This is a genomic window from Amycolatopsis sp. NPDC004378, from assembly GCF_053602455.1.
Genome location: NZ_JBSGDR010000040.1, coordinates 1 through 47,218 on the forward strand (window position 1 = coordinate 1; position 47,218 = coordinate 47,218).

Sequence of the window (47,218 nt, forward strand, 5' to 3'; positions counted from 1 at the left end):
GCGCGGCGGCTGCCCCGGGGCCCCCGCGCGGGCCCCGCCGGCGCCCCCCCCCCCGACAAAACCCCCCCCCCCACACCCCCCACCAGTAACGCCGCCCCCCCCCCCAACCCCCCACGACCGGCCAGGGCGTGCATTCGTCCGGCCGCGTTGACAGACTGGCCGGTATGGGACTGCGCAGCGAAGCTTGGTTCAACAACCCCGCCGACCCCGGGATGACCGCGCTCTACCTCGAGCGGTACATGAACTGGGGTCTGACCAGGGAAGAGCTGCAGTCCGGCAAGCCGGTCATCGGCATCGCGCAGACCGGCTCGGACCTCTCCCCCTGCAACCGGCACCACCTGCGGCTCGCCGACCGCACGCGGGAGGGCATCCGCGAGGCCGGCGGGATCGCCATCGAGTTCCCGGTGCACCCCATCCAGGAGACCGGCAAGCGCCCGACCGCGGCCCTCGACCGGAACCTCGCCTACCTCGGCCTGGTCGAGACGCTCTACGGCTACCCGATCGACGGCGTCGTCCTGACCACCGGCTGCGACAAGACCACCCCGGCGTGCCTGATGGCCGCCGCGACCGTGGACCTCCCGGCGATCGTGCTGTCGGGCGGGCCGATGCTCAACGGCTGGCACAACGGCGAGCGCACCGGGTCCGGCACCATCGTCTGGAAGGCACGGGAGCTGCTCGCCGCCGGGGAGATCGACGACGCCGGGTTCATGGAGCTCGTCGCGTCGTCCGCGCCGTCGCCCGGGCACTGCAACACCATGGGCACCGCCTCGACCATGAACGCGCTCGCCGAAGCGCTCGGCATGAGCCTGCCCGGCTGCGCGGCCATCCCGGCGCCGCACCGCGACCGGGCGCGGATGGCCTACCGCACCGGGCTGCGGATCGTCGAAATGGTGCGCGAAGACCTGAAGCCGTCGGACATCCTGACGCGGGCGGCGTTCGAGAACGCCATCGTGGTGAGCTCGGCGATCGGCGGCTCGACCAACGCGCCCATCCACATCGGCGCGATCGCCCGGCACGTCGGCGTCGACCTGCCCCTCGAAGACTGGCAGCGGCTCGGGTACGCCGTCCCGCTGCTGGTCGACCTGCAGCCGGCGGGCAAGTACCTCGGTGAGGAGTTCCACCGCGCGGGCGGCGTCCCGGCCGTCGTGCACGAGCTGATGCGCCACGACCTGGTCCACGAGGACGCCCGGACGGTCAACGGCCGGACGATCGGCGAGAACTGCCGCGACGCCGAGGCCGGCGACCGGGACGTCATCCGCACCTTCGGCACCGCGCTCACCGAAGACGCCGGGTTCCTCGTGCTCAAGGGCAACCTCTTCGACGCGGCCATCATGAAGTCCAGCGTGATCTCGCCGGAGTTCCGGCGGCGCTACCTGGCCGGCGGGGTCTTCGAAGGCACCGCCGTCGTGTTCGACGGGCCGGAGGACTACCACGCCCGCATCGACGACCCGGACCTCGGCGTCGACGAACATTCGCTGCTCGTCATGCGCGGCACCGGCCCGCTCGGCTACCCGGGCTCGGCGGAGGTCGTCAACATGCGGCCACCGGCGGAGCTGATCAAGCGCGGCATCCACGAGCTGCCGTGCCTCGGCGACGGCCGTCAGTCCGGTACGTCCGGTTCGCCGTCGATCCTCAACGCCTCCCCCGAAGCCGCGGCCGGCGGCGGGCTCGCGGTGCTGCGGACCGGCGACCGCGTGCGCATCGACCTGGCCGCCGGCACCGCGAACGTGCTCATCCCCGGCGAAGAGCTCGCGCTGCGGCACAAGGAGCTGGCAGAGTCGGGTGGGTACCCGGTGCCGGAGTCCCAGACGCCGTGGCAGGAGATCCAGCGGTCGATGGTCGACCAGCTCTGCGACGGCATGGTGCTGCGCCCGGCCGTGGCGTACCAGCGGATCGCGAAGTCCAAGGGCATCCCCCGCGACAACCACTGATTTTCCGTCGAAAGTGCTGCTTCGAACGGGCGTGGAGGGGGTACCCAGCCGGTAGCCGAGGCGAGGAGGCCGTCATGCTGCCCGAGCGAGAACGCCACGCGCTGCGCGAAATCGAAGCGGAGCTGGAGGCCAGCGACCCCGCGTTCGCCGCCGCCCTCAGCGGCCGCAGCCTGAGCGAAGCCCGGCGATGGCAGTTTCTGCTGGTGCTGTGCGACATCACCGCGGGCGTGATGCTCGTCGTCGGCCTCTTCGCCCGCGAAGCCGGGCTCGTGCTGTGGGGCACGGTCGCGGCGGGCGCGCTGGTGGCGTGGCACATCGCCCGGGCCGAATCGGTCCGGAAGTCCGCCCAGGACGGGACGACCGCCGGCTCGCGCTGACCAGGCGGTCCACTGTGGACTAGCCCGCGGCCTTCGCCGCGCCGGCGACCGCGTCCGCCATCGCCGGCACCAGCGCCTCGTCGAACACGCTCGGCACGATGTGGCCCGCGTCCAGGTCGTCGCCCACCACGTCCGCCAGGGCACGCGCCGCCGCCAGCAGCATTTCGCCCGTGACCCGCGGCGCCCCCGAGTCGAGCAGGCCCCGGAACATGCCGGGGAACGCCAGCACGTTGTTGATCTGGTTGGGGAAGTCGCTGCGGCCGGTGGCGACGACCTCCGCGTGCTCGCGCGCCGCGTCCGGGCCGACCTCCGGAGCCGGGTTGGCCAGCGCGAACACGATCGCGCGCCCGGCCATCGCGGCGATGTCGTCCGCCTTGAGCAGCCCACCGGTGCTGACGCCGACGAACACGTCCGCGTCGCGCACCGCGTCCTGAACGCTGCCGGTGACCCCGCCGGCGTTCGTGTTCTCGGCCAGCCAGCGCTTCTCCCCCATGAGGTCCCGGTTCTGGTGCAACACCCCTTCGCTGTCGCAGACGACGATCCCGCCGGCCTGGTAGCCGGCCCGCACCAGCAGCCGCGCGATCGCGCTGCCCGCCGCACCGGCCCCGGCGATGACGACCGACGTCCGGTCCGGCTCGCGGCCGGTCAGCTTCAGGGCGTTGTGCAGCGCACCGAGCACGACGACCGCCGTGCCGTGCTGGTCGTCGTGGAACACCGGGATGTCGAGCTCGTCGTGCAGCCGCCGTTCGACGGTGAAGCAGCGCGGCGCGGCGATGTCCTCGAGGTTGATCGCGCCGAACGACGTCGCCAGGTCCTTCACGGTCCGGACCAGGTCGTCGGGCTCGCGGCTGACCGGGCAGACCGGCCACGCGTCGACGTCCGCGAACCGCTTCAGCAGCGCGGCTTTGCCTTCCATCACGGGCAGCGCCGCGGCCGGCCCCTGGTCGCCGAGCCCGAGCAGGGCGGACCCGTCGGACACGATGGCGACGGAGTTGCCCTTGACGGTCTCCCGCGCGAGCACCGCCGGGTCACCGGCGACCCGCTTGGCTTGCTCGGCGACCCCCGGCGTGTAGTGCTCGGCCAGGTCATCGGCGTTGTCCAGCGCGACGCGGGTCGCGACCTCGATCTTCCCTTGGCTGCGTGTCATGGTCGAGGGGTACCCGGCACGCCGCGTTTACCCGGCGCACGGGAGGGGAATCTCCCGGCTCATGCCGGATTCCCGCGAAGCCGAGCCACCGGACACCACCGACCTCGACCGGCTGCGGTCGGCGGCGTCCGGCTGCCGCGCGTGCCCCCTCCACCGCGACGCCACGCAGACCGTGTTCGGCTCGGGTCCGGGCCGGGCGAAGGTCCTGGTCGTGGGTGAGCAGCCCGGCGACAAGGAGGACCTCGCGGGCGAGCCGTTCGTCGGGCCCGCCGGGAAGCTCCTGGACCGCGCCTTCGGGGAAGCCGGTTTCGACCGCGAGACGCTGTACGTCACCAACGCGGTCAAGCACTTCAAGTTCAAGCGCGACGAACGCGGGAAGCGGCGCATCCACCAGAAGCCGGGCCGTACCGAGGTCGTCGCCTGCCGGCCGTGGCTGCTGGCGGAGCTGCGCGCGGTGCGGCCCGGCCTGGTGGTGCTGCTGGGCGCGACGGCCGCCCAGTCGGTGCTGGGCACGAAGTTCAAGCTGACGGCCCATCGCGGCGAGCCGGTCGCCGTGCCGGACGACGTGGCCGAGCTGGTTCCGTCGGCGATCGCGACGGTGCACCCGGCTTCGATCCTGCGCTCGCCGGACCGCGACGAGGCCTACGCGGCGTTCGTCGACGACCTCGAGGCCGCGCGCAGCCTGCTCAGGTGAGCTGCTTCAGCGCCGCCTCCGCCGAGGCCGCGTGCGCGGCCATGTCCCGCCACGGGTCCACCTTGCGGGCCAGGCGCTGCTTCTCCTTGGCCAGGTTCCACCCGGCCGGGTCGGCCTTGCCCAGCTCGCGCCAGTCCAGCGGGGTCGCGGCCGCCGCGCCGGGGCGGGCGCGCAGCGAGTACGGCGCGACGAACGTCTGCGCGTAGCCGTTGCGGTTGGCGTCCAGGAAGATCCGGTCCCCGCGCTTGTCCTTGCGCTGGGCCGTCGTCAGGCGGTCCGGGTCGCCGGCCGCGACCGCGTCCGCCAGCGCGCGGGACAGCTCCAGCACCACCTCGGTGTCCGACTTCGCGTCCAGGGGGGCCACCACGTGGAAGCCGCGGCCGCCGGTCGCCTGGACGTACGGCGTCAGCCCGGCCTCCTCGTACCAGTCGCGGATCTTCCGCGCGACCGACCGCAGGTCGGCGACCGGCGTGCCGTCCGGCGGGTCGAGGTCCAGCACCAGCCGGTCCGGCCGCTCGGGCGCGTCCACGGTGGACAGCCAGACGTGGAACTCCAGCGTTCCCTGGCCGACCAGGTATTCGAGCGTCTCGGCGTCGTCGCAGACCACGTAGTCGTCCGTGCCGCCCCCGCGCACCGGGACGCGTTCGACGCGGATCGAGTCCGGGAAGTACTCCCCCGGGTGCTTCTGGAACCAGCCCGGCCCCTCGATGCCGTCGGGGAACCGGCGCATCGTCAGCGGTCGGTCGCGCAGGTGCGGCAGCATGACGTCGGCGACCGCCCGGTAGTACTCGGCGACGTCCCCTTTCGTGATCCCTTCGCCGGGGTAGAACACCTTGTCCGCATGGGAAACCTTCACGTTCGCTCCCGCACGACGTCCGCCGCCTTCTTGTCCTCGCGCACCCCGGCGAACCGCGGGTGCCGCAGCCGCCCGTCGCGCGTCCATTCCGAAAAGCCGACCTGCGCGACCAGCTCCGGCCGGACCCAGTGCGCCCCCGGTTCCCGGACCGCGCCGGCGAACGGCGAGCGCGCGGTCTCGAGTTCGGTCAGCCGGGCGTGCAGGGAGGCCAGCAGCCGTTCGTCGAACCCGGTCCCGACCTTGCCGGCGTACTTCAGCCCGCCGTCCTCGTGGTAACCCAGGAGCAGCGCGCCGAAGCCGTGCCGCGAGCCCTGCGGGTCGGTGAACCCGCCGATGACGAACTCCTGTCCCTGCGCGCACTTGAACTTCAGCCAGTCGGGTGACCGTCCGTGGTGGTATGGCGCGTCCGCCCGCTTCGCGATGACGCCTTCCCAGCCGCGCCGGCAGGCCTCGGCGTAGAACCTCTCACCCTCTTCGTTCCGGTGCGCCGACAGCCGGAGCGGGTCGGCGAACTCGAACGCGTCGCGCAGCAACGCTTTCCGCTGCCGCAGCGGCAACGCTGTCGTGTCCCGGTCGTCGTAGTACAACAGGTCGAACAGGTAGTAGTGGACGCGCACGCCGGTCGCCCGCGCGCGGTCCGGGTCGCTCACGTGGATCCGCGGCTGCAGCGCGGCGAAGCTGGTGGTGCCGCCGTCGAACGCCACGATCTCGCCGTCCGCCACGAACCGCGGGCCGCCCTGGCGGGCGAGGGCTTCGACGAGCTCCGGGTAGGCGTTGTCCATCACCTTGTGGGTGCGCGAATACAGCGTCGGCGTACCGCCGTCGCGCACGCAGATCGCGCGGACGCCGTCCAGCTTGCGCTCGTAGATCCAGTCCTCGTCGGAGAACCGGCGATCGGTGAGCGTGGCCAACGTCGGTTCGCGCCAGCCGGGACCGGTCACTCGAGCTCCCTTCAGGACGCCTTGAGCGCCTTCTCCAGCTCGGCGCGCGTCATCTTCGACCGGCCCTTCACGCCCTGCTCGCGGGCGAGCTTGTCCAGATCGGACTTGGTCAGTTCCGAGAGGTCGGGCTGCTTCTTCCGGCCGCCCTTGTGCTTCTTCACGCTGCGGGACAATGCCTCGAACAGGTCGACGACGTCCGCCTCGGGTTCGGGCTGCTCCTCGTGGGCGATCTCCTTGCCCTGCTCCTTGGCCTTGATCAGCTCCTCGACGCGCTCGGAGTACTCGTCGCGGTAGTCCTCGGGCTTCCACGGCGCGGTCATCTCCTCGACGAGGGAAAGGGCCATGTCGAGCTCCTTCGGCCGCGGCTTGGGCAAGCTCGGCAGGCCGCCCATGACGTCCGCCGGCTTCCGCAGGTCCGCGACGAAGTGCAGGGTGTTGAGCACCATGACGTCTTCGCCGGCGCGGATCGCCGAGAGGTATTCCTTGCCACGGAGCACGAACTTCGCGATGCCGGCCTTCTCGCTGCGGTCCATCGCCCGCAGCAGCAGGCCGTACGCCTTGGCGAAGTCCTCCTTCGCGGGTTTGAGCCAGTACGTGCGGTCGAAGAACCACGGGTCGATCTCGTCCAGTTCGACGAACTGCTCGATGTCGATCCGCCGCGACCGCTCGGGCGCGATCTCGTCCAGCTCGTCGGGTTCGACGAGCACGTGGTCGCCGCCGCCGACGTCGTAGCCCTTGACGATCTCGTCCTGGCCCACCTCGTCGCCGGTCCGCTCGTTGACGCGGCGGTTGCGGATCCGGTCCGACGTCCCGCGCTCGAACTGGTGGAAGTGGATCGTGTGGTCCGCCACCGCCGGGTACAGCTCCACCGGCACGGTGACCAGCCCCAGGCTCAGCGCCCCGCTCCACACCGGTCTGGCCATGTCGACCTCCTCACCGCCAGCGATACCCGGCCGAAGATCCGGCGAAACGCCGCGGGCAAGGGTGAAGCCCGCCGGGACCGCGGTCTCGACGGGCTTCGTGTGCGGGTCAGGCGACTTCGCTGCTGCGGCCGCCGGGCCGGTGCAGGCCCAGCATCTCGAGCAGCTGCGCGCAGTCCTCCGGGTCCTTCGCCCGCGACGCGACGGCGAGCGCCGCCTTGTGCCGGGTCGTCTCCTGCTCGGCGGTGTCCCCGCCCTCGAGGAGGAGGTCCGCCACCGGCCGCAGGTCGTTCCGCTTGTCTCGCATGTTCGCTCCCCTCCGGCAATCCCCCGGTGATCCCTTCGCCGTCGGATTACCCCTTCTCACCCCTCGAAACACAAGAGGCACCGATCAGGTTCCCGGAGACACCCGACGCTAGGCCGAACGAGTGAATTCGGCCGGTTCCAGCGCCGGAACCGGCAAGGTAGGTGAGACCCACGTCACACCAGGAGGTCGGATGGGCACCCAGATCCGCATCAGCCGCGACGACGGATCGCTGCCCTGCGAAGTCTGCGGCTTCCCGACCATGCACGTGGCCCAGGTCGTCGCCGACGACGGGACCGTGCTCGGCCGGACGCTGGTCTGCACGACGTGCCAGCGCAGCCGGCACCGGCCCGACCCGCTGCCCGAGGCCGACGCCCCGCCCGACGAGGTGCCGACCAGCTGACCCCGTTCAGGCCGTGGTCGTCGCGACCGCGGCCACGAACTCCGCCGCCACCTCGTGGAGCTTCCGGTTGCCGTCCTGGGAACGCTTCACCAGGCGCTGGAACGCCTCCTCGGCCGTGATGCGGTGGGCGGCCATCAGGATGCCCTTGGCCTGGTCGATCACGGCCCGCGTCTCGAGCGCCCGGTTCAGCTGGTCGATCAGCTCGCGGGCGGCGAAGTACCGGCGCGCGCTGCGGAGCCCGAACACGACCGTCGCCGTGTACAGCTCGAGGATCTTCGTGCCCAGTTCGCTGAAGCCGTGCTCGCCGAAGCCGAACAGGTTGACGGCGCCGGACATGTCGCCGTCCACGGTCAGCGGCGCGGCCAGGAAACTGGCCACGCCCAGTTGCTCCGCCGAGGACACGAACTGCGGCCACACGTCCCCCACCGCGCCGACGCCGACGCGGACCGGCTGCCCGGTTTCCGCGGCGCGCAGGCACGGGCCGTCGCCGATCCGGTACTGCTCGCGGTCGAAGTTCACCGCCCGCTGGTCGGTGCTGGCCACCGTCTCCGGCTCGCCGTCGCGCACCAGCGTGATGCTCGCCATGTCGGCGCCCGGCACCACCTGTACCACGTGATCGCACACCGCCTGCAGCATCTGGCCGAGGTCGAGCTCGGTGTCCAGCATCGCGGTCAGCGACTCCATCGCGACCGTCACTTCGTCCAGCCGCGCGGTGAGCTGCTCATGGCCGCCCGTCATCCTGGTGACGCCCCTCATCTTTCGGTCAGGGCGCTCTAGACCAGGGAGGACCCGGGCGCGCGCCACTAGTGGGCCGCTAGCGCTTTAACGGGTCCGGCGCGAGATTACTGCATCCCGGTGGGCGCGGGCACAAGCGGTCACCGCCCCGGCGCGCCCCTGCGCCCGTTCGGAGCAACGTCGGTTGCGGGCGGTGCGGAGGTGGTTAGGCTCGAGTGACGGTTCAGCCCAGCAGCCGGCCTCGAACACCCCGAGCGCGGTGCCACCGGGCCCGCGCGGCGAAGGACGGCGGCGAACCGGCATGAAGGTCCCCCGACCACGAAATCCCGCTCTGCGGCTGCGCACGACGTGGCCCTCGCACGCGGTGCTCGTCACGGCCCGCGGCGACCTCGACACGGCGACGGCGGGCGACCTCGCCGCCCTGGTCTCGGACCGCCTGTGGGCGGCGCCGGCGCGGCTGGTCCTCGATCTGTCCGAAGTGGACTTCCTCGGCGTGGCGGGGGTGCGGACCCTGCTGCACGTGGCGCTGGAAGCCGAGCAGCGGCACACGGAACTGCTGGTGGTGGCCGGGCCGAACCCGTTCGTCCAGCGGGCCCTGCGCGTGACCGGGGCCGATCGGCGGCTCACGATCGCCGCCACGAGCGCGGAACCGGCCACCGCGGTGCCGTCAGTGTGACGCCGCGTGCCGGGCGGCGGCCCGCTTCGACCGGATGTGCCGCTCTTGCGCGAGCCGCGCCACCATCTCCGGGTGGTGCAGCTCGAACGCCGGCCGTTCGGAGCGGATCCGGGGCAGGTCCAGGAAGTTGTGGCGCGGCGGCGGGCACGTCGTCGCCCATTCGAGGGAGTTGCCGTAGCCCCACGGATCGTCGACCAGCACCTGCTCCCCGTAGCGGTAGCTCTTCACCACGTTCCAGACGAACGGCAGCGTCGAGGCGCCCAAGAGGAACGCGCCGATCGTCGAGATCGTGTTCAGCGTCGTGAAGCCGTCGCTGGTCAGGTAGTCCGCGTAGCGCCGCGGCATGCCCTCCGCGCCCAGCCAGTGCTGGACGAGGAAGGTCGTGTGGAAGCCGATGAACGTCGTCCAGAAGTGCCACTTGCCGAGGCCTTCGTCGAGCATCCGGCCGGTCATCTTCGGGAACCAGAAGTAGATCCCGGCGAACGTGGCGAAGACGATCGTGCCGAACAGCACGTAGTGGAAGTGCGCCACGACGAAGTAGGAGTCGGTGACGTGGAAGTCCAGCGGCGGCGACGCCAGGATGACGCCGGTGAGGCCGCCGAACAGGAACGTCACCATGAAGCCGACCGACCACAGCATCGGCGTCTCGAAGGTCAGCTGCCCCTTCCACATCGTGCCGATCCAGTTGAAGAACTTGATCCCGGTCGGCACCGCGATCAGGAACGTCATGATCGAGAAGAACGGCAGCAGCACCGCGCCGGTGGCGAACATGTGGTGCGCCCAGACGACCGCCGACAGCCCGGTGATCCCCACGGTGGCGAACACCATCAGCCGGTACCCGTAGAGGGGTTTGCGGCTGAACACCGGCACGATCTCGGTGACGATCCCGAAGTACGGCAGCGCCACGATGTAGACCTCGGGGTGGCCGAAGAACCAGAACAGGTGCTGGAACATGATCGCCCCGCCGTTTTCGGGGTCGAACACGTGCGCGCCGAGCCGCCGGTCGGCCTCCAGCCCGAACAGGGCGGCCGTCAGGATCGGGAAGGCCAGCAGGATCAGGACGGCGGTGAACAGGATGTTCCAGGTGAAGATCGGCATCCGCCACATCGTCATCCCGGGCGCGCGCAGGCACACGATCGTGGTCACCATGTTGACGCCGCCGAGGATCGTGCCGAGCCCGGACACGATCAGGCCCATGATCCACAGGTCGCCGCCGACGCCCGGCGAGTGGATGGCGTTGGACAGCGGCGTGTAGGCCGTCCACCCGAAGTCCGGGGCGCCGCCCGGGGTGAGGAACGAGCTGATCACGACCAGCCCGCCGAACAGGTAGAGCCAGTAGGCGAACGCGTTGAGCCGGGGGAACGCGACGTCCGGCGCGCCGATCTGCAGCGGCAGGATGTAGTTGGCGAACGCGAACAGGTTCGGCGTCGCGTAGAGCAGCAGCATGATCGTGCCGTGCATGGTGAACAGCTGGTTGTACTGCTCCGGCGACAGGAACTGCAGCCCCGGCCGGGCCAGCTCGCCGCGCATCAGCAGCGCCATCGCGCCGCCCGCCATGAAGAAGGCGAACGACGTCACCAGGTACAGGATCCCGATCTGCTTCGGGTCGGTGGTGCGCAGCAGCGCGAGCAGCGTCCCGCCCTTCGGCCCGCGCCGCGCCACCGCCAGCGGGACGGCCTGCAGGGTCGGCTTCACGTCGGTCATCCGCCACTCCCGTCGCCGGACTTGCCGTACTGCGCGTCCTACTCCTGACGACCACGTCCCGTGCTCCCCCGAACGGGTGGACCTACTCGCGCAACGCCGGGAGCAGCTCCTTTTCGGCGAAGTCGAGGAAACCGTCCTGCTGGTCGCCGCCGATCTGGACCAGGGCGACGTCGGTGAAGCCCGCCTTCGCGAACTCGCGCACGCCCTCGACGATCGGCTCGACGTCCGGGCCGCACGGGATCGAGCCGGCGACGTCGTCTTCGCGGACGAACTGGGTGGCGCCCGCGAAACCGGACGGACCCGGCAGCTCCGCGTTGACCTTCCAGCCGCCGGCGAACCAGCGGAACTGCTCGTGCGCGCGCTTCACGGCGGCGTCGCGGTCGTGACCCCAGGAGACCGGCAGCTGCGCGATCTTGCGGGTCGGCGGCCCGAGCCGGGTGGCGTCCCACTCCTGGGACAGGGCCATCTTCGGCTCGACGGCGATCATCGCGTCGGCCACCGGCGCGAACCGCTCGACCGACTGCGAACCGGACACCGCGACCCCGATCGGCGTCCGCTTCTCCGGCAGGTCCCACAGCTTCGCCGAGTCGACGCGGAAGTGCTTGCCCTCGTAGTCGAAGTAGCCGCCGTCGAACAGGCCGCCGATGATCTGCAGGGCCTCGGCGAGCATGTCGTGCCGGACGTTCGCCGGCGGCCACCCGCGGCCGACGACGTGCTCGTTGAGGTTCTCGCCCGCGCCGAGGCCGAGGGTGAACCGGCCACCCGAAAGGGCCTGGACGGTCGCCGCCTTCTGCGCCACCACCGCCGGGTGGTAGCGCATGATCGGGCAGGTCACGTACGTCATCAGCTCCGCGCGCTCGGTGGCCTGCGTGACCGCGCCCAGTACGCTCCAGGCGTACGGCGCGTGCCCCTGTTCGGCCAGCCACGGCGAGTAGTGGTCGCTCATCACTTCGAAGTCGAACCCGGCCTGCTCCGCCCCGGCGGCGAACCGGACCAGGTCGTTCGGCCCCGCCTGCTCGGTCATCAGGGTGTAGCCGATGCGCATCGGCGCCTCCTCTCGTCGCGTTCCGCATACCCGCTCAGGGCGTGGGTAACCGACCGCCATGGGCGAACCCCGGCCCCTGGCGCGCAAGTTGGTCGACGACCACCTCGCGGCGGGCGAACCGGTGGCCGGTCGGGAGATCGGCCTGCGGGCCGACCAGACGCTCACCCAGGACGCCACCGGGCGGCCGAGACGGACGCGCACTTCGTCGTCGCCGGCTCCACCTACGGCCAGGGCTCGTCCCGGGAGCACGCCGCCATCACACCGCGTCACCTCGGCCTGCGCGCCGCGCTCGCGCGGTCGTTCGCCCGGATCCACGGGCAGAACCTCGCCAACTTCGGCGTCCTCCCGCTCGAGGTCGCCGGCGAGGGCGACCGGGACCGGATCTCCGCGGGCGACATGCTCGTCCTCGACGGCCTGGGCGACGCCCTCCCCGGCGGGGAGCTCACCGTCCGCAACACGACCCGGGACGAGGCGTACCGGGTGACGCACCGGCTCTCCGAACGCCGGGTCGAGGCCGTCCTCGCCGGCGGGCGGATCCCGTGGCCGGCCGCCCGGAAGTGACGTTTACCGGGTGATCGATCGGGTACCCCGTCCCCGACGAGGAAGGAGCCGGTCATGCCCCAGTCCTGGAGCGGCAAGCGCGAACGCCAGTACGAGCACATCAAGGAGTCGGCCGAGGACCGCGGCGCGAGCACCGGACGCGCCGAGGAGATCGCGGCCCGGACGGTGAACAAGAACCGCGCGCGCTCGGGCGAGTCCCGGCAGGCCAGCAGGACGTCGATCCAGGACAAGTCCCCGCAGCAGCGCGGCGGCGAGCGGTCCGGCAACCGGAAGGGCCCGGGCGGGCCGACCAAGGACCAGCTCTACAACGAGGCGAAGAAGCGGAACATCGAAGGCCGCTCCTCGATGACCAAGAAGGAACTCGAACGGGCGCTGGGCCGGTGACGAAGCCGGAAACCCCTGATCACGAAGTGTCAGCGTTCGCCCAGATGGGTAGTACCCCCCGCATGGAAGAAATACGAAGCGAGGGCTCGCACGGCGGTAAACCGTCGCTGGACGAGCTGCTCGACGAGCCGGTGGAGCTGCGGCTGCCCGCCATGGCGGAGCAGATCCCCCTGGTCCGGATGCTCACGCACGGCATCGTCTCGCGCGCGGACTTCGGCCTGGACGCCATCGCCGACGCCAAGATGGCCGTCGACGAGGCCTGCGCGCAGCTCGTGCAGCTGGCCGAGCTCGGCACCCAGCTGCACTGCCGGTTCCGGCACGCCGCCGACGGCCTGCACGTCATCGTCTCGACCCGCTCCACGGACCCGCGTCCGCCGAGCGACCGCACGTTCGGCTGGCACGTCCTCACCACGCTCAGCCGGTCCGTGACCGCGCACTGCGACGTCTTGCCGGGTGGAGGCGCGGGCATCGTCACCATCGAACTGGTGCTGAACCCGGGAACGAGCGAGTGAGCGGCGAGCGCAAGACCCTCCTCCACCGCCCGGACGAATACGCCCACTGCGAACCGCTGTTCGACGAGCTGGGGACGCTGGAACCCGGCGACCCGCGGCGGGAGGTCGTCCGGGGCCGGCTCGTGACCGAGCTGCTCCCGCTCGCCGAGCACATCGCGACGCGGTTCTCCGGCCGGGGCGAACCCCGGGAAGACCTGGTCCAGGTGGCGCGGATCGGCCTGATCAACGCCGTCGACCGGTTCGACCCGACGCGCGGCCACGACTTCCTGTCCTTCGCCGTGCCGACGATCATGGGCGAGGTCCGGCGCCACTTCCGGGACACCGGCTGGTCGGTGCGGGTCCCGCGGCGGCTCAAGGAGCTGCACCTGTCCTTGAGCCAGGGTTCGGCGGTGCTGTCCCAGCGCCTGGGCCGCGCCCCGACGCCGACCGAGCTGGCCCAGCACCTGCAGCTGGACGTCGACGAGGTCCGCGAAGGGCTGCTGGCCGGCAACGCCTACCAGGCGCTGTCGGTCGACAAGCCGGTGCACGACGACGCCGAGGCGCTGTCGCTGGCGGACACCATGGGGGAACCCGACCACGAGATGGCCATGGTCGAGAACCACGAGGCCCTCCAGCCGCTGCTGAAGGAGCTGCCGGCGCGCGAGCGCGCGATCCTGGTCATGCGGTTCTTCGGCGGGCTCACCCAGACCCAGATCGCCGACCGCGTCGGCATTTCCCAGATGCACGTCTCCCGGCTGCTTTCGCAGACCCTGGAGCAGCTCCGCGGAAAGCTCACCGGCGAAGGCTAGGACCGGCCGGTCCCAGCCTTCGCCGGGCTCAGCGGAGCCAGCCGGGCCGGCGGCCCTTCCCGAGCCGCCGCCACTGGCCCGCGAACGTCTCCCGCAGCTTCTCCGCCGTGTGGGCGTCCTGCGCGTACAGCATCCCGAACGTGAACGTGTTCTGGCCTTCGCCGTGTCCGGCGATGGCGAGGTGGTGCAGGACGTCCCGGCCGACCACGGTGTCCTGGTGCTCGCCCAGCGTGCGCTGGACGGCCCTGACGTTCTTGCGCCACTCGCGCAGCTTCTCGCCGTACACCGGCCGCACCGTGTCGGCCGCGTAGCGTGCCCGCTTCGCCTTCTTGCGGACCTCGTGCAAGGCCGTCTCGCGCTCTTCGCCTTCCAGGCCCTTCGCGGCCGCCTCGGCGCGACGCAGCTTCTTGGCGGCCTTGCGCACCGGCTTGCGCAGGGCGTCCTTCGCGGGCTTGCGCGCCTTCGCGGTCAGCGGCGGCTCCTCGACCACGGTGTCCAGGGCCCGCAGCAGGTCCCGGTACCGCCTGCCGGTCAGCGCCGCCATCGCGCGAGTACGCCCTTCTTCGGCCTCGCGGGCGAAGTACCGCGTCAGGTACTGGCGCAGCGGCCCGAACACGAGCTCCGCCGGGAGACCGTCGAGCTGCTCGTGCAGCCGTTCCTCACTGACCTCCGCGTCCCGCGCCGGCGCGAGCTCCCGGCCGAGCCACTTCAGCTCGGCGGCGAGCGGCGCGGTCGCGTCCTTGTCCACAATGGACCCGAAGGTGCGGAGCGCACTGCGGAGCTTGCGCGTCGCGACGCGCATCTGGTGCACGGAGTCCTCGACGTCCAGCCGCACCCCGACGTCCGCCCGGCGCAACCGGGCGTAGTGCTCGCGCAACGCGGCCAGCACGACGTCACCCGCCGTCGGCTTCTTGCGCCTGCGCGGCGGCGCCGGGACGCGGTCGCCGATCAGGCGCCGCAGCTTCGAGGGCCACGGCGAGGCCGAGGCACCGGCTTCGCCGAGCGCCCGGTCGAGCTCGTCGAGCAGCGCGGGTTCGGTCCCGGGGTCGAGCTCCAGCTCCAGCTCGCGCCACTCGTCGAGCCGCGCGGTCTCGCCGCCCGCCTCGCCGGTCACGTGGTCGTCGGTGAGGGTCGCGACCGTCCGGCCGGCGCCGTCGGCCAGGCGGTGGGCGAACCGGTCGGTGCGCAGGTGCGCGATCGGCACCAGCTTCTCCCCCAGTGTGTACGCGCGCACGAGCCGCCGCAGCTGTTTCGGGACCTTGTTCGGTTCGCCGCCCAGCGGCAGCTGGATCTCCTGCCGCTCGTCGGCGGAGACGGGCAGCTTGAGGTGCCAGCCGGCGTCGTGCCCGCCGACGCGCCGCCGGAGCGTGATGCCGCCGCGGGCGAGCCGGAAGGTCCCGGTGTCGTAGTAGGACGCGTCGAGGATCTGCTCGACCGGGTCGTCCTGGGTTTCGACGCCCGCGACGCCGACGAGCCGGGGCACTCCGCTGCCCGCGACGATCTCGTACTTGCGCTCGCGCTCGGTCACCGACGACGGCGCTGCCATGGTAATCCTCCTTGGGGGCCGGTTCTGCCGCACGGATACCCGGACGGCCCCCGGCCGACACGGGATTCGGCGCGCGAGCAGCGGGTATCCGACCGGGAAATCCCGAGTCCGGACCAGGAGCGTGCATGAACGGCAGCCAGCCCGCAACCGACCTGACCACCGTGCTCGCCGGCGACCACCGGGAGCTGGACCGGCTGTGCACCGAGCTCGAGCTCGGCCAGGGCAGCCCCGAGAACCGCAAGGACCTCGCCGACCACCTGGTCGCGCAGCTGGTGCGCCACGCCGTCGCCGAAGAGTCCTTTGTCGACGGCGAAGGCGACCTCGCCGAGGCCGAGCGGGTCATGCGGCAGCTCGAGGCCGCGGGCCCCCAGGAGCCGCGGTTCGAGCGGCTGCTGGGCGCGGTGATCCGCGCCGTGCGCCGGCACGTCCGCGACGAAGGCCCGGCGGCGGTGCGCCAGGTCCGGCTCACGTGTTCCCCCGAGCGGCGGACGGAGCTCGGCCGGCAGGTCCTCGAGGCCCGGGACGCGGCGCCGCGGCTGCCGCACCCGGACCTGGCCGACCGGCTGCCGCAGGCCGACCAGCTGTGGCCGGGACCGGGCCTGGTCGACCGCGCGCGGGCCGCGTTGCGTCGCGAAGCCGACACACCTGGTTGACGGTGGTGCGGGCGGGCTCCGGCGCGGGTTGAATGGAGGCCTGACCGGAGCGGAGGACGACGAGAAGCATGACCATCGGCGAAGACGAATGGGCCCGGGACCGAGCACGGTTCGGGCAGCCCGGTGACCACCACGCGGGTCCCCTGGCGCGGCAGTTCGCCGAGCTCACCCGGACCCTGCTCGACGTCACCCCGACCGTCGGCGGGGTGCTGCGGCTCGTCGTCGGCGCCGCGAGCGCGATCATCCCGGACGCCGACCTGGTCAGCGTCACCATGCGGGAACCGGACGGCCGCTACCACACGCCGGTGGAGACCGACCCCGTCGCGGTGCGGATCGACGAGCTGCAGTACGAGCACGGCGAAGGCCCGTGCGTCGAGTCGTCCCGCCCGGACGGCCCGGCTCTCGCCTGGTCGCAGGACCTCGCGCGCGACCCGCGCTGGCCGTCGTTCGGCCCGGGTGCGGCCGAGCACGGCTACCACGCGGTCCTGGCCACCGCCCTGCTCCCGGACGCCGGCCCGACCGGCCGGTCGGGGGCGCTCAACGTCTACTCCAGCCGGCCGGGCGCGTTCGACGCGCGGGCCATCGACCTGGCGCTGCTGCTGACGACCCACGCGTCGCTGGCGCTGGCCCACACCGAAGCGGTGGCCGCGGCCGAGCTGGAGACGGCGCACCTGCGCCGCGCGGTCGACAGCCGCGACGTCATCGGCCAGGCCAAGGGCATCCTGATGCAGCGCCGCGGCATCACCGCCGACGAAGCCTTCGACGTGCTGCGCCGCACGTCCCAGGACCTCAACGTCAAGCTGGCCGACCTGGCGCGCACCCTCGCGACCCGGCACACCGAGATCGACCTTCCGGTCTCCGACCACTGACCCCGGACACGGCCGAGGGCGGCACCTTCCGGTGGGAAAGTGCCGCCCTCGCCACGCGTTCGGCTCAGGTGGCCGTGTACGGGTACCGGTCTTCGATCGACGGGCTCGCGGCCGGGTAACGGCCTTCCTGCCCCGGCACCGGCGTCACGGTCGTGCCCTGCTGTTCGGGCTCGACACGCTGGCGGCCGCCGCGCTGGACGACCGCTTCGACCTCCTGCTCGCCGCGGATGCGGGCCAGCGCGGCGATCGTGATGGCGTGGGCCAGCGCGAGGATCAGCAGCAGCACGCCGAGGCGCGCGACGACGCCCGGCAGGTCGCTGCCGCCCATGTCGATGGTCGAGACGAGCGCCAGCACTCCCAGCGTCGCCAGGTGGAACAACACCGTGACGAGCCGGGTCATCGAAGCGCTGGCCGCGGGGTCGCCGTAGGAGTTCTCGAGGTACCGGCGGCCGCTGCGGTAGATGATCTGCCCGTCTATCAGGACCAGCGCCACTCCGATCGCGAGAAACGACAAGTACGCGTTGGTGGACATGCCGGACGCTCCTTCCTGGGGGACCTCTCCGGGGGAAATACCCGGGAGGTCGCGCACGGAAACGCGGTCGTCACCCGGTGAACGTGTCCGGGTCGGGGCCGGTGCGCCTGCCGTCGTCGAGTTTTCCGATCGCCGTCATGTCTTCGTCGTCGAGCTCGAAGCCGAACACGTCGATGTTCTGCCGGATCCGCTCCGGCGACGCCGACTTCGGGAACACGATGTTCCCGAGCTGGATGTGCCAGCGCAGCACCACCTGCGCGGCGGTCCGGCCGTGCTTTTCCGCCAGGTCGGCCAGGACCGGGTCGTCGAGGACTTCCCCCTGGGCCAACGGGCTCCACGCCTCCGTGGCGATGCCGTGCGCCCGGTGGTAGGCACGCAGCTCCGTCTGCTGCAACGCCGGGTGCAGCTCGATCTGGTTGACCGCGGGCACGGTGGCGGTCTCTTCGGCGAGCCGGTCGAGGTGCGCGGGCTGGAAGTTGGAGACGCCGATCGCGCGGGCCTTGCCCGCCCGCAGGATCTCTTCGAAGCCTTCCCAGGTCCGGACGTAACTGTCCCTGTCCGGCAACGGCCAGTGGATCAGGTACAGGTCCACGTAGTCGAAGCCGAGCCGGCGCAGGCTGCCTTCGAGCGCGGTGATGGCGTTGTCGTGGCCGTGCGCGTCGTTCGCCAGCTTCGTGGTGACGAACACCTCTTCCCGTGCGAGCCCCGACTCCGCGACGCCCGCGCCGACCCCCTCCTCGTTCCGGTACATCTGGGCCGTGTCGATGTGGCGGTAGCCGGCGTCGAGCGCGGTCCGCACGGCCCCGGCGGTCTTCTCCGGGGGGATCTGGAACACGCCGAACCCGAACTGCGGGATCCGCACGCCGTTGTTCAGCTCGATCGTGGGGACTTCGGCTGTGGTGGTCATGCTGGCGGCCTACCCGAGGCCCGTGGACGCGAAACACGGCGGGACGGTGCCCGCCCCGCCGTGTCACCCACGTGAGTTACCGGCCCGGCCGGTCCACGTCACCGCGCCAGCTGCCGCTCTCGTGGCCGCGCTGTTCGATGAACTCCTTGAAGCGCTTGAGATCGCCCTTCACGCGGCGGTCGAGGACGCCGAGCTTGTCGGCGACGTTCTCGGCGAAGCCCTCGGGGTCGATGTCCATCTGGGCGGTCACCCGGGTGTGGGCGTCGTCGAGCCGGTGGAACGTGATCACGCCCGCGTGGTCCGGACCGGAGTCCGACGTCCAGGCGACCCGCTCGTCGGGGTGCTGCTCGGTGATCGTCGCGTCGAATTCGCGCGTCACGCCACCGAACCGCGTCACCCAGTGGGTGTGGGTGGCGTCCGTCTGGCGGATCTCTTCCACGCCCTCCATGAACTTCGGGAACTCCTCGAACTGCGTCCACTGGTTGTACGCCGTCGAAACGGGGACTTCCACGTCCACGATTTCGGTGATCGTGCTCATGCACTCCTCCTCGTCGGTGGGAACACTGCGGCTACCCGGGCTCGGACCGGTCAAACCCGGCGTGGTTGGCGACGGCGACGCCGGGTACACGGAGAGTCAGACAAGGAGGTGTTCCGTGATCGAAGAAGTGAACCGAAAGCCCGCCGCCGACCGCCCGGTCGGCGAGCTGGTCAACGACCTGACCGCCGAGGTCAAGCGGCTCGTGCGGGACGAGATGCGGCTCGCGGTGTTCGAACTGCAGCGCAAGGGGAAGAAGATGGGCCTCGGTGCCGGGCTGTTCGGCGCGGCGGGCCTGTTCGCGCTGTTCGGCGCCGGCACGCTGGTCGCGGCCGCCGTGCTGGCGCTGGCGCTGGTGGTCCCCGGCTGGCTGGCCGCGGTGATCGTCGCGGTCGCGCTGTTCGTGGTCGCCGGGATCTCGGCGCTCGTCGGCAAGAAGGAAGTGACACAGGGGGTTCCGCCGGTGCCCGAAGAGGCCATCGGCGGGGTCCGCGAAGACGTCGAGACCGTGAAACAGGGAGTGCGCTCATGAACGGGGACTTCCCCAAGGACGCCGAAGAGGCGCGGCTCGACCGGGACACCACCCGGCAAGAGCTGACGGAGACCCTGGAAGCGCTCGGGCAGAAGCTCGACGTGAAGACCCGGGTCAAGGAGAACGTCGACGAAAAGCTCGACCAGGCGACGGCGAAGGTCGCCGACGTGACGAACGAGCCGACCGCGGTGAAGTTCCGCCAGGGCGCCGACGTCGTCCGGAGCAACCCGGTGCCGGTCTTCGCCGGCGTGCTGGGCCTGCTGGTCGTGATCCGCCTGATCCTGCGCCGGAGGAACGCATCGTGAACAAGGTCGTGTACAAGCCGCTGAGCTGGGTGATCGGCGCCCTGGGCGGGGTGCTCGCCGGCCAGGCCTTCAAGCAGGTCTGGAAGCGCGTGGCGGGCGAAGAAGACGCGCCCGACGCCACCGACCGCGACTACACCTGGCAGCAGGTGATCATCGCGGCGGCGGTGCAGGGCGCGATCTTCGCCGCGGTCAAGGCCGCGACCGAGCGGGCGGGCGCCGTCGGCTACCGCAAGGCCACCGGGGAGTGGCCCGACGACTGAGCCGACGTCAGTCCACAGTGGACGGCCGGGGGCGGGACCGCCGTGCGGTCACGCCTCCCGGCCGGGCTCGGGCACCGGGGTCAGCTCGGCGATCGCGCCGCCGAGGCGGGGGTGGATCTCCAGCAGCCGGTCGGCGCCGGTGGCCTCCAGCGAACGCGAGACGGCGTGCCCGGAGACGACGACGGCGCACCGGGCGCGCGCGTGCGCGTCCAGCAGCGAGCGGACGCCCGCGCAGCTGAGGAAGGCCACCCGGCTGAGGTCGACGACCAGCCGCTCGCCCGTGGCGAGGGCTTCGTCGAGCGCGCCCACCGTGGCCGCGTCGACGTCACCCACCAAAGTGATGACGCGGATGCCGCCCGGCCGTTCCACAGTGGTGAAGGTCAAGCCCGACGGTTCTTCGATCGTGCGAAAGCAGTGCATTGCGCTCCCTAATACGCAGAGTTCAGGGGCGCTGACCGGAGCACGTGTCTGAACAACAGCCAACACCCCTGACCGTACGCCCCTGCGCCCACAGGTCAACCCCGCGGGTTTCCCGGCCCCGACCTCGGGTAATCGGCGGAGACGGCCATCCGGCCCGGAAGGAGATCCATGCGTGTCCTGATCGTCGGCGGCGGCTTCGCCGGATATCACGCCGCGAAGAGCCTGCGCAAAGAAGCCGGTGAAGACGTCGAAATCGTCGTGCTCAACCCGACCGACTACTTCCTTTACCTGCCGCTCCTGCCCGAGGTCGCGGCCGGCATCCTCGACCCCCGGCGGGTGACCGTGTCGATCCCGGACACGCTGCCGGGCGTCCGGCTGGTGCTCGGCACGGCGACCGGGGTCGACTTCGACGCCCGCGACGTCACCTACACCGATCCGGAGGACCAGGAGCACCGGATCCGCTACGACCGGCTGGTGCTCGCCGCGGGCAGCGTCAACAAGCTGCTGCCCATCCCGGGTGTGCCGGAGTACGCGCACGGGTTCCGCGGCGTGCCCGAAGCCCTGTACCTGCGCGACCACATCACGCGCCAGATCGAGCTGGCCGCCGCGACCGAAGACCCCGCCGAACGCGACGCGCGCTGCACGTTCGTCGTCGTCGGCGCCGGCTACACCGGGACCGAGGTGGCCGCGCAGGGGCCGGCGTTCACCGACGCCCTCGTCGCGCGCCACCCCGAGCTGACCGGGCAGAAGGTCCGCTGGCTGCTGCTGGACGTCGCCGAGCGCGTGCTGCCCGAGCTGAGCAAGCGGCTCGGGCGGACCGCCGACGAGGTGCTGCGCGCCCGCGGGGTCGAAGTGCTGATGAAGACCTCGGTCGACCACGCCGACACCAAGGGCGTCACGCTGACCACCGGCGAGGCGGTGCCGACCCGCACCCTCATGTGGTGCGTCGGCGTGCGGCCGGACCCGCTGGTGGCCGACCTGGGGCTCGAAACGGCGAAGGGCCGGCTGGTCGTCACCGAACGGCTGAACGTGCCCGGCCGGGACGACGTGTTCGCCGCCGGGGACGCGGCGGCCGTCCCCGACCTCACCCGCCCCGGCGAGTACACCGCGATGACCGCGCAGCACGCCGAGCGCCAGGGCAAGCTCGCCGGCCGCAACGTCGCGGCGTCGCTCGGGTACGGCACGCCGGGCACCTACCGCCACCACGACCTCGGCTTCGTCGTCGACCTCGGCGCGGGCGCCGCCGCGGCGAACCCGTTGCACATCCCGCTGTCCGGCCTCCCGGCCAAGGCGGTGACGCGCGCGTACCACCTGTTCGCCATGCCGGGCAACCGCGTCCGCACGGCCGCCGACTGGATCTTGGAGCGCCTCGCCGGCCGCCAGACCGTCCAGCTGGGACTGGTGCGCTCCGGCTCGGTGCCCCTCGACACCGACTCCCCCGAACTACCCCGCCACTGAGAGGACTTCCGATGCCCGCCGAACCACTGCGGTCCGCAGGCCCGTCCGTCGTCACGGCGGGCGACCCGGCCGGGCCCAAGGTCATCGTCCTGGACCCGGCCGGCGCCGCGAAGCACGGCGAGCTGCCCGCCACCTGGCGGCCGCTCGCCGACCGGCGCGGGATCTTCTGGTGCCGCGTGCCCGCCGGCGGGGCCCTCTCCGAAGCCGACGACCTGATGGGTGACGCCGGTCCCGGCGAACCGGAGATCACCGTCGTGGCGAGCGGCCCGTTCGCGGCGGACGCCCTGCAGCTCGTCGAACGCCACCCGGGCGCGGCCGCGCGGCTGCTGCTGGTCGACCCGGCGTCCGACGCCTTCCTCCCCTCCGGCGACGCCGAACAGGCCAACGAAAACTGGCTGGGCGAGCACGACGAGGTCGTGTCGCGGGTGCGCGAGACGGGCACGGACGTGCGGTTGATCGCGTCGACCACCGAGCGCCCGGACGACCGGGTGCCCCCGCCGCTGCCCCTGGGCCACCCGGACGTGGTCGCGGCGGTGCGGACGGCGCTCGGCGACGTTTAGCGTGCCGGCACGGGCGGTAACCGCCGGGCATGAGCGACACCGTTGCGGACCACCTGCTGGCCAGACTGCGTGAATGGGACGTCGACCAGGTCTTCGCCTACCCCGGGGACGGGATCAACGGCCTCGTCACCGCGTTCGGGAAGGCGGATGACTCGCCCCGGTTCGTCCAAACGCGACACGAGGAGATGGCCGCCTTCGCCGCCGTCGGCTACGCGAAGTTCAGCGGCAGGCCCGGCGTGTGCATGGCGACCTCCGGCCCCGGCGCGATCCACCTGCTCAACGGCCTCTACGACGCGAAGCTCGACCACGTCCCGGTCGTCGCGATCGTCGGGCAGACCGCGCGCAGCGCGATGGGCGGCAGCTACCAGCAGGAAGTCGACCTGCAGGCGCTGTTCAAGGACGTCGCGAGCGAGTACCTCGTCGAGGTCAACGTGCCCGAGCAGCTGCCGAACGCGCTCGACCGGGCGATCCGGACGGCCATCGCGCAGCGGGCACCCACCGCCGTGATCATCCCGGCCGACCTGCAGGAAGAACCGTACGAAGCGCCGAAGCACGCGTTCAAGCACGTGCCCTCCAGCCCGCCGTTCCACCCGCGGGCGAGCGTCGTGCCGCCCGCCGACGAGCTCGCGCGCGCCGCCGCGGTGATCAACGCCGGCGAGCGGGTCGCCGTGCTCGTCGGCCAGGGCGCCCGCAACGCCGTCACCGAGCTGCGCGAGCTGGCCGACCTGACCGGTGCGGGGATCGCGAAGGCGTTGCTGGGCAAGGACGTCCTGCCCGACGACCTGCCGTACGTGACCGGCTCGATCGGCCTGCTCGGCACCCGGCCCAGCTACGAGCTGATGCGCGACTGCGACACGCTGGTCATCATCGGCTCCGGCTTCCCGTACTCCCAGTTCCTGCCGGAGTTCGGGCAGGCCCGGGCGGTCCAGATCGACGTCGACGCGCGGTTCCTCGGCCTGCGCTACCCCACCGAGGTGAACCTGCTCGGCGACGCCAAGACCACCCTCGAGCGGCTGCTGCCCCTGCTCGAGCGCAAGACCGACACGTCGTGGCAGGGCAAGATCGCGCACAACGTCACCGAGTGGAACGAGACCGTCGAACGGCAGGCGATGCTGACCGCGGACCCGGTCAACCCGATGCGGATCGTGCACGAGCTGTCCGAGCGGATCCCCGACGACGCGATCGTCACCGCCGACTCCGGCTCGGCCACCAACTGGTACGCCCGCAACCTGCGGATCCGCGGCCGGATGCGCGCGTCGCTGTCCGGCACGCTGGCCACCATGGGCCCGGCGGTGCCGTACGCGATCGGCGCGAAGTTCGCCCACCCGGACCGCCCGGTCGTCGCGCTGACCGGTGACGGCGCCATGCAGATGAACGGCATGGCGGAGCTGCTCACCATCGCCCGCTACCGCGAGCGGTGGGCCGATCAGCGGCTGGTCGTCTGCGTCTTCCACAACGGCGACCTCAACCAGGTCACCTGGGAGCTGCGCGCGATGGGCGGGGCGCCGAAGTTCGAGCAGTCCCAGTCACTGCCCGAAGTGTCCTATGCGGACTTCGCGCGCAGCATCGGCTTGCGCGGCATCCCGGTCGACGACCCCGACCAGCTCGGCGACGCGTGGACCGCGGCGCTCGGCTCCGGCGTGCCGACCGTGCTCGACGTCCGGTGCGACCCCGAGGTGCCGCCGATCCCGCCGCACGCCACGACCGAACAGCTGAAGTCGATGACCGAAGCGGTGCTCAAGGGCGACCCGAACGCCTGGCACCTGGTCACCCAGGGCATCAAGACGAAACTGCAGGAGCTCCTGCCGACCCACCGCTGAAGGGAGTCCACTGTGGACACATCCGCGTTGCGCGATCTGACCACGGCCGGCGGGCCGTTCGCGTCCGTGCACTTCGACGAGTCGCACGACACGGAGGACGCCGCGAAACAGCTCGAACTCCGGTTGAAGGAGGTCGAAGCGGCCCTGAGCGACCAGCACGCCGACCAGGCGACGATCGACGCCGTCCTGCGGGCCGCACGCGACCGCGAGCCGCCCGTCGGCAAGGCCGGCCGCAGCATCGTCGCCGCGCACGGCTCGGTCCTGCTCGACCGGCGGCTGGCCGCACCGCCGCCGTCCCAGGTGGCGCGCTTCTCCGCGTTGCCGTACCTGCTGCCCCTCGCGACGCACGAAGCCGACACCCTGCCCTACCTCGTCGTCGTCACCGACCAGGTGGGCGCCGATGTCACCGAGCACGGCCGCGGCGCGCCGCACACCGAGACGATCGACGGCGAAGATCCGCCCGCGGTCCAGGGTGGCAGCGGTCCCGACCACCGCGAGAAGCAGATCGGCGAAACCGCCCGTCAGAACCTCGACGCGGTCGCCCAGCACGTCGCCAAGGCCGCCGAACGCATTCGTGCCGAAGTGGTGTTCCTGGCCGGCGAAGTGCAGGCCCGCAGCACGCTCCACGAACGGCTGCCGGAGGCGGTCCGCCGGATCACCACCGAGGTCGAGGGCGCCGGCCGCGCCCCGGGTTCGTCGCGCGACGAGCTGGACCGGCAGGTCCACGAGGTGCTGGCCGGCCGTCGGCTCGCCGGTCTCGACGACGTCGCCGAGACGTTCCGGGCGGAGTCCGGCCGCGAGTCCGGGCTGGCCGTCAGCGGTCTCGAAGCCGTGGCGACGGCGCTGAACGAGGCGAACGTGGCCACGCTGCTGGTGGGCTCGCCGGGCGACACCTCGGTGTTCACCGGCCCGGAGCCGGCGCAGGTCGCCGTGGGCAAGGCCGGCCTGCAGGCCCTGGGCGTGCCCGAACCGGAGGAACACCGGGCCGACGAGGCGATCCCGTTCGCGGCGGTCGCCACCGGAGCGGACGTCGTGGTCCTGGACGAACGCCTCGAGCTCTGGGAAGGCTTCGGCGCCCTGCTGCGGCACGCCTGATCACGACCGCCGAAGACGGCGGACCGCACCTTCGTCGAGCTCCACGCCGAGGCCGGGGCCGTCGGGCAGGTGCAGTTCGCCGTCTTCGTAGCGCAGCGGCGTGGTCAGGAGTTCGTCGCTCATCAGCAGCGGGCCGAACAGCTCGCTCCCCCAGGTCACCGCCGGCGCGGTGCAGGCCAGCTGGAGCGACGCCGCCGTGCCGACCGGGCTTTCGATGGAAGTCCCCGCGTGGCAGGGGATTCCCGCGGCGGCGGCGACCTCCGCGATCGCCCGCGTCGCCCGGAGGCCACCGGACTTCGTCGTCTTGAGGGAGAACACGTCGGCGGCGCGCAGGCGCGCCAGCCGCAGACCGTCGCCGGGGGTGCGGAGGCTTTCGTCCGCCATCACCGGGATCGGCAGCGCGTGGTTGATCTCGGCGAGCGCCTCCACCTCCGCGCCCGGCACCGGCTGTTCGACCAGGTCGACGCCCGCGTCCGCCAGCCGGGGCAGGTACTTCAGCGACGTCAGCAGGTCCCAGCGCGCGTTGAGGTCCACCCGCACGCTCGCCACCCCGACGAGCTTCTCGGCCACCGCGCAGACTCGTGCGACGTCGTCGGCCGGGTCGAGGGCGCCCATCTTGAGCTTGAAGCTGCGGTGCCCGGCGTCGAGCTTCGCGAGGGCTTCGTCGGCCACGACCGGCGCCGGCTCAGTGCCCAGCGCCCAGGTCACCGGCACCGACCGCCGCGCGAGACCGCCCAGCAGCGTGTGCACCGGCACCCCGAGCGCGCGGGCCCAGGCGTCGTGCAACGCCACCTCCACCGCCGCCTTCGCGTAGAGGTTGGCCGCGACGACGTCGCCGAGATCACGCAGGATCCCGGCGACGTCGTCCACCCGGCGGCCGAGCAGGACCGGCGTGAAGTAGCGCTCCACGACGAGCCGCATGGTCTCCACCGACTCGCCGCCCCACCACGGCCCGCCCGGCACCACGCCCTCGCCGACGCCGACGGCGCCGCCGCGGGTGCGGACGAACACCAGCAGCACCGGCTGCGCGGCCATGCCGGTGCGGGCGAAGCGGTGCGGACGGCGCAGCGGCACGTCCAGCAGCACCGTCTCGACACGCTCGATCCCCAGGTCGGTCATCGCTCCTCGTTTCGGCTGAAGGGATGTCAGGCGCGTTCGAGCACGAAGTCGTACGTCGCGCGCAGCCGGCCGTCCTCCCCCGGCCGCGGGTCGAGCACGAGCTCCGGCTTGGTGGCTTCGGCGACGTCGCTGTCGAGCCACTCCCCGCCCTGGAAGTAGAGCTGCGTGGTGATCGTGCGGTACCCGGGCGCGCGCACCATGAGGTGCAGGTGCGCCGGGCGCCACGCGTGCCAGCCGGCCGCCGCGATCAGCTTGCCGGTCGGCCCGTCGGTCGGGATCCGGTACGGCGCGGGCCGCACCGTGGTGATCTCGAACCGGCCCTGCCCGTCGCTCACGACGACGCCGCGCAGGTTGCCGTCCGGGATGTCCGGGGCGAAGCCGGAGTAGTAGCCGTCGTCGTCGGCGTGCCAGATGTCCAGCTCCGCCGCGGCGACCGGGGTTCCGTCGGTGTCGCGCACCTGACCGGTGAAGACGAGCGGGGTGCCCTTCTCGTCCGAGCGCATCGGCAGCGCCGACTGCCACGGCAGTTTCTCCTGGCCCGGCAGGTAGTACGGGCCCTGGATGCTGCCCTTGGTCCCGTCCTGGGTGCGCGCCGCGACCTCCTCGACGACGTGCTCGACGAAGACGTCCAGGAACAGCGGCCATTCGCCGCCCTCGCCGACGTCCATCAGCCACTGCTTCGCGGCCTGGAACTCCGGGTAGGTGACGTCGTGCTCGCGGATGGCCTGGTGCACGCCGAGCAGGACGGCGCGGGCGACTTCGTCGACCCGCTCCGGCGGCACCTCCTGGGTCTCGCGGGTGGCGGCGCGGAAGGCCTGGCTGGCGGAGCTGCCCGAGCCCGCCGCGGTGGGTGCGTGGTCGGTGGTGGTCATCTTCGGTCCTCCGCTCAGCGGGAAAGGGAGGTGGCGCCGGGGTTGTAGAGGTCGGGGACGGTCCAGCCGTCGAGGTCGTACTCGGCCATGCACTGCTCGGCGAAGCCCTTCATCGCCTCGGCCGAGCCGGACTGCTGCGCGGCGAAGAGCAGTTCGGCGCGCACGCCTTCGTGGTTGCCGGAGTAGTTGCGCTCGTAGAGCTCGTGGCGGCCGCCGAACTCGCTGCCGATCGAGTCCCAGATCAGCTTCATGAGCTTGACGCGCTCGACGGAGTCGTAGCCGTTCGAGCCGCGGACGTACTGGTCGAGGTACGGCCGGATCTCGGGTGAGGAGAAGTCCTTCGCCGACGACGGCAGGTAGATCAGCGCGGACCCGAGGTCCTGCAGGATGATCTCGCGGATGCGCGGGTAGCCCAGCGTCATGAACCAGCGGTAGGCCAGGCCGTAGTCCAGGTGCGGCAGGACCGCGCCGTTCTTCCACTCGTCCGGGTTCGCCGCCATCGCGTCCGACAGGGCCCAGAACATGTTGCGCCAGCCGATGACCTCGCCGACGCGGGTCTGGATGCCGCGGAAGTCCTTGGTGCCGGTGACTTCCACGCCCTTCATCAGCAGCCCGGCGATGAAGTCGAGCTTGACGGCCAGCCGCGCGACGCCGTGGAAGGTGAAGCGGTGCAGGAAGCCCGAGCCCGGGAAGAAGGTGCTCGCCTTTTCGGCGTCGCCGTAGATGAAGACGTTCTCCCACGGGATCTTCACCTTGTCGAGGATGAAGATCGTGTCGTTCTCGTCGAACCGGCTCGACAGCGGGTAGTCGAACGGGCCCGACGTCGCGTCCGCGACGTTCGAGTAGGAGTTGCGGCAGATCAGCTTCATCCCCGGCGCGCCCATCGGCACCGTGCAGACCAGCGCGAACTCGCGTTTCTTGATCGGCAGGCCGTAGTGGGCGATGAAGTTGTAGTTGGTGATCGCCGAGCCGGTCGCGACGACCTTGGCGCCGGAGACGATCAGGCCGTCGTCGCGCTCCTCCTCGACGTGGATGAACAGGTCCTTGACGTCGTCGGGGTTGCGGTCGCGGTCCACCGGCGGGTTGATGATCGCGTGGTTCCAGTACAGGACCTTTTCCTGCGACTCGGTGTACCAGCGCCGGGCGTTGTCCGCGAACGGCTCGTAGAAGTCGGAGTTCGCGCCCAGCGTGCCGAGGAACGCGGCCTTGTAGTCCGGGCTGCGGCCCATCCAGCCGTAGGTCATCCGCGCCCACGCGACGATCGCGTCGCGGTCGGCGAACAGGTCCGCCTGGGACTTCGGCGTGCGGAAGAACGGGTGGGTGAAGCCGCTGCTGCCGGTGTCGGTCGGCGCGGTGAGCACGGACTGCTGCTCCGGGTCGTGCAGGGCGTCGTAGAGCCGCGCGGTCATCCGCACCGAGTTGCGGAACGCGGGGTGCGTGGTGACGTCGTCGACCTTGTCGCCGTAGATGAACACTTCGCGGCCGTCGCGGATGGACTCGACGTACTCGTCGCCGGTCATCGGCCGGGTGGTGCGCACCGCGGCGGGCGCGTCCTGCTCTTGGATGGTCATCGGGCAAACCCTTCGTCGGTTACTGAGAAGCGGCGGTGAGCGGGGCGAAGTCGGCGGCCGAGCCGAACCAGCCGAGGTCGGGGCAGTCGACCGAGGCCGACCAGTGGGCGTGGCCGCGCGGGCCGAGTTCGCGGAACCCGCCGGCGAAGAACAGCAACGGGTCGGCGTCGCTGGTTTCCAGGTGCTCGACCTCGCCGACGACGATGAGGTGGTCACCGCCGTCGTAGAGGCGCCACGGGCGGCACGAGATCGTGGCCGCGGTGCCGGTCAGCACCGGCGCCACCACGCCCTCGGCCCAGTCCGGCGCCCGGTCCTGCGGGCGGCCGGCGAAGTGCCACGCCGTGTCGAGCTGGTCGGCGGCGAGGACGTTGACCGCGAACGGCGCGCCGTCCAGGTAGCGGCAGGCCTTCGACCGCCGCGTCAGCGTCACCTGGCACAGGGCCGGCTCCAGGGAGACGGCGGTGAACGCGTTCACCGTCGCGCCGTGGGGCTCGCCCCGCTCGTTGCGGCACGTCACGACGGTGACGCCGGTGGCGAACCGGCCGAAGGCGTCGCGGACTTGGCGCTGGTCGAGCGTCATTGCTCTTCCCTCCTGTACGCTTTGCGTACATGATGAACGCTATGCGGACACGTTAAGGAGAGTCCCCCGGCGCGTCCGCGTTGTCAAGACGGCGGGTACGGGAGGATGACGGGATGGAGACCGACCGCGACTTCATCCAGAGCATCGAGCGGGGCTTCGCCGTGCTGATGGCGTTCGACGCCGAGCGCGCGAACCCGACGCTCGCCGAGCTCGCCACCGCGACCGGCCTCTCCCGTCCCGCGGTGCGGCGGATCCTGCTCACGCTGCAGCGGCTCGGGTACGTCCGCGGCGACGGCCCGCGCTGGTCCCTGACCCCGCGCGTGCTGAGCATCGGCCAGCACTACTCGGCGTCGCACGGGATGATCGAAACCGCCCAGCCGCGGCTGCTGAGCCTCGCCGAAGAGACCGGCGAGTCGGCGTCACTGGCCGCTTTGGACGGCGCGGAGGTCGTCTACGTCGCGCGCGTGCCGGTGCGGCGGATCATGAGCATCAACGTCTCCATCGGCACGCGCGTGCCGGCCCACGCGACGTCGATGGGCCGGGTGCTGCTGGCCTGGGCGCCACCGGCGCTGGTCGACGAGGTGGTGGCAGCCGGGCTGCCGCGCTTCACGGCCCGGACCGTCACCTGCGAGGCCGACTTCCGCAAGGCGCTGCGGACGGTCCAGGACCAGGGCTGGTCGCTGGTCGACGAGGAACTCGAAGACGGATTGCTGTCGGTCTCGGCGCCGGTGCGGGACGCGAGCGGCGCGGTCGTGGCCGCGCTGGCGTCCTCGACGTCGAGCGGGCGTTCGGACGTCGAGAAGTTGCGCCGGGAGGTGGTGCCGCTGGTGGTCCGGACGGCGGACCGGATCAGCGCCGACCTCGGCCACCGCGTCACGCCGGGCAGCGGGCGCGAAGGGTTCTTCTGAGCCTCAGTCGTCGTCGAAGACGGACAACGCCCGGCGGCGGTGCAGCAGCTCGACGGCCGCGTCGAGCTGGCGGTCGAGGTCCTTGAGGCGGCCGCGCTCGGCCGGGGTCAGCCCGCCGTGGTGGAGGCCTTCTCTGCGGAGCCGGTGCTCTTCGTCGATCAGGTCGGCGATGCGGTCGGTGATTTCGCGCGTGGCCATGGGAAAATTCCCTTCGGGTCCAGCGGGCAGTTTACGCCTCGCGGGTACCCTCGCCGGGGTGATCGAAGCCTCCGGCCTGGTGCGCGCCCGGGGCGCGCGGGCGAGCCTGTGCGTGCTGCGGGACGGCCGGGTGGTGTGCGACACGAGCGTCGGCGGCCCGCCGGACGCGTTGTTCTGGATCTTCTCGGCGAGCAAGCCGTTCGTCGCGCTGCTGGTCCACGAGCTGGCGGCCCGCGCCGTCCTGGACCTGGACACGCCGGTGGCGCACTACTGGCCGGAGTTCGCCGGCGGCGGAAAGGGCTCGGTGACGGTCCGGCAGGTGCTGCGGCACCGGTCGGGCTTCGCGACGGCCCGCGGCTTCGCCCTCGACGCGGTGACCATGACCGACTGGCCGCGCGCGATCCGCGCGATCGAGCGCGCGCCGCTGCGGTGGGCGCCCGGCGCGGTCGCCGCGTACCAGCCGATCGTGTTCGGCCACATCCTCGGCGAGCTGGTCCGCCGCGTCACCGGCGTCCCGGTGGACTCGCTGCTTTCCTCGGAGTTCCTGGAGCCGCTGGAGCTTTCCGACACCTACCTCGGGCTTCCGGCGTCCCTGTGGCCGCGGCACGTGCCGATCCGCGGCCGGGGGCTCGGCGGCCCGCTGACCGCCCGGGTGGTGAACCGCCGGGCCGTCCGCCGCGCGGTGATCCCGGCGGCGGGCATCTCGACGACGGCCCGCGACCTCGCGCGCTTCTACCAGGCGTTGCTGGACGGCTTCTCGCCCGCGGCGGTCGCGGAGGCCCGCCGGCCGTCGGGCGACGCGGTCGTCGACCGGACGATCGGCACGCGGATCCGCTGGGCCCAGGGCTTCCAGCTCGGCGGCGTCGGCCGCCCGATGGGCTCGCTCAGCGCGCGGGAAACGTTCGGGCACAACGGCAGCAACTGCTGCATCGCCTGGGCGGACCCCGGCCGCCGGGTCGTGTTCGCGTACCTGACGGACCGGATCGTCTCGGGCCACAGCGCGGCGGCCCACCTGGGCGAAGTGGCGGACGCGGTCCTCAAGGCCTGCGGCTGAGCCGGTCTGCCGCAGCCAGGTCCACGAACGCGCGGACCACCGGCGAAGGTGTCCCTGCCCGCCAGGCCAGGCCGAGGTCGATCCGCGGCACCGGGTCCTCCAGCCGCCGCAACGCCACCCCGCGACGTCGCAGCCCGCGCGCGCGGTGCTCCGGGACCGCCGCGATGCCCGCCCCCTCCGCGACCGCGCGCATCAGCTGCTCGTCCTCCGGCTCTTCGCGCACGATCGGCGGTACTCCCTCCGGCCAGACCTGGGCGCTGATCGCGTCGTACTGGCCGGGCCCGTTCTCGCGCGGCCAGAACACCACCGGCTCCGAGGCGATCCACGTCCGCCGGAGCCGTCCGCGCCGCCGGGCCAGGGCGTGGCCGGACGGCACCGCGATCAGCACCTCTTCCGAGCCGACCACCGCGGTCTCGACGCCCGGGAAGTCCACCGGCGGCCGCACGAACCCGACGTCGATCTCGCCCGCCGCCAGCCGGGCCAGGTTCAAGCTCGTCCAGCCCGTCTCCAGCTCCAGCGCGACGTCCGGGAACGCCGCGCGGTAGGCCGCCACCAGGTCGCCGGCCAGCGGACCGGGTGCCGAGCGCGTGTAGGCGATCCGGAGCCGGCCGGCGTCGCCGCGGCCCGCCGCCGCGATCACGCCGCGGGCCCGGTCCAACCGCGAAAGCAGCTCTCGCGCCTCCGCCGCGGCGACCCGGCCCGCCTCCGTCAGCGCGAAGCGCGGACCCGACCGGTCGAGCAGCGCCACCCCCAGCTCCGCCTCGAACGCCCGGATCTGCTGGCTCAGCGACGGTTGCGACACGAACAGCCGCGCGGCCGCCCGGGTGAAGTGCATCTCCTCGGCGAGCACGGCGAAGTAGTGCCATCGGCGCAGGTCCACCCAGCCACTATAGGACCGGCCTATAGATCGAGAGGGACCAAGTCTTGGACCGCTCGGCGGCGCCGAACCGAGACTGGGACCGTGAACCGCACCGATCGCAAGCTCCGTGCCCTCTCCGCCGCCGCGGACCGGAACCTCCTCGACCCGATGGCCGGGTTCGTCGACCTGGCCGGTCTCCGGGAAGCCGTCGAGGACCTGACCAAGGCGTTCGCCCCGCTCGGACGCGTGCAGCACACCGTCGCCGCCAAGGCGTGCGGCCTCGCGCCGGTCCTGCGGTTCCTCGGCGACCTCGGGATCGACGCCGAGGTCGCGAGCCCCGGCGAGACGGCCGTCGCCGAAGCCGCGGGCCTGCGCGGGGCCCGGCTGGTGCTCGACTCCCCCGCCAAGACCGCCGCCGAGCTGGAGCACGCCTTGGCCGAGGGCACCGCGGTCAACGCCGACAACTTCCAGGAGCTCGACCGCCTCGACGCGCTCGTCGGCGAGCACCCGCGTTCGGTGCTCGGCCTGCGGATCAACCCCCAGATCGGGGCCGGCCGGATCGGCGACACCAGCACCGCGACCACGACCTCGAAGTTCGGCGTCCCGTTGCGGGACAACCGGAATCGCGTCATCGAAGCCGTCACGCGACGGCCGTGGCTGACCCGGCTGCACGTCCACGTCGGCTCGCAGGGCTGCCCGCCGGAGCTGATGGCCGAGGGCGTCGCCGCGGTCCACGACCTCGCCGAGCGGATCAACGCCGAAGCCGGGTACCGGCAGATCACCAGCCTCGACCTCGGCGGCGGGCTGCCGGTCGACTTCACCTCCGAGGACGCCGGCCCGACCCACGCCGACTACGTCGCGACGCTCTTGGCGAAGGTCCCGGCCCTCGCCGACTGCGACTACGGGTTCGTCACGGAGTTCGGCCGGTCCCTGCTGGCCAAGAACGGGTTCCTGGTCAGCCGGGTCGAGTACACGAAGGTCGCGGGCGGGCGGCCCATCGCCGTGACGCACGCGGGTGCGCAGGTGGCGGCCCGGACCGTGCTCCAGCCGGAGCACTGGCCGCTGCGGCTGACCGCGCTCGACGCGGACGGCACGCCGAAGACCGGGCCCGAGGTGGCGCAGGACGTCGCCGGCCCGCTGTGCTTCGCGGGCGACCTCCTGGCGAAGGAACGGCCGTTGCCGCTGCTGGAGCCCGGCGACCTCGTCGTCGCGCACGACACCGGCGCGTACTACTTCGGCGCGCACTACGCCTACAACACCCTGCCGCGCCCGGCCGTGCACGGCTTCACCGTGTCGGAGCGCGGAGACGTCGAGTTCACCCCGATCCGGCGCGCGCAGACCGTCGCCGAGCTGGTCGGGGACGCGGGTGGCGAATACGTCGGAGCGCTCCCGGCGGCGTGATCCGCGGCGTACGATCCGGGCACGCCGAGGGGAGTGCCATGGGGGCAAGCCGGGACCTTCCGCGGTTCGCCGCGCTTCCGGTGGGGATCGTCGTCGCCGTGCAGGCCGTCGTGCTGACGGCGTTGTCCGGGCGCTACGGCTTCCACCGCGACGAGCTGTACTTCGTCGCGGCGGGCCACCGGCCGGACTGGGGTTACGTCGACAACCCGCCGATCACGCCGTGGCTCGCCCGCGCGTCGACGGCGGTGTTCGGCGAGACACCCACCGGGCTGCGCGTGGTCGCGACCCTGCTCGGCATGGCGACCGTCGTGGTCGTCACGCTCATCGCCCGCGAGTTCGGCGCCGGCCGCGGCGCGCAGCTGTTCACCGCGACCGCCACGGTGCTGTCGGCGTACGCGCTGGTCGTGGCGCACATGCTGGCCACCAACTCGGCGGACGTGCTGCTGTGGTCGCTGATCACGTTGTTCGGGGTGAAACTCCTGCGCACCGGCGACGGCCGGTGGTGGCTCGCGATCGGCGCCGCCGCCGGCGTCGGCCTGGCGAACAAGTGGCTGGTGCTGCTCCTGCTCTCGGGGCTGGGCGTCGGCGTCGCGATCGCCGGGCCGCGCCGGGTGCTGCGGACCGGGTGGCTCGCGGCCGGCGTCGGGATCGCCGTCGTGCTCGCCGCGCCCGTCGTGGTCTGGCAGGCGGCGCACGGCTGGCCGATGCTCACCGTCGCGGGCGGGATCAGCGAGGACGACGGCTTCGAGAACCGCGTCCTGTTCGTGCCGATGCAGCTGGTCTACCTCTCCCCCGTGCTGGTGCCCGTCTGGATCGCCGGGCTCGTGCGGCCGTGGCGTGACCCGGCGCTGCGCTGGGCCCGCGCGGTGGCGGTCGCGTACCCGGTCGTCTGCGTCGAACTCCTGGTCCTGGGCGGGAAGCCGTACTACTCGGTGCCGTTGCTGCTGCCTCTGGTGGCCCTCGGTGCGGAGCCGTCGCTGCGCTGGCTGGCCCGGGGCACGACACGGCGGGTGCTCCTCGGCGCGGCCGCCGTGGTGTGCGCGGCCGTGTCCGTCCTCACCGGACTCCCGGTCGTGCCACCGGCGGCGTTGAACGGCCCGCTGCTGGCGGTCAACAAGGAGCCCGGCGAGCAGGTCGGCTGGCCGGAGTTCGCCCAGACCGTCGCCGGGGCGTGGGAGCGGATCCCCGCCACCGAGCGGGACACCGCGGTGATCGTCGCCGGAAACTACGGCGAAGCCGGCGCGCTCGAGCACTACGGACCGGCGCTCGGGCTGCCCCAGCCGTATTCGCCGCACATGTCCTACGCCGACTGGGGCCCGCCGCCGGACCGGCTGGTCGGCCCGGTTCTGGTCGTCGGGGGGTTCGACCGCGGCTCGCCCGCGTCACGGCTGATCACCGGGTGCCACGCGGTGGCCGAGAACCACAACGCCGAAGGCGTCGACAACGACGAAGAAGGCACCGTGATTTCGCTGTGCACGCTCACCGAGCCGTGGTCGACCGCGTGGCCGAAGCTGAGGCAGTTCTACTGAACCCGGTTCACGCTACCCTCGGGCGCATGGTGGCGACGCGCACGGCGGTGGCCGTGGTGGGGGCGGGTCCGGCCGGGCTCACGGTGGTGAACCTCCTGCGGCGCGCGGGGATTCCCTGTGTGCTGCTGGAGACCGAGAGCCGGGCGTTCATCGAACAGCGGCCGCGGGCCGGGTTCATCGAGGAGTGGGCCGTCCGCGGGCTCGAACAACGCGGCCTGGGCGAACAGCTCGTCGCGACGGCGCCGCGGCACGAGAAGTTCGAGTTCCGGTTCGCCGGGCGGCGGCACGCCTTCCGCTACGGCGACGTCACCGGGCAACGGCATTTCGTCTACCCGCAACAGCTTCTCGTGACGGACCTGGTCGCGCAGTACACGGACGCGGGCGGCGAGGCCGTCTTCGAGGTCTCCGACGTCCGGTTGCACGGCCTGACATCGGGCTCCCCCGCCGTCACGTTCCGGACCGCCGAGGGCGAGCACCGGATCGACTGCGACTTCGTCGCGGGCTGCGACGGCGCCCGCGGGGTCACCCAGGGGTACCTGCCTCCGGAAACGACGGTGAAAGCCCACCACGACTACGGAATCGGCTGGCTGGCGCTGCTCGCGGAGGCCCCGCCGTCCGCCGACGGCGTGCTGTTCGGCATCCACCCGCGCGGGTTCGCCGCGCACATGGCGCGCACCCCGGCGGTGACGCGGTTCTACCTGCAGACGGCGGCGGGCGAGACCGAGGAGGACTGGCCGGACGAGCGCGTCTGGCAGGAGCTGCACGCCCGGCTCACCGTGCCGGACGGCGAAATCGCCGAAGGCCGGCTGGTCGAAAAGCGCATCCTCGACATGCACAACTACGTCGTGGAGCCGATGGCGCACGGCCGCCTGTACCTGGCCGGCGAGGCGGCCCACCTGGTCGCGCCGATCGCGGCGAAAGGCCTGAACCTCGCGCTGCACGACGCGTTCCTGCTCGCCGAGGCGGTCCAGGCGCACTACGCCGGCGATCCGGCGCCGCTCGCCGGGTATTCCGGCGCCTGCCTGCCGCTGGTGTGGCAGTACCAGGAGTTCTCCCAGTGGCTGTCGGACATCTTCCACCACACCGCGGCCGCGGGCGAGAACCCGTTCCAGGCACGCATCGCGGAAGCCCGGATGCGCCGCCTGCTGGGTTCGCCCGCGGCCGCGGCGGCGTTCGCGGAGCTCTACATCGGCAAGAACGCCGACCTCTAGCTCCAGGCGATCTTGAACACCCAGGTGTAGCGGCCCGCCTGCCGGGCGGCGGCCGGGACGTCGATCACCAGCGACCCGTTTTCCACCGTCCAGTGCAGGTTTCCGCGGTACCCGAGCAGCGTGACGCGGTCGCCCGTGCGGATCGGCACCGGCGCGTCCACCGTGACGCGGCTGCCCGGTGCCACGAGCGAATGGACGTAGAAAGCCTCGTTCTGCTTGACCGTGAACCGCAGGTCGCCGAGCTGCGCCATGCGGGACCAGTACGTCGTGCCGTAGACGGCTTCGCCGTTGACCTTCAGCCACGCGCCCGCGTCGCGCAGGTGCGTCTGCATGACCTGCGGGATGGTGCCGTCGAAGTCCGGTCCGATGTCGAGCAGGAAGTTGCCGTTCTTCGAAACGATGTCGACGAGCGTGCGGACGACCTCCTCCGCCGTCATGTAGCGGTCGTCGGGGGTCGCGCGGTTGTAGCCGTAGGAGAACGGGTCGAGGCCGCGGCTCGCCTCCCACTTCGCCACCACGGTGTTCGGGTAGGTCGTGTACTCCGGTGTGGTGAAGTCGTGGTCGGGGATGCCGCCGCGGTCGTTGTACGTGACGTCCTTGGGGCGCTTGCGGTTCTTCGCGTGGTTGAAGTACTCGGTGATCACGTCGCGGGTGTCGTTGACGCCGCCGATGTCGAACCACAGCACGTCCGGGTCGAACTCCGAGATCAGCTCGAGCACCTGCGGCGCCTGGTAGTCGCGGACGAAGTCCTTCCCGGCGGTGTACCCGGTGTAGGGCAGCGCGGCACCGGTGTAGGGGTTGCGCGGCGCGTGACCCATCCACGGGTTGTCCGGGTTGAACCACTCCGGCAGCGAGAAGTACAGGCCGTTGCGCAGCTGGGGTGTGTACTTGCGCGACGCCGTGAACAGCTCGTCGATGACGTTGCGCTTCGGGCCGAGCTTGACGGAGTTGCGGTCGCTGACCTTGGTGTCCCACAACGCGAAGCCGTCGTGGTGCTTGGACGTCAGCACGTAGTACTCGGCGCCCGCGTCGGCGATCAGCTCGAGCCACGAGCGCGGGTCGAACTTCGCCGCGGTGAACATCGGGATGAAGTCGTCGTAGCCGAAGTCTTCGCCGTACTTTTCCCTGTGGTAGGCGTAAGTCGCGCCGTTGGGGTCCTGCTGGTTCTGCCAGTACCACTCCGCGTACTGCTGTCCGACCGGCGCCCACGCGGGCACGGCGTACACGCCCCAGTGGATGAAGATGCCGAACTTGCTGTCGGTGAACCAGTACGGCGCGCGGTGCGTCGACAGGGACGCGTCGGTCGGCCGGAAGTCCGGGATGCCCAAGGTGACCGGCACCTGCTGGGTCGCGAGCGTGCCGCGCCCGGAGGTGACGCGGAGCTGACCGTTCGTGGTCGTTCCCGGTGGCACGGACGTGTTCGGGGCGAGCCCCAGGCGCACGGTCGCCTGCTCCCCCGGCGCCAGCGCGCGGATGGTCGCCGGCACGGTCGTCCGGCCGCCGGGAACGTCCAGGGTGACGCTCACCCGGTCGCCGGCGCCCAGCCACACCGTGCCCGCGTTGACGACGGTCGCTTCGGCGGCCTGCGGTCCCCCGTCGGTCAGCAGGTTGGCCGTCGAGCGGCCGTCGAGGATCAGCGCCGAACGGCCGGTGGCCACCGGCTGGAGGGTGAGCGCGAAGACGTGCAGGCTCGGGACGTTCGGCGCCGGGGTGGCGGTCGTCGGCAGCGTCAGGGCCACCGCTTCGCGGGCCGGGTCGACCCAGACCTGGCCCGTGGCCAGGGAAACCGGGTTGTTGTCGACGACGCCGCCCGGGGCGTAGCGGAACGGCGAGACGAGCGCGCCGGTGCCCGTGTACCAGTCCGGGCCCGAGAGGGAACCGGTGCTCGTGGTGCCGTCGGCGTAGTGCACGGTCGCCGTGCCGCCGGTGGCGCCGTAGCTGGCCGCGACCAGGAAGTACGCGACGAAGTACCGCCCCTTCGGCAGCTCGATCGTCTGCCCGGTGGCGGCGATGTCGTTCTTGGCCCCGGCGGCCGCGGAGCCGAGCTTGAACGGGACGCCGCCGACGGTGGCCGTCCGCCCGACGGGCAGGTGCTCGGCCGGGAACGTGTAGCCCGAGCCGTCGAAGTCGCCGCCCGGGGCCGACGCGCTGTCGATGCCGTCGTTGGAGAACCAGGCGTCGAGGGCGACCGGGACGGGCGGCGGGGGCGGGACGATCGGGGTGCCCGGGCTGTCGGGGGCGGCGTCCACGGGGGTGGCCGCGCCGGCCGGGGTAAGGCCGGCGGCACTCAGGGCCACGGCACCGCCCAGGGCCATACCGAGAGCTTGACGGCGGGGGAAGGTCGTCACTGAACCTCCAGGGATCGGATGACTACGGCGGGGAGACGACAGAGTCCACCCTCATCAGGCACTCTGTCGCCGATAGAACGGTGATTCATCCGATGAATGACCCTGCTCGTTGGCTCTCTCCGTGTCAAGGGCCAACCGGCGCGATCGAAATGAACCGCGCCCACGTCCGGCGCGTGGTCCTGGGTAACGAGCTGCAGCACCTCGCCACCAGTCCCAGCCGCGATGAAAGGCCAGACCGATGTCCACCTCTCCGCTGAGCCGCCGCGCGATCGCCATGCTCAAGGCGATCGCCGACGGCCGTGCCGAGCTCCGCTGCAGCTGCGAACCCGACCTCCGCGTGGACGGGCTGTCGTGCTGCGACCAGAACACCGCCCACGACCTCGCCCGCGCCGGGCTGGTCCGGGCGACCACGATCGTCGCCCCCGGCCAGTGGGCGCCGGCCGAGCTGACCGACGCCGGGCACCGCGCGCTCGGCGGGTTTCCCGCAGCAGCCTGAAACGCCGTGAAGGCCATCCGGAGAGACTCCGAGTCTCCCCGGATGGCCTTCACGGCGTTCGGCGATCGACGGGGCGAGAAACCTCGGGCGTGCGCTGAACCGCGCGGGGCCGGTGGCCGTGCTTGGGGTGAGGGCGTCTCGCACACGCCCTCCGGAGTTGCCACGACGCAACGATCCGGGCCAGCCTCCGCCCGATCGGGACCGGGCACTCCGGCGAGCGGCCGTCGCGGCAACGGCCACCTCGCGCGGGCCCGTCCGGCATCCCCAGAATCCCGGACGGGCCCGCCCCCGCACTGTCCGGGATCTTGTCCGGTCGCTCACCTGATCAGCGGTCCCTGGTCCGGAGCAGCCGAGCCACTGTGAGTGCATGCGACGCTTCCTGGCTGTGAGCGCGGCGGTACTGGCGGGGCTGGGCATCCTCACGACGTCCGGCAGCGCGAACCCGGACAGCGCTTTCCCGGCGACCGCCGAGCACGCCGTGGGCGGCTGGGTCGGGACGTGGGCCGCGGCGCCCGCGGCCGGGGTCGCCAACACCCCGGACGGCTACCCGGGTTTCTCGATCCGCAACGTCGTGCACTCCAGCGCCGGCGGCAGCCGGGCCCGCGTCCACCTCTCGAACGCCTTCGGCGCCGCTCCCCTGACCTTCGGGCACGTCACGATCGCCGTGCAGGGCACCGGCGCGGACGCGGTGCCGGGAACGCTGCGGTCGTTGACGTTCGGCGGCGCCGCGAGCGTCGTGGTCCCGGCCGGCGCCGAAGCGCTGAGCGACCCGGCGGACGTGCGGATCCCGGCCGACGCCAACCTGCTCGTGACGACGTACGTGCCGGCGAAGTCCGGCCCGGTCACCTATCACCCGGCCGCGTCGCAGACGTCGTACTTCACCCGCGCGGGGGACTTCGCCGGCAGCGAGTCGGGCGCGCCCTACACCGAGCAGACCTCCGTGTGGCACTACGTTTCCGGTGTCGACGTCCAGGGCGGCGCCGAGGCTTCGATCGTGACGCTCGGCGACTCGATCACCGACGGCGTCGGGTCCGCCGCCGGGGCCAACCACCGCTGGCCGGACTACCTGGCCGATCGCCTGCACGGCCGCTTGGGCGTGCTCAACGCCGGCATCAGCGCCAACCGGCTGCTGCTCGACAAGCCCGGCGACGGCGCGGGCCAGAACGCATTGTCCCGCTTCGACCGCGACGTGCTGAGCGTCGGCGGCGTGCGGACGCTGATCGTGCTCGAAGGCATCAACGACATCCAGCAGGACCCGCACCAGACCGACCCGGACGCGATCACCTCGGCCTACCGCCAGCTCGTCGCGCAGGCCCACGCCCGCGGCATCCGCGTCCTCGGCGGCACGCTCACGCCGTTCAAGGGCTGGCGGGTCTACGACGACACCCTCGAAGCGACCCGCACGGCGGTGAACACGTTCATCCGCACCAGCGGCGTGTTCGACGGCGTCGTCGACTTCGACGCGGCGGTCCGCGACCCGGCCGACCCGCTGCGGATGCTGCCGGCCTACGACTCGGGCGACCACCTCCACCCGGGCGACGCGGGCTACGAGCGGATGGCCGCCGCCGTCCGCCTAGACCGGCTCTGACCGCGGGATGAACAGCACCGCCACCAGGCTCAGGACCGCCACGGCGACGAGGTAGAGCGACACCGAAAGCGACGTCCCGGTGGAGGTCTGCAACGCCGTCGCGATCAGCGGCGCGAACCCGCCGCCCAGCACCGCGCCCACCGCGTAGGAGAACGAAGCGCCGCTGTAGCGGTAGCGCGGCTCGAACAGCTCCGCGAACAACGCCGACTGCGGGCCGTACGTCGCGCCGAGGCCGATGTTCAGCACCACCACCGCGACGATCAGCCAGCCCGTGGCCTTGGTGTCCACCAGCAGGAAGAACGGGATCGGCCAGACGACCAGCAGCACCGACCCGGCCAGGTACACCGGCTTGCGCCCGGCCCGGTCGGACCAGGCCGCCGTGACGAGGATGCTCACCAGCCACGTCACGCTGCCCACGATCACCACCACCAGCAACGTGGTGCGGTCGATCTTCAGCACGGACGTGCCGTAGGACAGCAGGTACGCCAGGAAGATGTACCCGATCGCCGTGTTCGCGATGAAGCTGCCCGACGCCACCAGCAGCGCCTTGGGCCGCTCGCGCAGGACGTCGACCATCGGCTTGCTGCTTCGCGCGCCGGACTCGCGCAGCTGCGCGAACACCGGGGATTCCTCGATCCGCAGCCGGATCACCAGGCCGACGCCGACGAGCACGATGCTCGCCAGGAACGGCACCCGCCAGCCCCACGCCGCGAACTGCGCGTCGGTGAGGGACCGGCCGAGGACGAAGAACAGCAGCTGCGCCAGGATCAGCCCGGCCGGGACGCCGATCTGCGAGAACGCGCCGTACTGGCCGCGTTTGCCTTCCGGGGCGTGCTCGACGGCCATCAGCGCGGCCCCGCCCCACTCGCCACCCGCGCTGAGCCCTTGGAGCAGCCGCAGCACCAGCAGCAGGATCGGCGCCCACACCCCGATCGCGGAGTACGTCGGGAGCAGGCCGACCCCGACCGTCGCGACGCCCATCAGGAGCAGGGACAGCACCAGCATCGCCTTGCGGCCGGCGCGGTCGCCGAAGTGGCCCCACAGGACCCCGCCGACCGGACGGGCCAGGAACCCGACGCCGAGCGTCGCGAACGCGGCGAGCGTGCCGGACGCGGGCGAAAGCGAGGTGAAGAACAGCTTGCCGAACACGAGCGCGGTCGCCGTGCTGTAGATGAAGTAGTCGTACCACTCGATCGTGGTCCCGATGGCGCTCGCGACGGCGACCCGCCGCAGCTGCCGGTCCGCGGCAGCCGGGGCCGCCGCGCTCACGACCCGCTCAGCGCCGCGGCGGGGACGAGGTCTTCGGCGAGCAGGTCCATCAGCAGGCCGTCGTGCCAGCTGCCATCCGGCCCGCGCTCGTACGCGCGCATCGTCCCGACCGGCTGGAAGCCGAGGGACTGGTACAGCTTGATGGCCGCCTTGTTGTCGGCCGCGGGATCGATCACCACCCGGTGGTGCCCGCGCACGGTGAACAGGTGCTCGGCCAGCGTGCGGATGGCGTCGGAGCCCAGGCCGTGGCCCTGCCAGTCCGGGTGCACCGCGATGTCGATCCCCGCGTGCCGGTACTGCGGGTCGGCTTCCTCGAAGGCCAGCTCGATGCCCACGATGACGTCGTCGTGCTCGATGGCGTAGGTCGTGGTGCCCTCGTCGGGGTCCAGCAGGTAGGACACCTGGGCGGCCACCGGTTCCTCGGCGTCCGCCCACCAGCGGGCGATGTCCGGGTGCGACAGGATCTCCTCGAACCGGGCGGCGTCCGCGGCTGCGGCGGGGCGCAGGCGGACACGGCTTCCGGTGATCAGGCCGGTCATCGGCCCAGTGTCGACCCCCGGAGGCCGTCTGTCGAGCGTGCCGCCCGGCCGCTAGTCCAGGTTCATCGGGCTCCCCGGCTTGATCGGGGGCAGCTGCGGCGGGTCGAAGTCACCCCGCTCCAGCCGGGCCCAGTCCTCCGGCGTCGGGTCGCGGTAGTAGCGCTGCCAGACGTCGTCGCCCGCCGGCCAGTTGCCGGTGCGGGCCGCGTTGCGGGCTTCGTGCAGCTCGAACGCGTCGGCGTCGGTCAACGGCCGGGTGGTGACGTGGCCGGTGCCCGGCACGTTCGCGCCGCCGTCCGGGACGGCCGCGCCCGGACGCGGGTTGTACCGCATCCCTTCGCCGCCGGCGTGGACGTCGTTGACCATCTGGTGGTACGAGTCGTCGGCCATGTCCATCCGGTTCCGGACGGCCGGGTCGGCGTGGTTGCCCTGGAAGCCCGGCTGGTGCGCGTACCCGAGCTGGTTGAGCTGGACGGCGGTGTTCGGGTCGTTGTTCTCGATCGCGGCCCGCTGGTCCCGCCGGTAGGTCGGCGCGTTCCACCCCGAGTCGTGCACGGCGTGGCTGGTGCCGGTGCCCGGGTGGGCGCGGTGGGCGCCGTGCTCCTCGTAGTACGCCCACGCGTTGTTCTCGAGGTCCCGGCCGTCCTTGCGGGCCACCTTGCCGGGGGCGCCGTTGTCGTTGAGGACGTCGAAGCCCGCGGTGTGCTCGGACTGGTGGGTCGAGTTGCCGTCGATCTTCGACCCGAACTTGTTCTCCAGCCGCTTGCGCTCGAAGTCCTTGTCGCCGTAGCTGCCTTCCGGGTACTTGTGCGCCCGGCGCTTGCCCTTGTTCAGCCCGCCGTTCGGCTTGCTGTACGGGTGGAAGTGGTTCGGGTTCGGCTTCTTCCCGCCCCCGCCGCCGCCCGCGCCCGCCATCGAGCACGGGGTCGCCTTCGCGAGCCCTAGCGGGTCGATCATGGCGGTCGGGTTGCCGACGTAGGCCAGCGAATCCGGATCCGGGGTCAGCCCCAGCGGGTCGTGCGAGACGAACCGCCCGGTCTCCGGGTCGTAGTAGCGGTGCAGGTTGTAGTGCAGCCCGGTCTCCGGGTCGTGGTACTGCCCGGGGAACCGCAGCGGGGTGCCGGCCTGGCCGCCCGCGGACACCATCGCGCCCCAGAGCGCCGTGTGCTGGTGCCCGGCCAGCGCGCCGGTCTCGTCGAGCAGCTCCGCGGGCGAGCCGACCAGGTCGGTCAGCACGGCGTGGAACCGGTCGGTGCCGTCGCCGAGCACGCGTTCGGTCTGCGCGAGCGGGCGCTCGGCGTCCGGCGCCCAGTCCCAGACGGTCGCGACCAGCGGGCCGCCGGGGGTGCCGTGCACCTGTTCGGCGAGCAGGGTGCCGTCCCAGGCGAACTCGACCTGCTCGACGACCGCGCCCGCCGCGTCCAGCCGCTGCTTGGCGATCCTCCGTCCGACCGCGTCGTACCGGTACTGCCACGTGGCGCCGTCGGGCGTGCGGACGGCGGTGAGCCGGTTTTCCGCACTCCAGCGGTATTCCCAGCGCCGGCCGCCGCGTTCCCGGGCCACGACACGGCCTTCGGCGTCGTGGGTGTAGCGGGTGGCGCCGGCCGCGGTGAGCAACGTGCCGCGGTAGCCGCGCGGGCCGCTCGCCTCCGGTGCGCCCGGCCAGTCGGCGGTGGTGATCGCGCCCGAGACGTCGTAGCCGTAGCTCTCGTGCCAGCGGGCGCCGCGGACGGCGAGCACCCGGCCGGTCGGGCTCACCTCGAGGCTGCGCGGCCCGGAAATCAGGTCGGTCACCGTGGCGAGGTGCCCGTCGGGCAGGTAGCCGTATTCCCGGCGCTGCACCGTGGCTTCGCCCCGGCGCACGGTCTGGGCCGCCAGCTGCCCCGCCGGCGTCCAGGCCTGCTGGAGCTCCGCGGCGACGCCGTACCGGGTGACCAGCCGGCGCGCGGTTTCGCGCCCGGCCGCGTCGTAGCCGAACTGCAGCGTGCGCCCGCCGCTGGCCAGCGACGTCGCGCGGCCGCGGGCGTCGTAGGCGAACACCGCTTCGGCCCCGGTCGGCGTGCGCCGGTGGGTCCGGCGGCCGAGCACGTCGTAGGCCGACAGCACCGCCCGGCCGTTGACCGACTCGCTGACCACCCGGCCGAGCGCGTCGTAGGCGAAGCGGACCTCGCTGTGGGCGTTGCGGGCGGTGACCACGCGGTCGGCCGCGTCGTAGGCGAACTCGGCGATCTCGTCGCCACTGCGGCGCCGGACCACGCGCCCGAGGGCGTCCCGTTCGAACGCGATGGTCTGCCCGGCGCCGTTGCTGCGCAGGACGAGCCGCCCCGCCGCGTCGTAGGCGTAGTCGAGCGAGCGGCCGTTGTAGTCGACCTCCCGCACGAGCCGGCCCGCCGGGTCGTACTCGTAGCGCCAGACCAGCCCGGCCTCGTTCGTCACCGACGTCAAGCGCAGCTCGGTGTCGTAGCCGTAGCGCAGGACGCCGCCGTCCGGGCCCTGCTCGGCGACCGGGAGGTCGAACTGCGCGTACTCGATCCGGCTGACCCCGCCGCGCGGGTCGGTCCGCTCGTCGGTGTTGCCCAGGGCGACCGAGCCGAAGCGGTGCACGGCACCGTCCGGGTCGACCTGCTCGACGAGATCGCCCGCCGCGTTGTGCACGGTGCGGGTCGTGGCGCCGGCCGGGTCGGTGACGCTCGCGAGCCGGCCGAGACCGTCGTAGCCGTAGCGGGTGACCGAGCCGTCCGGCGCGGTGATCGCGACCGGCAACCCGGCCGCGTTCGACTCGAACCGGGTGACGCCGCCGAGGGCGTCGGTCACCGTGGCCATCGTGCCGGTGGCCTCGTCGTAGGTGTAGGTCGTCGCGGCGCCCGCCGGGTCGACGTCCCGGACCAGCCGGCCGCGTTCGTCGTGCTCGTAGCGCCAGACGGCGCCGTCGGGCCCGGTCACGGCGGCGGGCCGGCCGCCTTCGTCGTACTCGGTGACCATCCGGGTGCCGTCGGCCCGGATCACGGTCGTGACGTTGCCGGCGGCGTCGCGCTCCCAGCGGGTGACGTGCCCCAGCTCGTCGGTCCGGCTGATCTCCCGGCCGAAGGCGTCCAGCTCGGTGCTGGTGCTGTTGCCGAGCGCGTCGGTCCGGCCGACCACCCGCAGCTGCTCGTCGAGGCGGTAGCGCGTGACGGCGCCGAGGGAGTCGGTGACCGAGGTCGACCCGGGCTCGTAGGCCAGCGTCGCGTCGAGGTAGCCCTCGGCGCCGCGGGCCTGGACGCAGCGGCCCTGCGCGTCGTACTGGTAGCCGTACCATCGGCCGTTGACGTCTTCCCAGCGGATGATCCGGCCGTCGGCGTCGTAGCGGAACCGCTGCGGGGTGCCGGCCGCGTCGGTGACTTCGACCAGGCGGCGGCGTTCGTCGTAGCGGTATTCGGCGAGCGGGACCGGCTCCCCGGCCACCCGCACCGCCGTGATCAGCCCGTCGGCGGAGTCGAGCTCCAGCCGGTAGCCCCCGGAGTGCTCGACCGCCACCGGCACGCCGCCGCGGTGCTGCACGACGACCCGGTTGCCCGCGCCGTCGACCAGGGCGCGCAGCGGCAGGGTGGTCTCCCCCGGCTTGGCGGCGAAGTACCGCATCAGGTCGCTCTGCGGCGATCCGACGACGAAGCCGTGCCGCACCCGGCGCAGCGCCAGGTACGGTCCCTGCTCCGGCAGCACCGGCTCCACGCCGCGGGGCACGGGGTAGCGCAGCAGCGTCCCGTCGGCCAGCGCCAGGTGCAGGCCGTCCGGCTCGACCTCGATCCGTTCGTCCACTGTGGACGTCCACGTCGGACCGAAGAACCGGCCCGCGCGGTAGCTGGACAGGTGCGTCCGGCCGAGCTCCAGCGGCAGCGCGCCGGGCAGCAGGACGTCCGTCTGCTCCAGCAGGACGGCGCCGGTGGCGACGTCGATGGGGTCGCCGCACAGCGACCGGTTCGCGGCCGGGGTGGTGTGCTCCGACGGGTTGGGGTTGTTGTCCTTGATCTTCGGCGGGGTGTCGGGCCCCTTGCCCGCGCCCGAGGGCGTGGTGTTCCCGTCGGGGCCCTTGGCGGCCGGCGGGGGGTCGGCGGGTGGGTCGGTCTTGGGCGGGGGATCGGTCTTGGGGGGCGGGTCGCTCTTCGGGGGCGGGTCACCCTTGGCGCCGGAGGTGTGGGTGCTGTCGTCGGGCCCCTTCGACGCGGG

At 72.2% G+C, this 47,218-nt stretch carries 47 protein-coding genes and 1 pseudogene; 25 read left to right on the top strand and 23 right to left on the bottom strand.

Features of this window, described 5'->3' with window-relative positions:
• Positions 1–164: 164 nt before the first annotated feature.
• Both ACWEN0_RS47925 and ACWEN0_RS47930 read left to right on the top strand, forming a co-directional pair.
• Positions 165–1,931 carry an IlvD/Edd family dehydratase gene (locus ACWEN0_RS47925; protein ID WP_451988420.1) on the top strand — a complete coding sequence of 589 codons (1,767 nt, stop codon included), beginning with the start codon at positions 165–167 and terminating at the stop codon, positions 1,929–1,931.
• A gap of 74 nt (positions 1,932–2,005) precedes the next feature.
• On the top strand, positions 2,006–2,308 hold the full coding sequence (locus tag ACWEN0_RS47930; protein WP_451988421.1) for a DUF3040 domain-containing protein: 303 nt from the start codon (positions 2,006–2,008) through the stop codon (positions 2,306–2,308).
• Positions 2,309–2,327: 19 nt separating this feature from the next.
• Here the strand turns inward: ACWEN0_RS47930 and ACWEN0_RS47935 are convergent, their stop codons facing one another.
• A complete protein-coding gene (locus ACWEN0_RS47935; protein WP_451988422.1) occupies positions 2,328–3,455 on the bottom strand; it encodes an NAD(P)-dependent malic enzyme in 1,128 nt (375 codons plus the stop codon).
• Between the two features lie 61 nt (positions 3,456–3,516).
• Here ACWEN0_RS47935 and ACWEN0_RS47940 point away from each other — a divergent pair, with 61 nt between their 5' ends.
• Positions 3,517–4,149, top strand: coding sequence for a UdgX family uracil-DNA binding protein (locus tag ACWEN0_RS47940; protein WP_451988423.1), 633 nt, complete (start codon positions 3,517–3,519; stop codon positions 4,147–4,149).
• Here ACWEN0_RS47940 and ligD (ACWEN0_RS47945) read toward each other — a convergent pair.
• The 4 genes from ligD (ACWEN0_RS47945) to ACWEN0_RS47960 form a co-directional block, all read right to left on the bottom strand.
• Positions 4,142–5,005 carry a non-homologous end-joining DNA ligase gene (gene ligD / locus ACWEN0_RS47945; protein WP_451988424.1) on the bottom strand — a complete coding sequence of 288 codons (864 nt, stop codon included), beginning with the start codon at positions 5,003–5,005 and terminating at the stop codon, positions 4,142–4,144. The genes ACWEN0_RS47940 and ligD (ACWEN0_RS47945) overlap by 8 nt on opposite strands.
• A complete protein-coding gene (gene ligD, locus ACWEN0_RS47950) occupies positions 5,002–5,946 on the bottom strand; it encodes a non-homologous end-joining DNA ligase (protein WP_451988425.1) in 945 nt (314 codons plus the stop codon). The genes ligD (ACWEN0_RS47945) and ligD (ACWEN0_RS47950) overlap by 4 nt, the downstream gene beginning before the upstream one ends.
• 11 nt (positions 5,947–5,957) lie before the next feature.
• Positions 5,958–6,869 carry a non-homologous end joining protein Ku gene (gene ku, locus ACWEN0_RS47955; protein ID WP_451988426.1) on the bottom strand — a complete coding sequence of 304 codons (912 nt, stop codon included), beginning with the start codon at positions 6,867–6,869 and terminating at the stop codon, positions 5,958–5,960.
• A gap of 106 nt (positions 6,870–6,975) precedes the next feature.
• Positions 6,976–7,173, bottom strand: coding sequence for a hypothetical protein (locus ACWEN0_RS47960; protein WP_451988427.1), 198 nt, complete (start codon positions 7,171–7,173; stop codon positions 6,976–6,978).
• A 190-nt stretch (positions 7,174–7,363) separates the two neighbouring features.
• On the opposite strand from ACWEN0_RS47960, the gene ACWEN0_RS47965 reads away from it, so the two are divergent.
• Entirely contained in the window at positions 7,364–7,573 is a 210-nt protein-coding gene (locus tag ACWEN0_RS47965) for a hypothetical protein (protein ID WP_451988428.1), read from the top strand.
• A gap of 6 nt (positions 7,574–7,579) precedes the next feature.
• Here the strand turns inward: ACWEN0_RS47965 and ACWEN0_RS47970 are convergent, their stop codons facing one another.
• Positions 7,580–8,311, bottom strand: a complete 732-nt coding sequence (locus ACWEN0_RS47970) for an ANTAR domain-containing response regulator (RefSeq protein ID WP_451988429.1) — start codon at positions 8,309–8,311, stop codon at positions 7,580–7,582.
• 298 nt (positions 8,312–8,609) lie between these two features.
• Between ACWEN0_RS47970 and ACWEN0_RS47975 the strand changes: the two genes are divergently transcribed.
• On the top strand, positions 8,610–8,984 hold the full coding sequence (locus ACWEN0_RS47975) for an STAS domain-containing protein (protein WP_451988430.1): 375 nt from the start codon (positions 8,610–8,612) through the stop codon (positions 8,982–8,984).
• On the opposite strand, the gene ctaD is transcribed toward ACWEN0_RS47975, so the two are convergent.
• Complete coding sequence (gene ctaD, locus ACWEN0_RS47980; RefSeq protein ID WP_451988431.1) at positions 8,976–10,688, bottom strand: aa3-type cytochrome oxidase subunit I; 1,713 nt, start codon at positions 10,686–10,688, stop codon at positions 8,976–8,978. The two genes, ACWEN0_RS47975 and ctaD, sit on opposite strands and share 9 nt — an antisense overlap.
• Before the next feature lie 82 nt (positions 10,689–10,770).
• Positions 10,771–11,733, bottom strand: a complete 963-nt coding sequence (locus tag ACWEN0_RS47985; protein WP_451988432.1) for a TIGR03557 family F420-dependent LLM class oxidoreductase — start codon at positions 11,731–11,733, stop codon at positions 10,771–10,773.
• 177 nt (positions 11,734–11,910) lie between these two features.
• Here ACWEN0_RS47985 and ACWEN0_RS47990 point away from each other — a divergent pair.
• The 4 genes and pseudogenes from ACWEN0_RS47990 to ACWEN0_RS48005 all read left to right on the top strand — a co-directional run.
• Positions 11,911–12,294: pseudogene (locus ACWEN0_RS47990) on the top strand (aconitate hydratase); the annotation flags it as partial.
• Positions 12,295–12,348: 54 nt separating this feature from the next.
• The gene (locus ACWEN0_RS47995; protein ID WP_451988433.1) at positions 12,349–12,678 is read left to right on the top strand and encodes a plasmid stabilization protein; all 330 of its coding nucleotides are present in this window, start codon (positions 12,349–12,351) and stop codon (positions 12,676–12,678) included.
• 62 nt (positions 12,679–12,740) lie between these two features.
• The gene (locus ACWEN0_RS48000; RefSeq protein WP_451988434.1) at positions 12,741–13,190 is read left to right on the top strand and encodes an anti-sigma factor; all 450 of its coding nucleotides are present in this window, start codon (positions 12,741–12,743) and stop codon (positions 13,188–13,190) included.
• The gene (locus ACWEN0_RS48005; protein ID WP_451988435.1) at positions 13,187–13,978 is read left to right on the top strand and encodes a SigB/SigF/SigG family RNA polymerase sigma factor; all 792 of its coding nucleotides are present in this window, start codon (positions 13,187–13,189) and stop codon (positions 13,976–13,978) included. Before ACWEN0_RS48000 ends, ACWEN0_RS48005 begins: the two co-directional genes overlap by 4 nt.
• A 28-nt stretch (positions 13,979–14,006) precedes the next feature.
• Here the strand turns inward: ACWEN0_RS48005 and ACWEN0_RS48010 are convergent, their stop codons facing one another.
• Entirely contained in the window at positions 14,007–15,524 is a 1,518-nt protein-coding gene (locus ACWEN0_RS48010) for a CYTH and CHAD domain-containing protein (RefSeq protein WP_451988436.1), read from the bottom strand.
• 125 nt (positions 15,525–15,649) lie between these two features.
• Here ACWEN0_RS48010 and ACWEN0_RS48015 point away from each other — a divergent pair, with 125 nt between their 5' ends.
• Both ACWEN0_RS48015 and ACWEN0_RS48020 read left to right on the top strand, forming a co-directional pair.
• Positions 15,650–16,177, top strand: coding sequence for a hemerythrin domain-containing protein (locus tag ACWEN0_RS48015; RefSeq protein ID WP_451988437.1), 528 nt, complete (start codon positions 15,650–15,652; stop codon positions 16,175–16,177).
• Between the two features lie 68 nt (positions 16,178–16,245).
• A complete protein-coding gene (locus tag ACWEN0_RS48020; RefSeq protein WP_451988438.1) occupies positions 16,246–17,046 on the top strand; it encodes an ANTAR domain-containing protein in 801 nt (266 codons plus the stop codon).
• Positions 17,047–17,110: 64 nt separating this feature from the next.
• On the opposite strand, the gene ACWEN0_RS48025 is transcribed toward ACWEN0_RS48020, so the two are convergent.
• The 3 genes from ACWEN0_RS48025 to ACWEN0_RS48035 all read right to left on the bottom strand — a co-directional run bounded on the left by ACWEN0_RS48025 (position 17,111) and on the right by ACWEN0_RS48035 (position 19,023).
• Complete coding sequence (locus ACWEN0_RS48025; RefSeq protein WP_451988439.1) at positions 17,111–17,578, bottom strand: hypothetical protein; 468 nt, start codon at positions 17,576–17,578, stop codon at positions 17,111–17,113.
• A 70-nt stretch (positions 17,579–17,648) separates the two neighbouring features.
• Positions 17,649–18,485 carry an aldo/keto reductase gene (locus tag ACWEN0_RS48030; RefSeq protein WP_451988440.1) on the bottom strand — a complete coding sequence of 279 codons (837 nt, stop codon included), beginning with the start codon at positions 18,483–18,485 and terminating at the stop codon, positions 17,649–17,651.
• Between the two features lie 76 nt (positions 18,486–18,561).
• Positions 18,562–19,023 (bottom strand): SRPBCC family protein, encoded by a 462-nt coding sequence (locus tag ACWEN0_RS48035; protein WP_451988441.1) that lies wholly within the window; start codon positions 19,021–19,023, stop codon positions 18,562–18,564.
• A 115-nt stretch (positions 19,024–19,138) separates the two neighbouring features.
• Between ACWEN0_RS48035 and ACWEN0_RS48040 the strand changes: the two genes are divergently transcribed.
• The 3 genes from ACWEN0_RS48040 to ACWEN0_RS48050 are packed head-to-tail and all read left to right on the top strand — an operon-like array spanning position 19,139 to position 20,117.
• The gene (locus ACWEN0_RS48040; protein WP_451988442.1) at positions 19,139–19,552 is read left to right on the top strand and encodes a phage holin family protein; all 414 of its coding nucleotides are present in this window, start codon (positions 19,139–19,141) and stop codon (positions 19,550–19,552) included.
• Positions 19,549–19,857 (top strand): DUF3618 domain-containing protein, encoded by a 309-nt coding sequence (locus ACWEN0_RS48045; protein WP_451988443.1) that lies wholly within the window; start codon positions 19,549–19,551, stop codon positions 19,855–19,857. Before ACWEN0_RS48040 ends, ACWEN0_RS48045 begins: the two co-directional genes overlap by 4 nt.
• On the top strand, positions 19,854–20,117 hold the full coding sequence (locus tag ACWEN0_RS48050; protein ID WP_451988444.1) for a DUF4235 domain-containing protein: 264 nt from the start codon (positions 19,854–19,856) through the stop codon (positions 20,115–20,117). Before ACWEN0_RS48045 ends, ACWEN0_RS48050 begins: the two co-directional genes overlap by 4 nt.
• A gap of 48 nt (positions 20,118–20,165) precedes the next feature.
• Here the strand turns inward: ACWEN0_RS48050 and ACWEN0_RS48055 are convergent, their stop codons facing one another.
• Positions 20,166–20,537 carry an STAS domain-containing protein gene (locus ACWEN0_RS48055; protein ID WP_451988445.1) on the bottom strand — a complete coding sequence of 124 codons (372 nt, stop codon included), beginning with the start codon at positions 20,535–20,537 and terminating at the stop codon, positions 20,166–20,168.
• Between the two features lie 168 nt (positions 20,538–20,705).
• Here ACWEN0_RS48055 and ACWEN0_RS48060 point away from each other — a divergent pair, with 168 nt between their 5' ends.
• The 4 genes from ACWEN0_RS48060 to ACWEN0_RS48075 are packed head-to-tail and all read left to right on the top strand — an operon-like array spanning position 20,706 to position 25,470.
• The gene (locus ACWEN0_RS48060; protein WP_451988446.1) at positions 20,706–21,995 is read left to right on the top strand and encodes an NAD(P)/FAD-dependent oxidoreductase; all 1,290 of its coding nucleotides are present in this window, start codon (positions 20,706–20,708) and stop codon (positions 21,993–21,995) included.
• An 11-nt stretch (positions 21,996–22,006) separates the two neighbouring features.
• The gene (locus tag ACWEN0_RS48065) at positions 22,007–22,555 is read left to right on the top strand and encodes a hypothetical protein (RefSeq protein WP_451988447.1); all 549 of its coding nucleotides are present in this window, start codon (positions 22,007–22,009) and stop codon (positions 22,553–22,555) included.
• 29 nt (positions 22,556–22,584) lie between these two features.
• Positions 22,585–24,375, top strand: a complete 1,791-nt coding sequence (locus ACWEN0_RS48070) for a thiamine pyrophosphate-requiring protein (RefSeq protein WP_451988448.1) — start codon at positions 22,585–22,587, stop codon at positions 24,373–24,375.
• Between the two features lie 12 nt (positions 24,376–24,387).
• Positions 24,388–25,470 (top strand): Rv2629 family ribosome hibernation factor, encoded by a 1,083-nt coding sequence (locus ACWEN0_RS48075; RefSeq protein WP_451988449.1) that lies wholly within the window; start codon positions 24,388–24,390, stop codon positions 25,468–25,470.
• On the opposite strand, the gene ACWEN0_RS48080 is transcribed toward ACWEN0_RS48075, so the two are convergent.
• The 4 genes from ACWEN0_RS48080 to ACWEN0_RS48095 are packed head-to-tail and all read right to left on the bottom strand — an operon-like array spanning position 25,471 to position 29,612.
• The gene (locus ACWEN0_RS48080) at positions 25,471–26,589 is read right to left on the bottom strand and encodes a muconate/chloromuconate family cycloisomerase (RefSeq protein WP_451988450.1); all 1,119 of its coding nucleotides are present in this window, start codon (positions 26,587–26,589) and stop codon (positions 25,471–25,473) included.
• Between the two features lie 26 nt (positions 26,590–26,615).
• The gene (gene catA / locus ACWEN0_RS48085) at positions 26,616–27,461 is read right to left on the bottom strand and encodes a catechol 1,2-dioxygenase (RefSeq protein ID WP_451988451.1); all 846 of its coding nucleotides are present in this window, start codon (positions 27,459–27,461) and stop codon (positions 26,616–26,618) included.
• 14 nt (positions 27,462–27,475) lie between these two features.
• The gene (locus ACWEN0_RS48090) at positions 27,476–29,032 is read right to left on the bottom strand and encodes a 4-hydroxyphenylacetate 3-hydroxylase family protein (protein WP_451988452.1); all 1,557 of its coding nucleotides are present in this window, start codon (positions 29,030–29,032) and stop codon (positions 27,476–27,478) included.
• 19 nt (positions 29,033–29,051) lie between these two features.
• Complete coding sequence (locus ACWEN0_RS48095; protein WP_451988453.1) at positions 29,052–29,612, bottom strand: flavin reductase family protein; 561 nt, start codon at positions 29,610–29,612, stop codon at positions 29,052–29,054.
• Between the two features lie 113 nt (positions 29,613–29,725).
• On the opposite strand from ACWEN0_RS48095, the gene ACWEN0_RS48100 reads away from it, so the two are divergent.
• Positions 29,726–30,520 carry an IclR family transcriptional regulator domain-containing protein gene (locus ACWEN0_RS48100; RefSeq protein ID WP_451988454.1) on the top strand — a complete coding sequence of 265 codons (795 nt, stop codon included), beginning with the start codon at positions 29,726–29,728 and terminating at the stop codon, positions 30,518–30,520.
• Between the two features lie 3 nt (positions 30,521–30,523).
• Here ACWEN0_RS48100 and ACWEN0_RS48105 read toward each other — a convergent pair whose 3' ends face one another.
• Positions 30,524–30,718 carry a DUF2630 family protein gene (locus ACWEN0_RS48105; protein ID WP_451988455.1) on the bottom strand — a complete coding sequence of 65 codons (195 nt, stop codon included), beginning with the start codon at positions 30,716–30,718 and terminating at the stop codon, positions 30,524–30,526.
• A gap of 58 nt (positions 30,719–30,776) precedes the next feature.
• On the opposite strand from ACWEN0_RS48105, the gene ACWEN0_RS48110 reads away from it, so the two are divergent.
• Positions 30,777–31,772 carry a serine hydrolase domain-containing protein gene (locus tag ACWEN0_RS48110; RefSeq protein WP_451988456.1) on the top strand — a complete coding sequence of 332 codons (996 nt, stop codon included), beginning with the start codon at positions 30,777–30,779 and terminating at the stop codon, positions 31,770–31,772.
• Here the strand turns inward: ACWEN0_RS48110 and ACWEN0_RS48115 are convergent.
• The gene (locus tag ACWEN0_RS48115; protein WP_451988457.1) at positions 31,756–32,652 is read right to left on the bottom strand and encodes a LysR family transcriptional regulator; all 897 of its coding nucleotides are present in this window, start codon (positions 32,650–32,652) and stop codon (positions 31,756–31,758) included. The two genes, ACWEN0_RS48110 and ACWEN0_RS48115, sit on opposite strands and share 17 nt — an antisense overlap.
• An 81-nt stretch (positions 32,653–32,733) precedes the next feature.
• Between ACWEN0_RS48115 and ACWEN0_RS48120 the strand changes: the two genes are divergently transcribed.
• From ACWEN0_RS48120 to ACWEN0_RS48130, 3 genes are read left to right on the top strand one after another with little or no spacing between them, the layout of a single operon-like run.
• Complete coding sequence (locus ACWEN0_RS48120) at positions 32,734–34,032, top strand: diaminopimelate decarboxylase (protein ID WP_451988458.1); 1,299 nt, start codon at positions 32,734–32,736, stop codon at positions 34,030–34,032.
• Between the two features lie 38 nt (positions 34,033–34,070).
• Positions 34,071–35,561, top strand: coding sequence for an ArnT family glycosyltransferase (locus ACWEN0_RS48125; RefSeq protein ID WP_451988459.1), 1,491 nt, complete (start codon positions 34,071–34,073; stop codon positions 35,559–35,561).
• 26 nt (positions 35,562–35,587) lie between these two features.
• Positions 35,588–36,772, top strand: a complete 1,185-nt coding sequence (locus ACWEN0_RS48130; RefSeq protein WP_451988460.1) for a 4-hydroxybenzoate 3-monooxygenase — start codon at positions 35,588–35,590, stop codon at positions 36,770–36,772.
• Here ACWEN0_RS48130 and ACWEN0_RS48135 read toward each other — a convergent pair.
• Entirely contained in the window at positions 36,769–39,087 is a 2,319-nt protein-coding gene (locus ACWEN0_RS48135; protein ID WP_451988461.1) for an alpha-L-fucosidase, read from the bottom strand. The two genes, ACWEN0_RS48130 and ACWEN0_RS48135, sit on opposite strands and share 4 nt — an antisense overlap.
• Positions 39,088–39,358: 271 nt before the next feature.
• On the opposite strand from ACWEN0_RS48135, the gene ACWEN0_RS48140 reads away from it, so the two are divergent.
• Together ACWEN0_RS48140 and ACWEN0_RS48145 are read left to right on the top strand one after the other, a co-directional pair.
• Positions 39,359–39,616, top strand: a complete 258-nt coding sequence (locus ACWEN0_RS48140) for a hypothetical protein (RefSeq protein WP_451988462.1) — start codon at positions 39,359–39,361, stop codon at positions 39,614–39,616.
• Between the two features lie 367 nt (positions 39,617–39,983).
• Positions 39,984–41,204, top strand: coding sequence for an SGNH/GDSL hydrolase family protein (locus tag ACWEN0_RS48145; RefSeq protein ID WP_451988463.1), 1,221 nt, complete (start codon positions 39,984–39,986; stop codon positions 41,202–41,204).
• Here ACWEN0_RS48145 and ACWEN0_RS48150 read toward each other — a convergent pair.
• From ACWEN0_RS48150 to ACWEN0_RS48160, 3 genes are all read right to left on the bottom strand, one after another.
• Positions 41,190–42,473 carry an MFS transporter gene (locus ACWEN0_RS48150; protein WP_451988464.1) on the bottom strand — a complete coding sequence of 428 codons (1,284 nt, stop codon included), beginning with the start codon at positions 42,471–42,473 and terminating at the stop codon, positions 41,190–41,192. The two genes, ACWEN0_RS48145 and ACWEN0_RS48150, sit on opposite strands and share 15 nt — an antisense overlap.
• Entirely contained in the window at positions 42,470–43,012 is a 543-nt protein-coding gene (locus ACWEN0_RS48155) for a GNAT family N-acetyltransferase (protein WP_451988465.1), read from the bottom strand. Before ACWEN0_RS48155 ends, ACWEN0_RS48150 begins: the two co-directional genes overlap by 4 nt.
• Positions 43,013–43,063: 51 nt before the next feature.
• A partial coding sequence (locus tag ACWEN0_RS48160) for an RHS repeat-associated core domain-containing protein (protein ID WP_451988466.1) occupies positions 43,064–47,218 on the bottom strand: 4,155 nt, incomplete at its 5' end.

Bases quoted from the DNA above. Each gene is read 5' to 3' on its own strand.
- ACWEN0_RS48070 (WP_451988448.1), top strand. From the start codon at position 22,585: ATGAGCGACACCGTTGCGGACCACCTGCTGGCCAGACTGCGTGAATGG.
- ACWEN0_RS48105 (WP_451988455.1), bottom strand. From the start codon at position 30,718: ATGGCCACGCGCGAAATCACCGACCGCATCGCCGACCTGATCGACGAA.
- ACWEN0_RS48065 (WP_451988447.1), top strand. From the start codon at position 22,007: ATGCCCGCCGAACCACTGCGGTCCGCAGGCCCGTCCGTCGTCACGGCG.
- ACWEN0_RS48140 (WP_451988462.1), top strand. From the start codon at position 39,359: ATGTCCACCTCTCCGCTGAGCCGCCGCGCGATCGCCATGCTCAAGGCG.
- ACWEN0_RS48155 (WP_451988465.1), bottom strand. From the start codon at position 43,012: ATGACCGGCCTGATCACCGGAAGCCGTGTCCGCCTGCGCCCCGCCGCA.
- ACWEN0_RS48130 (WP_451988460.1), top strand. From the start codon at position 35,588: ATGGTGGCGACGCGCACGGCGGTGGCCGTGGTGGGGGCGGGTCCGGCC.
- ACWEN0_RS48045 (WP_451988443.1), top strand. From the start codon at position 19,549: ATGAACGGGGACTTCCCCAAGGACGCCGAAGAGGCGCGGCTCGACCGG.
- ACWEN0_RS47935 (WP_451988422.1), bottom strand. From the start codon at position 3,455: ATGACACGCAGCCAAGGGAAGATCGAGGTCGCGACCCGCGTCGCGCTG.
- ACWEN0_RS47940 (WP_451988423.1), top strand. From the start codon at position 3,517: ATGCCGGATTCCCGCGAAGCCGAGCCACCGGACACCACCGACCTCGAC.
- ACWEN0_RS48100 (WP_451988454.1), top strand. From the start codon at position 29,726: ATGGAGACCGACCGCGACTTCATCCAGAGCATCGAGCGGGGCTTCGCC.
- ACWEN0_RS47965 (WP_451988428.1), top strand. From the start codon at position 7,364: ATGGGCACCCAGATCCGCATCAGCCGCGACGACGGATCGCTGCCCTGC.
- ACWEN0_RS47995 (WP_451988433.1), top strand. From the start codon at position 12,349: ATGCCCCAGTCCTGGAGCGGCAAGCGCGAACGCCAGTACGAGCACATC.
- ACWEN0_RS47930 (WP_451988421.1), top strand. From the start codon at position 2,006: ATGCTGCCCGAGCGAGAACGCCACGCGCTGCGCGAAATCGAAGCGGAG.
- ctaD (WP_451988431.1), bottom strand. From the start codon at position 10,688: ATGACCGACGTGAAGCCGACCCTGCAGGCCGTCCCGCTGGCGGTGGCG.
- ACWEN0_RS48030 (WP_451988440.1), bottom strand. From the start codon at position 18,485: ATGACCACCACAGCCGAAGTCCCCACGATCGAGCTGAACAACGGCGTG.
- ACWEN0_RS48035 (WP_451988441.1), bottom strand. From the start codon at position 19,023: ATGAGCACGATCACCGAAATCGTGGACGTGGAAGTCCCCGTTTCGACG.
- ACWEN0_RS48125 (WP_451988459.1), top strand. From the start codon at position 34,071: ATGGGGGCAAGCCGGGACCTTCCGCGGTTCGCCGCGCTTCCGGTGGGG.
- ku (WP_451988426.1), bottom strand. From the start codon at position 6,869: ATGGCCAGACCGGTGTGGAGCGGGGCGCTGAGCCTGGGGCTGGTCACC.
- ACWEN0_RS47925 (WP_451988420.1), top strand. From the start codon at position 165: ATGGGACTGCGCAGCGAAGCTTGGTTCAACAACCCCGCCGACCCCGGG.
- ACWEN0_RS48135 (WP_451988461.1), bottom strand. From the start codon at position 39,087: ATGGCCCTGGGCGGTGCCGTGGCCCTGAGTGCCGCCGGCCTTACCCCG.
- ACWEN0_RS48095 (WP_451988453.1), bottom strand. From the start codon at position 29,612: ATGACGCTCGACCAGCGCCAAGTCCGCGACGCCTTCGGCCGGTTCGCC.
- ACWEN0_RS48090 (WP_451988452.1), bottom strand. From the start codon at position 29,032: ATGACCATCCAAGAGCAGGACGCGCCCGCCGCGGTGCGCACCACCCGG.
- ACWEN0_RS48010 (WP_451988436.1), bottom strand. From the start codon at position 15,524: ATGGCAGCGCCGTCGTCGGTGACCGAGCGCGAGCGCAAGTACGAGATC.
- ACWEN0_RS48015 (WP_451988437.1), top strand. From the start codon at position 15,650: ATGAACGGCAGCCAGCCCGCAACCGACCTGACCACCGTGCTCGCCGGC.
- ACWEN0_RS48000 (WP_451988434.1), top strand. From the start codon at position 12,741: ATGGAAGAAATACGAAGCGAGGGCTCGCACGGCGGTAAACCGTCGCTG.
- ACWEN0_RS48020 (WP_451988438.1), top strand. From the start codon at position 16,246: ATGACCATCGGCGAAGACGAATGGGCCCGGGACCGAGCACGGTTCGGG.
- ACWEN0_RS48025 (WP_451988439.1), bottom strand. From the start codon at position 17,578: ATGTCCACCAACGCGTACTTGTCGTTTCTCGCGATCGGAGTGGCGCTG.
- ACWEN0_RS47970 (WP_451988429.1), bottom strand. From the start codon at position 8,311: ATGACGGGCGGCCATGAGCAGCTCACCGCGCGGCTGGACGAAGTGACG.
- ACWEN0_RS48145 (WP_451988463.1), top strand. From the start codon at position 39,984: ATGCGACGCTTCCTGGCTGTGAGCGCGGCGGTACTGGCGGGGCTGGGC.
- ACWEN0_RS47985 (WP_451988432.1), bottom strand. From the start codon at position 11,733: ATGCGCATCGGCTACACCCTGATGACCGAGCAGGCGGGGCCGAACGAC.
- ACWEN0_RS48060 (WP_451988446.1), top strand. From the start codon at position 20,706: ATGCGTGTCCTGATCGTCGGCGGCGGCTTCGCCGGATATCACGCCGCG.
- ACWEN0_RS47960 (WP_451988427.1), bottom strand. From the start codon at position 7,173: ATGCGAGACAAGCGGAACGACCTGCGGCCGGTGGCGGACCTCCTCCTC.
- ACWEN0_RS48080 (WP_451988450.1), bottom strand. From the start codon at position 26,589: ATGACCGACCTGGGGATCGAGCGTGTCGAGACGGTGCTGCTGGACGTG.
- catA (WP_451988451.1), bottom strand. From the start codon at position 27,461: ATGACCACCACCGACCACGCACCCACCGCGGCGGGCTCGGGCAGCTCC.
- ACWEN0_RS48055 (WP_451988445.1), bottom strand. From the start codon at position 20,537: ATGCACTGCTTTCGCACGATCGAAGAACCGTCGGGCTTGACCTTCACC.
- ACWEN0_RS47975 (WP_451988430.1), top strand. From the start codon at position 8,610: ATGAAGGTCCCCCGACCACGAAATCCCGCTCTGCGGCTGCGCACGACG.